Origin of the sequence: Nocardia sp. alder85J (assembly GCF_020176955.2) — a bacterium.
Taxonomy (GTDB): domain Bacteria; phylum Actinomycetota; class Actinomycetes; order Mycobacteriales; family Mycobacteriaceae; genus Nocardia.
Genome location: NZ_JAIUCZ020000007.1, coordinates 168,649 through 225,390, shown reverse-complemented (window position 1 = coordinate 225,390; position 56,742 = coordinate 168,649). Strand labels below are relative to the sequence as shown.

Here is a 56,742-nt window from a genome sequence, read left to right as displayed (position 1 = left end):
ATCGCGCCCTGACCCGGCATCAGCCGCGGCACCGAATGGTTGGTGCCGATGGTGCCGGGGTTGGTCAGCGAGATGGTGACGCCGGTGAAGTCCTCGGTGCCGAGTTTGCCGTCGCGGGCGCGGCGGACGATGTCCTCGTAGGCCGAGTGGAACTGGCCGAAGGTCATGGTCTCGGTGTTCTTGATGGCCGCGACCACGAGCGTGCGGCTGCCGTTCTTACCCGGCAGGTCGATGGCCAGGCCCAGATTGGTGTGGGCCGGGGTGACGGCGTTCGGCTTCCCGTCGATCTCGGTGAAGTGCCGGTTCATATTGGGGAACGCCTTCACCGCCTGCACGATGGCGTAGCCCAGCAGATGGGTGAAGGAGATCTTGCCGCCGCGGGTGCGGGCCAGATGGTTGTTGATGACCAGCCGGTTGTCGATCATCAGCTTGGCCGGGATGGCCCGGACGCTGGTGGCGGTGGGGATGGTCAGCGAGGCCGACATGTTCTTCACGATGGCCGCGGCCGGGCCGCGCAGCACCTGCGACTGATCGGCGGCGGGCTCGGCGGGCTTCGGGGCCGTGGTCGGCGCGGCGGCCGCGGCGGGCTGCGTGGTACGCGCCTGCGGCGGCGCGGCGGCGGTCGACGCCGGCGCGGCGATCTTCGGGGCGGGCACGGGCGACGCGGCGGGCTTCGGGGTCGCGGGCGCGGCAGCAGGCGCGGCGGGCTTCGGGGTCGCGGGCGCGGCGGCAGGGGCGGGAACGGAGGCGGCGGGCGCAGCAGCGGGCGCCGGGGCCGGAGCCGGGACGGGCGCGGCGGTCGCCGGGGCGGCGACGGCGGACTGCCCGTTGGCCGTGGTTTCGGCCGTCGCGTCCGGGGTGTAGTCGGCCAGAAATTCGTGCCAGCTCTCGTCGACGGACGACGGGTCCTGTTTGTACCTCTGGTACATCTCGTCGACGAGCCACTGGTTCTGTCCGAACTGGGATGTTGAGCTGCTCACAGCAGGTGTTCGCCTCATTTCGTTCTTCGCGCTGCGACGTTTGTGACGTGCTCGGCACGGGTAATCGGCATGCTGCGCGCCGATGCGCCCTTCTGAGGATAGGCCCAGCCCCGAGTCCGAGAGGTCATCGCCCACTGGATGGACCCAGCCCCACAGATGACGACTCGTCCGTAGATGAGAATATTCCTCACCCTTGATGTGCGGCATACCACATACGGGAATAGCCACCGCCCGCAGCCAGAAGTTCATCGTGGGTACCCATTTCGGCGATCCGGCCCCGTTCGACGACGGCGATCCGATCGGCCCGCGCGGCGGTCGCCAGCCGGTGCGCCACGATCACCGAGGTCCGCCCGCGCATCACGGAACGGCCCGCTGCCAGCACCTTTTCCTCGGTGTCCGGGTCCAGCACCGCGGTCGCCTCGTCGAGCAGCAGCAGGTCCGGGTCGACCAGTTCGGCCCGGGCCAGCGCGATCAGCTGCCGCTGACCGGCCGACAGCCCGCGACCACCCTCGCCGACCGGGTGCCGCATCCCCGCCGGCAGCCCGGCGATCAGCTCCAGCGCACCCACCGCCTCGGCCGCCCGCTCGATCTCCGTCCTGGTCGCGGCCGGTTTCCCGAAGGCGATATTGCTCGCGACATCGCCGCTGAACAGATGTGCTTCCTGGGGCACCATGCCCAGCCGGGCTCGGTAGTCGGCGAGCCGGTAGTCCCGGATGTCGGTTCCGGCGACACGAATCACACCCGGGCCCGTACCGGTATGACTCGGATCGGCCTCCGTGGCGTGCGGCAGGTCGTACAGCCGGGCCAGCAGCTTCACGATGGTCGACTTGCCCGCACCGGTCGCGCCGACCAGCGCGAGACTGGTTCCACTCGGGATGTGTAGTGAAACATCATCCAGGGCAATGGCTTTCGCATCGGTATACCGGAAGTGAACGGTGTCGAAATCGACCTCGGCCCGCAGCCGCTCGCCGAGCGGGACGGGCTGCGCCGGATCGGCCGCGATCGAGGACGGTGTGCGCAACAGCGCCGCGATCCGCTGCAAACCCACTCGGGCCTGCTGATATCCGTCGAACACCTGCGACAGTTGCAGGATCGGGCTGAACAGCAGGCTCAGGTACAGCACGAACGCCACCAGCGTCCCGGCCGTCGTCGTGCCGTGCGCCACCGCACGCGCGCCGACGTACACGACCGCCGCCTGGGCCAGATCCGCCCAGGCGATCACGAACGCGAAATACAGCGCGATCGCCCGCTGCGCACGCAACCGGCTGTGCCGATACCCGTCGGAATACCCGGCGAACCGCCGTCCCGCCGCGGCCTCGTTGCGATACGCCTGGGTGGCCCGCAGCCCGGCCACGTTCTCCTGGAAATCGGCGTTCACCGTCGCCACCCGCTCCCGCGACTGCGAATAGGCGGCTGCCGACACCCGCCGGAACACCAGCGTCGCCGCGATCAGCGGCGGCAACGTCGCCAGCACCACCAGCGCCAGTTCGGTATCGATGACCAGCAGCGCCACCGCGATCCCGACCGCGGTGACCACGCTGATCAGCGCCGTACTCAACCCGGTCTGCAAGAACGTGGACAACGCGTCGATGTCCGTGGTCATCCGGGTCATGATGCGCCCGGACAGCTCGCGCTCGTAGTAGTCCAGCCCCAGCCGTTGCAGATGGGCGTAGCTGCGCACCCGCAGCCCGTACAGCACCCGCTCGCCACCGCGCGCCGACAGCACCGTCCCCGCCGACTCGTCCGCCCAGCTCAACGCCACCAGCACGGCCCCCGCCGCCGCGGCCAGCGCCAGCGTTCCGGCACTGCCCGCGGCCACCCCGTGATCCAGCGCGAACCGGGTGAGCGCCGGGAACGCCACCCCGATCACCCCGTCGACGGCCAGCAACGCCACCACCGCCACCAGCAACCAGCGCACCGGCCGCAGCAACCGGACCAGCCGGAACCGCGGATCGGCCTGCTCGAGCTCCCGGTCGTCCAGCCCCGGCACCTCCGCCGCCGACGGCAGCCGACCCAGCATCTCCCGGATCTCCGGCGGCACGTCCACCGAATATTCGGCCGCCTGAGTGCGCACCGCCGAGCCGTCGGGGCCGGTGCTCGTGCCGCTCGTCGGCGCGGCGGCCGGCATCTCCGGAAGATATTGCAGTGCAAGGACTTCCGGTGCCATCGCGATCGCCTGTTCACCGGAGGCGAGCGGCTGGAGCGCCGGTGCTGATTCCGCCGGTGCGGGCGCAGCCGGGTCGGGCGGCTGCTCGTCCCAGAGGTCACCGGTGCCGGTGGTCAGCGGTGCGGGCAGTCGGATGACCCGGTCGGCGTGGGCGAGGGTGGATTCGCGGTGGGCCAGGATCACGGTGGTGCGGCCCGCGCGGGCGGGTAGCGCGTCGAAGATCGCGGCCTCGGTGACCGCGTCGACGGCCGAGGTGGCGTCGTCGAGGATCAGGATGCGCGGGTTGGCCAGCAGGGCGCGGGCCAGGGCGAGGCGCTGGCGCTGGCCGCCGGACAGGGTCAGGCCGCGTTCGCCGACGACGGTGTCGTACCCGTCGGGCAGTTCGCTGATGAACTCGTCCGCGGCGGCCTGTTTCGCGGCGCGGCGGATCTCGTCGGCGGTGGCGTCGGGGTGGCCGAGCGCGATATTGGCGGCGATGGTGTCGGAGAACAGGAACGGGTCGTCGAAGGCCACCCCGACCGCCGCACGCAAGGCGCCGGCCCGCACCTCGGCGATGTCGACCGCGTCGTCGGCGCCGCGCAGCACGATCCGTCCGCTGTCGGGCCGGTAGAACCGCGGCAGCAGCAGCGCCAGCGTCGATTTACCGGAACCGGCCGGGCCGATGATCGCGACCGTCTCACCGGGCCGCACAGTCAGGTCGAAATGCCGCAGCACCGGCCGGTCCGGGTCGAAACCGAAGGTGACCGCTTCCAGGTCGATACCCAGCGGGCCGTCCGGCAGGGCGCGGGGCGCGGGCGGATCGATGGTGTCCGGCGCCTCGTCGATCACCTGGTAGACCCGTTCGGCGGCAGCCCGGGTCAGCTGGGCCATCACGACCACCGTCGACACCAGCCGGGTGTTGGACGACAGCATGGTCACGTACGCGGCGAAGGCGAGGAAGGTGCCGATGCCGATACCGCCGTGCAGCGCCAGCAGCCCGCCCAGCCCGATCACCGCGACCAGCCCGGCCTGCGGGATGGCGGTCACCGTCGGCGCCATCCGCGCGTCGATGCGGGCCGCCCGCATCCGTTCGCCGTAGAGGACGCGGCCGTGCTGTTCCAGCACCCGCACCATCCGGGCCTCCTGGCCGAAGCCCTTCACCACCCGCACCCCGGTGACGGTCTCCTCGACGTGCTGGGCCAGTTCGGCGGCCCGCTGCTGTGCCGACCAGGTCGCCGCGTGCACCCGCGGCCGGATCCGGTACACCACGACCGCGATGGCCGGCACCGTCAGCAGCGCCACCACCGCCAGCAGCGGCGACAACACCAGCATCACGACGGCCGCCAGCAGCGACATGAACACCGACATGCCCGCCAGCGGCGCCATCGCCAGCAGACCCTGCACCAGTTGCAGATCGCTGATCGACCGGGACACCACCTGACCGGTCCGCAGCCCGTCCTGCCGCGGTCCGTCGTAGCGGTGCAGGGCGGTCAGCAGATCCACCCGCATCGTGTGCTGCACGTTCAGCGCCAGCCGACCGGCCAGCCACCGCCGCCCGTACGAGGTCGTGAACCGGACCACCGCCAGCAACGCGAGGACTCCCGCGAGCACGCCGATGATCCGCACGTTGCCCGCGCGAGCGTTGTCCAATGCCTGTTTGGCCGCCAGCGGCGCCGCCACCTCCGCCACGGCTCCCGCCGCGAGCGATGCCGCGACCCCCGCGAGCAGCCCTGGTTGTGCCCGGCACGCCGACCACAACCGCCGAATCCACCCCTGGTCTGTCTGCGCCTGAATCTCACTCATTCCGATTCGACAGTACCGACCCCCACCGACAGCCCAGCAGGTGCCGACCCGCACGGTCGCTGCCACAGCAGGAACCCGGGTTGGGTCACTCGTCGCCGACCCGCTACGGCGGTGCTCATCGAGAGCCGGTCGCGCCGACCGACTGTCGGGCAGCGTCGTTCATCGCGCCGACCGACTGTCGGGCAGCGTCGTTCACAGGTCGCGACGCCGCACGTACCACCAGGCCCCCGCGCACACCCCGGCCGTCCACAGCACCAGCACCACCGCCGATGCCGCGCTGGGTGCGAGGAAATGGGTTTTCGGGAACGAGCCGTTCATCACCGCGCCGACGGTTGCCGACAGCGGGAACAGCACCGCGAATCCGGGAACGCCGACGAAGCGGGCGACGTACCAGATCGCGGGCTCGGCGATCAGCGGCCACAGGATCAAGGTGAGGACGGCCGGACCGGGGGAGCGGAACAGCAGGCCCAGGGCCGCGCCGAGCAGACTCCAGCACACGACGGCGAGCAGCCCGCCGCCGAACACCGACAGCAGCCGCACCCCGAATTCGATCCGGTGCCGTCCGGCGGCGAGCAGCCCGAGCAGCGCCCCGACCTCGACCGACACCCCGAGCAACAACGAATAGGCCGCGGTCACACCGAGTTTCGCGCCCATGAGCAGATCGCGATCGGGGGTGAACACCGCGGTCAGCGCGAGACTGTGGTGCCGGTACTCGTCGCCGGCGGCGAGCGCGGCGAAGATCGCCGCCGCCGCGAGGGTCACGAACAGCGCCACGTAGAACCCGGCGCTGGCGGTGCCGGTGGCCAGGGTCTCGTGCGGTTGCGGTCCGTTGCCGCGCAGCGCGAACCCGCCGCCGGCCAGCAGCCCGAGCACCGCGGCGACCGGCACGGCCTGCCGGGCGACGCGGGAGGCGGTGAGCTTGCGGAGCTCGACGGTCGCGGCGCGCTCGATCTCCACCGGCACAGTGAGGTTCATCGTGGCATTCCGTACGGGCTCGTCGGGACGGGGGGAACCGACACCGGCATACCGCGGGTGAGCGCGGCCAGCACCCGATCCGGGTGCACGGGTTCGGGAACGAGCTCGGTCAGCTGCACCCGGGCGGCGAGGGCGGCGTTCTCGATGTCCTTGCGGCCGGCCTCGGCGACCGCCAACCGGCCGTCGGAGCGCATCACCGTATCGGTGAAACCGTAGGCGGCCAGCGCCGTGGCCAGCGCGATCGGACTGGAGGCGCCGACGATCAGCCGGTCGGGATGGCTGCGGCGCAGTTTGCGCGGGGTGCCCTCGTACACCACCGCACCCTCGCTCAGCACGATCAACTGGTCGGCGATCGGCACCACCGCGGCCAGACTCTGCGCGGTGAGCACCGCGGTGCCGCCGCGGCGGAGGTATCCGCGCAACAGTTCGGCCAGCCAGGTGCGGTCGGCGGCCTCGAGCCCGTCGAACGGGTCGTCGAGCACCAGCACCGGCGGATCGCCCAGCAGGGCGATCGCGACCGCGAGCCGGGTCTGCTGGGCCGTGGAGAGCGTGCGCACACGCTGCGGCGCGAGCTCGGCCAGCCCGGTCCGGGCCAGCAGCGCGTCGACCTGCTCGTCGGGGGCACCGGCGGCCCCGGCGTAGATGCGCAGCTGACCACGCACGGTGCTGCCCGGCTGCACGCCGCGCGGATCCAGTACCGCTCCCGCCCGGCCCACGATCGTGCGGCTGCCCGAGGTGGGCGTCACGAGACCCAGCAGGAGCCCGACGACGGTGGACTTGCCGGCGCTCTCCGGCCCGACGAGCGCGGTGACGGATCCGGTCGGCACGGTGAAACTCACCTCGTGCACCGCGATCGTGGTCTCGAAATGCTTGGTCAGGCGGGTGGCGGTGACCGCGGGCGGGCGGGAACGGCTCATCGCGGATCGTCCAGCACCGGCAGCGGATCGGCATCGATGACGGTCGGCCGCGGAAAGCCAGCCGGGGCGGGCCCGAATGCCTTGCGCGCGTTGTCGATCGTGCGCCGGCCCAGCGCGCGGTTGCCGAACCCGCCGATGGCCGCGCCGATTCCGGCCGGAATCACCTTGCCGACCATCAGTGCGCTGCGTTTGGCCAGGAACTGCACCACGAATCGCTTCAGCAGCGAGTCGTTCATCGCGCTGATCCCGGGAATCTTGGTGGCCAGCAGGTCGCCCCAGTTCTTGGCGGTACGCCCGACGTTCTTCTCCACGATCTGCATGCCGCTCTCGCCCAGCACCACCGCGAGCACCAGCGCACGCCGGCGTTCGGCATCGTCGGGGGCGATGCCGTGCACCGCGGCCACGGCGAGGGTGAACAGCGCCGACGCCTCCAGGAAGAAGGCCGTCTCCGCGCTCATCGCCGCCAGCGCGGTGAAGGTGCCCACGCCGGGGACCGCGGCGGTGGCGCCGACGGCGGTGCCGCTGGTGGTGACGGTGGTGAGGTACTGCCGCTCCAGCCGCCCGACGATCTGGGCCGGACTCTCCGCGGGGTGAGCGCGTCGTAGCCGCTCGACATACTTGGCGACCGCCGGCGCCTGTAGCTGGGACGCATTGTCCAGCCCCGACACCACGGCCTTCTCCAAGCCGGCCTTGTACATGGCAACCCCTCTCGTGCGGTGCGCTCCCGAAACTCTATCGGGATCCGGCGACACTTTCCGTGATGCCCACGGCCGCCTACGGTGAACCTGTGTGCGGCACCTCCGAGGGAGCCAGGGGATTGCCCCATCCGCGGCTGCGGCGCTACGTCCGCGGCTACGACGGCTACCTGCTGCGCGGCTTCGAACCGGGCGTGCACATCGGGATGCCGTCGACCACGCTGACGGTGATCGTGACCATCGACGAGCCGATCGACATGCCGCTCTCGCCGCATCCGGCCCAGCCCGCCGGCCGCTGGAACGCCCTGGCCAGCGGGCTGACCACCCGTCCGGCGCTGATCGCGCACCGCGGATATCAGCACGGTGTGCAGCTGGCGCTGACCCCGCTGGGCTCGCGGGCGCTGTTCGGCCGGCCCGCCGCCGAACTCGGCTCGTGGCTGGTGGACCTCACCGACCTGCTGGGTGCGCGGGCGGTGGAACTGCGGGAACGGCTCGCGGCCACCGGCGACTGGGCCCGCCGGTTCGCGGTGCTGGACGAGATCCTGCTGCGGCGTGTCGACGACATCGAGCTCGACCCGAACCTGCACTGCGCGTGGCGGCTGCTCACCGATCCGGCACGGCGTCGCCCGGTCGCCGCCGTGGCCGACGAAATAGGTTGGAGCAGAAGGAATCTCGCTATCAGATTCGGTTCGGAATTCGGCATCACCCCGAAGGACGCCGACCGGCTGACCCGGTTCGAACGCTCACACCTGCTGCTGCGCCGCCCGGGTGCGGCCATCGCCGCGGTGGCGGCCGCGGCCGGTTACTACGACCAGGCCCACATGGCCAGGGAGTGGCGTGAGATGGCGGGCCTGCCACCGTCGCGGTGGCTGGCCCGGGAGAGCTTCCCATTCGTCCAAGACCATGACACCGACCCGGTGAAAGGCTGACGACATGACCGAGAACCCGAGCACCACCACCGTGACGGCCCCGCTGTGGCCGTCCTTCGTCTATCGCGACGCGCCCGCCGCGATCGCCTTCCTGGAAACCGCGTTCGGCTTCGTGCAGCGGGCCCGCTACGGCGACGGCGACACCGTCGACCACGCCGAACTGGCCTGGCCGGGTGGCGGCGGCATCATGCTCGGCTCCGTGCGCGAGGGCATGTCCTTGAAACAACTGCCACCGGGCACCGGCTCGGTGTACATCGTCGTCGACAACCCCGACGAACTGTATGCGCGCGCACGAGCGGCCGGCGCCACCATCACCGGTGAGCTCCGCGACGAGGACTACGGCTCCCGCGGCTTCACCTGCCGTGACCCCGAAGGGGTGTACTGGAGCTTCGGCACCTACGGCGGCGTCGGCCCGGCCTGAGCCGCTCGCCGGGATCTCGTTGTGGCAGTGATCTGTTCGCCGGGCACCCACTCCGGCACCGGCGGCGGGCCGGGCGGGGTGCCGTCACCGAAGGGCTTCCCGCCCAGGGCTTCCCGGCCGTGCGGGGTGTGCCAGCCGGAGAGGTCGGGGCCCTTGGGGACGATCCCGGTCGGGTTGATGCCGGTGTGCACCACGTAGTAGTGCTCTTTGATCTGCGGGAAGTCGACGGTGTCGCCGAAACCGGGGGTCTGGAACAGATCTCGCGCGTAGGCCCACAGCACCGGCAGCTCGACGAGCTTCTCGCGATTGCACTTGAAATGCCCGTGGTACACCGCGTCGAAGCGGACCAGCGTGGTGAACAGCCGGACGTCCGCCTCGGTGATGGCCTCGCCCACCAGGTAGCGGCGGCTGGTGAGCCGCTCCGACAGCTGGTCCAGCGCGGTGAACAGCCGGTCGTAGGCGGCCTCGTACGCCTGCTGCCCGCCGGCGAAACCGCAACGGTAGACCCCGTTGTTGACCTCGCTGTAGACCAGCCGGTTCACCTCGTCGATCTCGTCGCGCAGCGCGTCCGGGTACAGGTCGGGGGCGCCGGGCCGGTGGTGGGCGGTCCACTCGGTGGTGAAGTCCAGGGTCATCTGCGCATAGTCGTTGGTGACCACCTCGCCGGTCGGCACCTCGACGATCGCGGGCACCGTGATGCCGCGCGGATAGTCGGGGAAGCGGGCCAGATAGGCGTCGCGCAGGAAATGGATGCCGAGGACCGGATCGACCTCGCCCGGGTCCAGATCGAAGGTCCAGCTGCGTTGGTCGTGGGTCGGCCCGCACAACCCCAGCGACAGCGCGTCCTCCAGCCCGAGCAGTCGCCGGACGATCAGGGTCCGGTTGGCCCAGGGACAGGCGCGCGCCGCCACCAGCCGATATCGGCCCGGCTCGACCGGATAGCCGTCGCGGCCGTCGGCGGTGATCCGGGTGGTGATGTAGTTGGTGTCGCGCGTGAACGCGCCGCTTCCCGAACTCTCCACCCGGCCAGTCTGGCAGATCGGGCGCCTCCCGCTAGATTCGCGGCATGAGCGAAACCAAACCCACTCGGCTGGAGCGCATCGAGACGCCGACCGGCGCCGAGGTGGCGGTGATCAGCGTCGATCACCCGCCGCTGAACCTGTTCGACAAGGCACTGCTCGACGCGCTCGCCGCCGACATCGCGGAACTGACCGCGGCGCCGCCGCGCGCGGTGCTGCTGCGCGCGGACGGCAAGGTGGTCTCGGGCGGGGTCGACGTGCACGTCTTCGAGGGATTGAGCACGGCCGAGGGCGCGCAGCTGTGGCGCACCCTGTTCGCGGGGATCGTGCATCCGCTGGAGGCGCTGCCCTGTCCGGTGGTGTTCGCCGCGCACGGGCTCACCCTCACCGCGGCCTTCGAGATCGCGCTGGCCTGCGACATCATCCTGGCCGCGCCGAAGGCGAAGTTCGGGCTGGTGGAGACGGTGGTCGGGCTGACCCCCTCGATGGGCGGCCCGCAGCGGCTGGCCGAGCGCGCCGGTTCCGGCCGGGCCCGGGAGCTGGTGATGACCGGCGATCTCTACGACGCGGCGACACTGGCCGACTGGGGTGTGGTCAATGCCGTGCACGACGACGTCGACACCGTCGCCCGCAGTCTGGTGCAGCGCCTGGCCGACGGTCCCACCCGGGCCCACGCCGCCACCAAGCGGATCGTGGGTGCCTGGCGTTCCGGTGGTGTGGCACAGGCGGATTCGGTGACCCTGGAGGTCTCCGGCGAGCTGTTCGGCACCGACGACCTGCGCGGTGCGGTACAGAGTTTCCTGACCGACGGTCCGGGAAAGGCCACCTACACCGGACGGTGACACGGTGTTTACCTGACTATGCCGACATAGCTGTGATCTGCGTCATATAGTCACAGGTGCCGCCACATCGAGGCACTCGGAGGGACGCATGTCGCACTTGTTGGTGGAGTACCCCGCGTCGCGAAATCCATGGTGTGACAACCCTCTTGCCCGCGGCGCCGACGGGGTCCTGCGCTACGGCAACCTCAATCCCGCCGTCACCGAACTGCTCGATGTGCAGGTGCACGCCTTCGGCAACCGGGAGGCCGTGGTGGAGATCGGCGGCCCCCGGCTGACCTACCGGCAGCTGTGGCACTCGGCCTCCCGGATCGCCGGCGGGTTGCAGGAGCGCGGCATCGGCTACGGCGACCGGGTCGCGGTCCGGATGCCGGTGGGTGCGCGCTGGGTGCGCGCCTTCCTCGGTGCGCTGCTGTCCGGCGCGGTGCCGGTGCCGGTGCACGACGGCCTGCCCGACGATGTTGCCGCGCAAGTGCTCTCGGACAGCTGCGCGGATTTCGTGCTGGAGGCCACCGGAACCCTCCCGGACGGCGCCGCCTACATCGACGACGGTGCCTCACTGTCCGAGCTGGCGCTGCTGTGTTACACCTCCCGCAGCGCGTCGGACGCCCCGAAGGGGGTGGAGCTGACCAACGAGAACCTGCTGTCGGCCATCCGCTCGGTGGTGGGCGCGCTGGACCTGCCCACCGACGGACTGCGCAATCTGGTGCTGCTGCCGCTGGCGCACGCGGGCGGATGCGTGGACCAGTTGCTGCCGACCTTCGCCGTGGGCGGCACGGTGGTGCTCGCTCCAGATCCCGCCCGTGCCGCGGAAGCCATTGTGGCCGAACGGATCGATCAAGTGTCGGCGACACGTCGAATCTTCGCCGGACTGCTCTCGGAACTGGCCGGACTGCGGGCCGAGGGGGTGCGTCAGATCTGTACCGCCGGGCGGCGGCCCGAAGCGCCGGGCGCCGCCGCCGAACCCGTCACGACCGCGCTGCGCGAGGTGTTCCCGCTGGCCCGGCAGTGGTCTGTCTGGGGCGCCACCGAGACCAGCGGTATCGGGCTGGCGACCGTCGACGGCGCCCTGCCCGGCGCGGAGGTCCTCGGATTCCCTTTCGGCGGAACCGAACTGGCACTGTGGGGGCCGGGCGCCGAGGGCGGTCAGGGTGAACTGCTCTGTCGCGGACCGAATGTCACCCGCCGGTACTGGCAGGACCCGGAGGCGACCGAATCCCGGTTCACCGGAACCTGGTTCCACACCGGCAATCAGGTCCGCATCGACGGCACCGGCCTGGTGCGCACCGCGCCGGTGCCGGAACCGCTGGGCTGACAGCTCATTCCAGCAGCCGGGTGCGCAGTCCGGTCCGCAGTTCCGGGGTGAGGCCGATGGCCGCCAGATAACCGTCCAGATCGCCGTAGTTGTCGTGCATGGACGCCGTTGCGGCGGCGAGATACTCGGCGCTGACCCCGAGCACCTCCGGCGGCAGTTCCGCGCGCCCGTTCCGGACGACGTCCTGGCGCAGCGCGTCGACGGCGGCGTTGCTGCGCAGGTAGTCCGCCACCGTCTCGGCCTCGATCACGCCGACCGCGCGCAGCAGGGTGGCGATGGCCCAGCCGGTGCGGTCCTTGCCCGCGGCGCAGTGCACCAGCACCGCGCCGTCGCCGCGGACCACCGATTCGGCGATCGCGGTGATGGCCGCACCGGCCGGTGGCATCAGCGGGAAGGCCCGGTACACGTCGTGCATCCCCTGCCGGGCGTCGACGGGGGCGACCTCCATCTCGTGCGGCGGGGTGCGGCCGAGTTCCGGATCGAACGGTGACACCACCAGGCGCACCTCGTCCGGCAGCGCGTCCGCGCCCAGATGTTCGATCTCCAGCAGGCCGCGGAGGTCGAACACGGTGGCGACGCCGAGCTCCCGCAGGGTGGCGTGCCCGTCGGCGTCGACCCGGCCCAGTTGCGCCGAGCGCAGCAGCACGCCGCCGCGCACCTTGGCGCCGTCGGCGGCCCGCAGCCCGCCGACATCGCGGAAGTTGAACGTGCCGGAGATGAGGAACTGATCGTGTTGCGCGCTGCTCACCAATCCAGGCTAGGTGCCTGGCGGTGTCGCCCGGGTGTCGTTCCCCGGAACAGTGGAGTAGCGGGTCGCCAGCGATGGTGGTATGTGTTCTGCATCACATGGTCGGTCGTACCCGCATGGTAGAGTGCGCGCTTTTCATACGATTGTCCAGGTGACGGCGAGGGATGCGATCGTGCGAGTCGGTATCTCGTCTCCGGTCGGTCGCGGCAGCGTACCGAATGGGTAACAAAACATTCTTACGGTCTGTTACCGGGATCGATCCTGGTCACGAATCCAGAAAAATCGTTAACATTGGTGGATGGTGAACGGGTCGGCCGGGTTGGCGACCGGGGCGGTCGAAGACGATCAGCGCCCGTCGCCTGGGACGCGCAGGAAAGCCAGTGCTTCGCAAGAGGTCAGCGCGCGAGAGTTGTCCGCCCGAGGGAGTCGTCGTTGAGTGCAAGCAGGGAAGTGATCGCCAGGCCTCGGCCGGCGATCGAAGAGGCGGTCGAGAAGGCGGCCGAAGCACTCGAATTCTCCGGTACGAGGGCGCTGCGGGTGTTGCTGCACGCCGGCGTGAGTGCATTCTGGCCGACGATCATCGACGCCCCGGAGAAGCAGATCCGTGGCTACGAATCCACGATCGCCGCGCTGCGGCGGCGCTGGGAGAATCGCGGCAGTTGTTTCGCGGATCCGGCCATCACGGCCCGGTTCCGGGAGATGGATGCCGAGGCTGTGGCATTTCTGAACATGTGTGCGGACCGGTCGGCCACCCAGTGGCTGGAGCCCGCCGAGTCGATCGCCGCCTACTCGATGTCGGTGCTCCAGGGCGCGGTCCTGCGCTGGCTGGCCACCAACGACGAGGAGACGATGCTGGTCGTGTTCGACGATCTGGTGACGTGCCTGTCGGGCAAGGCCATCGACCTGTAGACCGCGCCGTCCGCATAACTGGACGATTGACCAGTTTCATGATTCAGTGGGATCCGTGACAGACGCGTCCACGATCGCCGGCCTGCACGCGGCGACCGCCGAGCTGGATCCGCCGCTGGCCGCGCTCGACCTCAGCGCACTGCGCGCCAATGCCGCGGATCTGGTGCGCCGCGCGAACGGGGTGCCGATCCGGGTGGCGAGCAAGTCGGTGCGCTGTCGCGCAGTCCTCGCCGAGGTGCTCGGCCCGGAGCTGACCGCCGCCGGTGGTTTCGCCGGCATCATGGGCTATTCGCTGCCGGAAGCGATCTGGCTGGTCCGCCAGGGCGCCCGCGACGTGCTGCTGGGCTATCCCACCGTGCACCGCGCCGCACTGGCCGAACTCGGCGCCGATCCCGTGCTGCTCGCCTCGATCACGCTGATGATCGATGACGTCGCGCAACTGGAGCTGATCCGCGCGGCACTGGGCACGGCCCGGGTGCGGCCGCGGGTGTGCGTGGACGTCGACGCCTCCCTGCGGATCGGCCGACTGCACCTCGGGGTGCGCCGATCCCCGATCCGCACCCCCGAACAGGCCGAGCGACTGGCCCGCGCGGCTTGCGAGCGCGGCTTCGACGTCGTCGGCGTGATGACCTACGAGGCTCAGATCGCCGGGTTGCCCGATACCAATCCCGCGGTCCGGCTGGTCAAGCGCGCCTCCGCGGCCGAGATCGGCGCCCGCCGCCGGCTGGTGCTGGACGCGGTGCGGTCGGTGACCGGCCCGCTGGCGATCGTCAACAGCGGCGGCAGCGGTTCGGTCGAGGTCAGCGTGTCCGCTCCCGAGGTGACCGAGGTGACCGCCGGCTCCGGCCTGTACGCGCCCACCCTGTTCGACGGCTACCGCAGCTTCCATCCGCGCCCGGCGCTGTTCTTCGCGCAGCCGGTGCTGCGGCAACCCGCCCCGGGCATCGCCACCGTCTACTCCGGCGGGTACATCGCCTCCGGCCCGGCGGGCGCGTCGCGGGTGCCGAAGCCGGTGTGGCCCAGGGCCTTGCAGCTCATCGGCACCGAGGGCGCGGGAGAGGTGCAGACACCGCTGCGCAACGCGGGAGCGCTGACCACCATCGGCGACCGGGTGTGGTTCCGGCACGCCAAGGCCGGTGAGCTCTGCGAACGCTTCGACACCGTGCACCTCGTCGGCGCCGGCGGCGCCCGCACCCCGGTGCCGACCTATCGCGGCGAGGGCCGCAATTTCGGCTGATACCGGCCGGATTCGGCGGTCAGCCCGCGGACAGTTCCAGGAAGGCCGCGAGATCGTCGAGCTGGTCCGGAGTGTCGGGCAGATACTCCGCCAGCAGCGGTGAGTGCACGATCACCGCGGTCCACATCGCCCGCGCGACCGCGGCGGTCAGCCAGTGCCGGGACAGCAGCGCGCCGATGCCGTGCGGGGCGTCGGTGGGCGAGGAGGTGGTCATCGAGATCAGCACCACCGCCGCCTCCCGGCCGCGGAACCGGTCCGCGGTACCGACCAGCACATCCTCGATCCGGGCCCGCGACAACATCGTCCGGATCCGGGCCACCTGCGCGGGATAGGGCGCGATCACCAGGATGTCGTGCGGGTGCAGCCGCCGGGTCACCGCGCCCTGCCGCCACGGCAGGCCGAGCAGCGCGCGGACCCGGCGCACGATTTCCCGTGCCTCCTCGACGGATTCGGTGCTGTTGCCGTGATGCTGGACCGGCGCCGTCCGCACCCCCGCCGGAACCCCGGCCAGATCCCGTGCCAGCGTGACGATCTCGTTGGACCGCAGCCGGTTGCCGTAGCGCAGCCGCGACACCGGGCCGCACAGCCGCGGATGCATCCGCCAGGTGCGGTCCAGGAAGTAGCCGAATTCCGGTGGCAGCGTGGGCGCGTCGCCGACCACCCGGCCCAGCGCCGATTCCTGCACCGGCTCGGGATGGATTCCGTTGCCGGACAGCGGCGCCGGATCGCCGAGCAGCAGCAGATTGCGGGCGCCAGCGGCCACCGCCACGGTGTCGGCCAGCGGGAAACCACCCGCGTCGGCGATCACCAGCAGGTCCAGCGCACCCGCGGCCACCCGCTCGTCGTCGGCGAAATCGCCGGGCAGGCCGCCGATCACGCAACCGTTCACCGCGTTGTCCAGGAAGCGGGCGTAGCGCGCGGGCGCGATCGCCAGCCATTCCGGCGCGACGGCCTGCGCCTCCGATTTCGCCACCAGTTCGGGCAGCACCCCGACCCGGACCAGCGCGTCCAGCAATTGTTCGACCGGTGCGTGCGCCTGCGCCACCACGCCGACGCGCCACCTGTGCCGGGTGACCAGCCGCTCGATCACCCGCGCGGCGGTATCGGTCTTGCCGGTGCCGGACGGGCCCTGCACCGCGAGATAGGACTCGTCGAGATCGAGCACCGCGGCGGTGACCGTGGCCGCGTGGTCACCGCACACCTCCGGCAGCGCCGCGCCGGAGCGCAGCCGCGGCCGGCGGCGGCACAGCAGGTCGAACGCCGCGGTGGCCGGCACCGCCGGCAGGCTCACCAGCAGTTGATGCGCGGTGAATTCCAGTGCGGCCGCGATGTTCTCGTCGCGCCCGGGTGGGCCGGGCACGATCGCGGCGGGTAGTTCGTCGTAGGGGGCGCAGTCCTCGGGCAGTTGTTCCTCCACCCGCACGGCATCGTCGAAATTGCCGTCCAGCGCGCAGCCGAGGATGGTGGCGTGGGCGGCGGCCCGGCGGCCCGGTTCGGCGGTCATGCCCGGGACCGGCCGGTCGTAGAGGGTCAGCACCGGCGAACCCGGCGCCGGGGTGCTGCCGGTGCCGAGCCGCCCGGTGAGGGTCAGGTAGCGGCGCATCGGCGGCCGGCCGGTGCTGTGCCATTTGGTGTCGACACTGCCCCAATCGGAGACCAGGACGCCGGGCGCGTCGTCCCATTCGTCGACCGGTCCGTGCAGCCGGTCGGCATGCGCCCAGTGCAGCGGCTGTCGTTCCCGCCGGTGGTAACCGAGCACCGCGGCCATCAGCGCGGCGGCCCGGTGCGCGGTGTCGTCCTCCGGTGTGGCGGACAGCGCGAATTCGCGCAGTGCGGCCTCCACCGCGGGCACCGGCTCCACGGCGGCGGTCATCGGCGCCTGTCCCAGCGGGATGTGCTGCGCCTCGGCCAGGTCGCCCAGCCAGCCCTGTAACCAGCGCAACCGGGCGCAGCCGGATTCCAGATCCGCGCCGGCCGGTGCGGATTCCGGGTCGAGGTGACCGGCCACCGCGGCCAGATCGTAGGAACGCTGCCCGATGATCGTGGCGGTCCGCAGCACCGGGTACAGGTCGACCAGCGCGTCCAGTAATTCGGCGGTGAGGTCCTCGTCGGCGCCGTACCGGTGCGACAGTTCGGTCAGCAGCCGCCGGGCGTCGCTGCGGTAGTGGTAGATCCGCAGCCCGGGGTGACGCAGGCGGCGGTCGAGCAGGAACTGCGGCAGTGTCGCCGGATCCTCCTGCACGTCGAACGGATGGAACAGCAGTGCGGGCGAGCCGCCCTCCGGCGTGTGCGCGGCGAGCACGCCGATCCCGACCGCGGCCCCCGCGACCACGAGGAAGACGTCACCGGGCGACGGTTCCGGCAGCGCGGCGAGAGCGTTGGCGTCGGTCACCGTGTAGGCCGGCTGCCCGGTGCGCTCGCGTTGCACCTGGAGTTCGGCCTGCCGCCGCAGCGCGGCGAAGGTGTGCGCCGCGACCCGGGTGACGGCGCCGTCGGCGGCCGCCAGCCGCTCCACGGTGGTGATCCCGGCCGCGCGCAACTGGGCCCGCACCGCCGGCCGCATCCCGGCCACCAGCAGCAGATCGCGTCCGGCAAGCAACTCGGCGGTGCAGGTCGGGCACTGGCCACAGGCCAGATACCGCCGATCGCCCCACTGCACCGGCAGCAGTTCGTTCTGTTTCTCGTCGAGGATGCGCGCGAGCCGTCGCCGCCGCGCCGCGTACACCGCCGCCGCCCGGTCCAGCGGATAGCCGTGCCGGCTGCCGTCCGGCAGCAGCAGCCAGACCTCCGGATCGGGCACGAAACCGTTGCGCCGCAACATCTCCGCGCACGCCGCCAGCTCCACGAGCGCGGCCACCGCGTCCGCGCTGTCGGCCACCGCCGCGTACAGCAGATACCGATCCCCGTCGTGCGCATCGGCCCCCGCCGCGGGCTCCTCGGCCCGCCGCTGATCGATGACCCCCGACCCGGTGGCCCCGAGCGCGTCCCCGTCGATGATCCGGTCGACGGTATCCCCGTCACCGGCCAGCATCGACATCGTCCACCGCCCGTCGACCCGCCCCGGCTCGGGCGCGATCGGCATACCCGGCACCTCGAACATGCCCTGCGCGGGATGCACCGTCTCGGAGCCGGAGGGATGTGCCGCCTCGGCGCGGGAGCGATGCACCGCCTCGCCACTGGGCTGGTGCACCGGGTCGATGCCGACCGGACGCACCCCGTCGGCACCGGCCGGAGGTACCGGATCGGCCTTGGGCAGATGCACCGCATTGCCGTCGGCCGGGTGCGCCGCGTCGCCACTGTGCGGGTGCACGGTGCTGCTGCCGGCCGGGTATACCGCATCGCCATCGGATGGATGCACAGCACTGGTGTGGGACGGATGTACTCCCGCGGCGTCGGCTGGACGCACCCCGTCCGCGTCGGCTGGTTGCGTCGCATCGGTTCCGAACGGGTGTATCGCGTCGGGAGCGGAGAGGTGCGCCGCGTCCGGGCCGGGGCGGGCTGCCACCGGCCCCTCGACGCCGGGCCGGAGGGCGGGTGCGGGGTGCCCGAGAGGCACCTCATCGGTACTCGGATCGCCGGGCGCCGACTGCCCGGCCGACGTCCGAATGTCCGGTGTGGACACCGGACCGGTGTGTGCGGGCGCCGCCGGAACACCGGCTGTTCTCGCCGAGATTGCGGTCGCTACAGAATTGCTGTTGGGGCGATCGGTGGCCTCGGCGGGGTGGATCAGGTGTGGTCCGGTGGCGGGTAGGCGGACCAGGGCGGTGGCGGTGGCGGTGAAATCGCCGTCGAGGAAGGTGGCGCCGAGGATCAGATCCGCGCCGGTGTGCAGGGCGGCGAGGGTGCGGCGGTGGGCGGTGGTGTGGGCGGCGACGGTGTCGGCCGGGTCGCCGGAGGTGGGTCGGTCGATCCGGACCAGGCGGGCGGTGTCGCCGGTGTGGTCGGCGCCGAATAGTTCGCTGTTGGATAGCTCTATGTGGGTGGGAGGTGCCGGGACGACCGGATCGGCCGATACCAGACCTGCCTCGGCGTCGAGCGCACGCAACAGCGCGAACTCGCATCGGGCCGCGGCCGCCAGATCACCGGCGGTGCACACGACACGATCACCGAACAGAATCACCCGCGGCCTCCTGTGTTCGGACACCCGCACACGGCCGCCGCACCCTGGCGTGCGGCGGTCGCGACCAGCGTAATCAGTCGAGGTCGCACGGCGTGGCGCGCGGGGGGTGTGTCGCCACCGCGCGTCGGTAGCGGCCCAAAACGCGGCGGGATGTCGGTAGGCTCGGCCCGAGCGTAGCAAAAGGAGTACCCGTGCAGACCGGAGAACCGAGCCGCACCGCCTACAGCGCCGCGCGGTATCGCGCGGACCACCAGGAGCTCGAGCGTGGCGCGGTGTTCCGCGATCCGCTGGCCCGGGCCATCGCCGGCGACGGCTCGGCAGGCGGCTATCTCGACGACGACGCGCGCCGGCGCATGCGTCTGTTCATCGCGGCGCGGTCGCGGTACGCGGAGGACGCGCTGGGCGAGGCGGTCGCGGCGGGGGCCGGACAGGTCGTGGTGCTCGGCGCCGGACTCGACACGTTCGCCTATCGCAATCCGTTCCCGCGGCTACGCGTGTTCGAGGTGGACCATCCGGACACCCAGCAGTGGAAGCGGCAGCGGCTGGCGGCGGCGGGTATCGAGGTGCCCGCCTCGGTCACGTACGTACCGGTCGATTTCGAGCACGACGCGCTCGAACTCGCTTTGCCCGCAGCCGGTCTCGACGTCGGCAGTCCGGTGTTCGTGATCTGGCTCGGGGTCACCGTGTATCTCACCGCCGACGCGATCTCCGACACACTTCGGGCCCTCGGCGGGCTGGCCGGCGGCTGTGAAATGGTCTTCGACTACGGCCTGCCGCAGGCGGACGTGACGCCCGGACAACAGGCCGTCGCCGCCGAACGGGATCGCAGGCTGGCCGCCATCGGTGAACGCTGGATCAGTCGGTTCACCCCGGACGGTATCTCGGATCTGTTGCACGACAACAATTTCCGAGTGGTGGAGAATGTCCCCGCATTGGCGCTGGCGCAGCGCTACCTGGGGCGGACGCCGACCGCGACCGCGGGCCCGCAGTTGGTCCGCGCCCGGCTCGGCGGCTGAGGCGCCCGGACCGGTCGCGCCGCTCGAGCTCGTGCCGGTCCCGGTGCAGCGGGGGTTGGCGACGGGGGGTTGAACGCCGGATGATGTTCGGCGCAACAAGCGGCTTCGAAAGGATAGTTGGTCATGCCGTTTTTCGAGAGTGCCCATGGCCGGATGCATTATCGGCGCTGGCCGGTGATGGACGACCCACAGGCACTGGTCGCGCTGCTGCCGGGGATCGGTCAGCACACCGGCCACTACCATCGCTTCGCCCGTGGCCTGGGCGCGGCGAACATCGAGGTGTGGGGACTGGACACCGCCGGGCAGGGCCTCAGTGAGGGGGATCCCGAGGTGCCGGGTCTCGTCGACGATCTCGCGGTCGACGCCCAGGCGCTGCTCGATCTGATCCGGGCCGAGCGCCCGGACGGGCCGCTGATCGTGGTGGGCCATTCGCTGGGCGCGGGTACCGCGCTGTACGGCCGGTTCGACTGCGTCGGCATCGTCGCCTCCGGCGTGCCCGAGCGGGCGACGATCGTGGTTCCCGAACTGCAGGAGGGGGTTCCGGCGCTGATCCTGCACGGCTCCGACGACCGGCGCGCGCCGATCGAACCGGTGCGGCAGTGGACGCGACAGCAGCCCCTGGCCACGTTCCGGGAATACTCGGATGCCGGACACGATCTGCTGCACGAACCGGTGCACGCCCGGGTGACCGCCGATATCATCGAGTGGATTCGCGACGTCGTGGTCGCGGCGCCCGTGCGGCGCCGATGAGGTGAGCACGAGAAACGAGGGGGACCGGTGCGGTCACAGGAACCCGGAAGTCTGCGCGAGGATGTCGCGGCCCTGACGCGAGCCGTCGGCGACGGTGACCTGTCCGTCGACGGAATGCTCGTCGCCGACGGCACATTGGAACGCTGCGCGCACCGCTACGACGAACTCGCCGACCAGATCGAGGCGCAGATCCGCACGGTGCGAACGGCGGTGTCGCTGCCGGGTTTCGGGGGTTTCGGCTCCGGTGACGCGCTGCGGCACGGCTTCGAGGAGAAGGCGGTGCAGGCGGCGGAACGGTTGCAGGACTACGCCGATGCCGCCCGCCGGCTCGCGCAGACCCTGCGGGCCGGCGCCACCGCGTACACCGAGCACGATGCCGAGCTGGCCGCCGCCATCGGCACTGTGGGCGCCGCAACGGGTTTCACGGCGGACAGCCGGGACGGAGTGGCCCATGCATAAGATCAGCGGCCCCGGTGGCCCCGGCGCCACCGACCCCGATTACGCCCCCACCGTGGAGGTTTTCGACAACCTCTCCTACGAGGACATCCATCGTGGTGTGGCACAACTGGATCCGGCCGTGCTGACGGCCGGTCGGCAGGCCTGGCAGGGCTCGGCGGCGGCGGTGGCCGAGGCGGTGCAGCAGGCGCACGCCGAGATCCGCGGCGTCGTCGCCGACGGCTGGCGTGGTCGCGCGGCGGTGACGGCCGCCGAGGCGGTGCGGGCGTTCGAGGAGTTCGGACGGCACCTCTCCGATGTGATGGCCGAGGTCGGGCAGCGTCTGGGCCAGGCCAACGACGCCGCGGAGACCCTGCGCGCCTCGGTCTCGCGATCACCGGCCGGCCGCCCGGATCTCGAAGGCGCCCTGCTGGATCCGCGGCGCGCGGTCACCAATGTCGCGGTGCAGAAGGCCGCCGAGGACGCCCGCCAGGAGGCGGTGCGGGTGATGAACACGGTGTACGCCGGCGTCTTCCTGCCGACCGGCAGCGGGATTCCGGCCTTCGACGAGGGCGGCCTGTATCCGGCCGCCACCGCCGTCGCACCCGCCGCGCCCCCGCCCGGGAACACCGGCGGCGATGCCCCGGAGGTGGCGACGATCGCCACCGTGCCCGGGGCCACCGCACTGCCCGAGCCACCCGCCGGTCCGGCCGACCGGGATCGGCCCGAATCCGGTTCGCGGGAGGGCGATTTCGACACCGTCGCGAGTACCGGCACCGCCGTGCCCGGCGCGGCCGCCACCTCGCCGTCGTCCGTGGTCGCGCCCGCGTCGGTGGCCGCCGGCGCCGTCCCGGCCGCATCGGGCCATCCCGCCGGTCCCGTTGCGCCGCAACCGGACCGGCCGATCGCCCCATCACCCGGTGTACCGCTCGGGGTGGCCACCCCGACCCGCGGCCAGAGCTCCGATCCCCGCCGCGACCGCGACGACCGCGACCGTCGTCGCGGGACCGACACCGCCGCCACCGGTTCCGGTCTCGACAATGCCGCCGCCGGTGTCATCGGCGGCGGTCTCGCGGGCAGCGCCTTCGCCGTCGGTGATCTCGCCCGGTCCGGCCCCGCCGCCACGGCCCCGCGGCCGCTCCCGTTCGAGGAGGAGGACGAGGACGAGTTCTACGATGACGACCTCACCTTCCTGGAACCACCCGATCCCGGTACCGACCTGGTCGGCGAATTCGAGCCGACCACCCCGCCGGTGCTGGGCGAATGGGCATGAGCGACCGTGGAATTCGTCCGAGCCGGCTGGGCCCGCACCGGTGAAGTGGACCCTGACTCCCGACCGGTTCGCGCTGGCCTGGGAGCACACCGGCGGTGACCGGATCCCGTATCCCCTCGCCGTCCGGCTGACCGCCCGTGACACCGACGAGCGCGCCGCCCAGCTCCCGGAGCTGACCGCGTGGCGTGAGCGGGATCTGGACCCCGATCTGCAAGCGGCCCTGCGGGTCCTGGCCCACCCGGTGATCCGGGTGGAGGTGTACGGCGAGCAGGGTTGCGGCGCAAGCGCGTTGCCGGTGCGGATACTGGGCGCGGTGTCCGGCGAGGTGATGGTGGTCGCCGCCCAACGCCCGCACGTCCGCCCCGACCGCGGGGACGACGTCCGGATCTTCGCCGGGCACGCCGCGACCCTGGCGGCCCGGGTGGTCTCGCTGCTGCCCGAATACCCCGCCGGCACCGGCCCGCGCTTCACCGCCCCCGTCGAGCGGGTCCTGGAGGACAGCCGCGACCTGGTCACCGTGCCGGTCTCCGGCCCCACCACCTCCGCCCGCATGCGCCGCCTGCTCCGCCAACCCCGCGAAGGAATCGGCCAGATCGTCGTCTCGGTGCGCCTCGGCGCCGGGGACACCGAACCCCAGCCGATCGGCGTGCTGTGCTGGATCGACGTCACCGACGACGGCCGCTACGCCGTCCGCACCCGCACCGAGGTCGATATGGTCCCGGTCACCGCGGAATCCTTCACCGAGGCCCTCCGCCCCCTGATCACCGCCGCCGAACGCACGGTCACCGACCGCCTGGTAGCCGAACACACCGAGTACTGACCCCGTCGAATTGCGCACCGCGGCAAGGTGTCACGCTGGTCGGTCGTGGACGGGGGCGGTGGTGGGCCGTACGGTGATCTCGTGCCACTGTACGAATTCGAGGGTAAGCGCCCGCAGGTCGATCCGTCGGCGTTCATCGCCCCCACCGCGACGCTGGTCGGTGACGTCCGGGTCGAGGCCGGGGCGTCGGTCTGGTACGGGGCCGTGCTGCGCGCCGATTTCGCGCCGATCATTCTGCGCGAGCGGGCGAACGTGCAGGACAACGCGGTCATCCACACCGCGCCCGATGTGCCGGTCGAGATCGGTGTCGGCGCCACCATCGCGCACAGCGTCATGCTGCACGGCGCGAGTGTCGGCGAGTCGACCGTGATCGGCAACGCGTGCACCGTCCTCGACGGGGCCCGGATCGGCGCCGGGTCGATGATCGCGGCCGATTCCCTGGTGCCGCCCGGCGCGGAGATCCCGGACGGGGTGCTGGCGGCGGGCAGTCCGGTCCAGGTCAAGAAGCCGATCGCGGGTACGAGCGCGGAGATGTGGGTGCGGGTGAATCCGGTCGCCTACGCGGAACTGGCGCAGCGCCACCGGGAGACCATCGTCGAGGTGCCGCGCTAGCGTCACCGTGACGGCGGGGGCAGCAGGGCCAGCACCTCGTCGTCGGCGAGCTGGTGGAAATCCGCGTACACCGCCCCGACCCCGCCCAGGGTCGCCGGGACCAGCGGGCACACGATCTCGTCGGCCAGGTCCCGCATCCGCTCCAGCGCGTCCCACGAGGACACCGGCACGGCCACCACCACCCGGCGCGGGCGATGCCGCCGCACCACTTCGGCGGCCACGGCCATGGTGGCGCCGGTGGCCATGCCGTCGTCGGCGATCACCACCACGCGGCCGGTCAGCGGGATCGGGTGCAGATTCCCGCGCAGGATGCGACGGCGGCGTTCCAGTTCCGCGGATTCGATGTCCTCGACCGCGATCAACTGCTCCATGGTGGCCCCCACGTGGTGCACCACATCCCGGTTGACCACCCGCATCCCGCCCTCGCCGATCGCTCCCATCGCCAGCTCCGGCTGCCACGGCACCCCGAGCTTGCGGACCAGCAGGATGTCGAGATCGCCGCCGATCTCCGCGCGGATCGCCGCCGCGACCGGGACGCCGCCGCGCGGCAGCCCCAGCACCAGCGGATGGGTGCCACGCAGCGGGGACAGCAGTTCGCCCAGCGCATGACCGGCCGCCTCGCGATCGGGGTACAGGTCCCCGGTCGCCGCGTCTTCCCGGCTGTGCCGGCCGGAGCGTCGTTGCTCGGTCACAGATCCACCTCGGTGCCGCTCGGAGCGAGTTGTCCGGCGAATTACCCTTGTGGTCGCGCAGTATGCGTGCGAAACATGGTGTGCTGCCACGTGATCGGCGGTGCGGAGACCACCGGACCGCGGCCGCGGACCGCAGCGCATCGCCGAAACCGGTCCGTACGCCCAGAGTCTACGCCCGGGACCGGGCCCCGGCGGTGGTCAACTGTCCGATTCAGCGCCCGGCACGATGTCGAAGCGGCGCAGGCTCAGGCTGGGGTTGGTGGCGCGGACCTGGTCGACCAGTGCCAGATCGATGCCGGCGGCGGCGACACCGGGCGCCTCACCGAGTTCGGCCAGCACCGTCCCGCTCGGATCCACGATCATCGAGGCGCCGCAGCCGCGCGGTGCGGCGTGGTCGGCGGCGGCGACGTAGATCGTGTTCTCGATGGCCCGGGCCCGCAGCAGCGTGGTCCACTGATCGACCTTGCCGGGCCCCGGGATCCACTGCGCGGGCAGCAGCAACACCTGCGCACCGGCCGCGGCGACCCGTCGGCAACCCTCCGGGAAGCGCAGATCGAAACAGGTCTGGAGGCCGAACACGACACCGTCGACGGTGAAGGTGGCCGGTGCGGTGATCTCGCCGGGCAGGATCACCGACGACTCCCGGAAACCGAAGGCGTCGTAGAGGTGAACCTTGCGGTACACGATCACGAACTCGGCGTCGGGCCCGGCCACCACCAGCGTGTTGTAGATGCGCTCGTGCTCCTGGCCGCCGGGCGCCTCGACCACGCCGGCCACCAGGTACACACCGAATTCGGCGGCGAGACCGCGCAGCCCGGTCACGTATTCGCCGGTGAGCGGTTCGGCGGCGGCGAGCACGCGATCATCCAGCCGCATCACCGCGAACATCGAGTATTCGGGGGCCACCACCACCCGGGCGCCCAGCGCGGCCGCCTCGCGCACGTGGTCGCGCAGGGCGGCGAGATTGGCGGTCTTGTCGGTGTACGGACCGAACTGCACCACGGCGACCGTGGTGCGGCCGGGGGCCTGCGGGGCGAGCGCCGGATCCGCGGCGATCTCGGCCTCGAGTTCCGCGGTGGCCAGCGCGACCGGGTCCGTGGCCACGGGCGCGGGTGCGGTGGTGACGGCGACCATCGTCGGCTCGGGCGTGGCGTGATCGTGCTGCATGGCTATCACGGTATTGGCCCGACGGTCGGGGCGGCTACCGGGAGGCAGTAAAATCCTAGCCAATATGAGCACCTCACCGGTCGACAGCGTTTCTTCCTTCGACGACGAGAGGGACGCCGCCGACCCGTCCTTCGCTGATCTCGGCATCGATGACCGCCTGCTGGCGGCCATTGCCGACGTCGGCTACGAATCGCCGTCGCCGATCCAGGCCGCGACGATTCCGCCGCTGCTGGCCGGTTCCGATGTGGTCGGCCTGGCCCAGACGGGCACCGGCAAGACCGCCGCCTTCGCCATCCCGATCCTGATGGGCATCGGCGCGCGGGCCGACAAGGGCAAGGCGCCGCAGGCGCTGGTGCTGGCGCCGACGCGCGAGCTCGCCATCCAGGTCGCCGAGGCCTTCGGCCGCTATTCCTCCCATCTGCCCGGGGTACACGTGCTGCCGGTCTACGGCGGCCAGAACTACGCCGTGCAGCTGTCCGGGCTGCGTCGTGGCGCCCAGGTCGTGGTCGGTACCCCCGGCCGTGTCATCGACCATCTGGAGCGCGGCACGCTGGATCTGACGCAACTGCGTTATCTGGTGCTCGACGAGGCCGACGAGATGCTCAAGATGGGCTTCCAGGAGGACGTCGAGCGGATCCTCGCCGACACCCCGGCCGACAAGCAGGTGGCGCTGTTCTCGGCGACCATGCCCTCGGCGATCCGCAAGATCTCCAAGCAGTACCTCAAGGATCCGGTCGAGATCACGGTCAAGACCAAGACGACCACCAACATCAACATCACCCAGCGCTATCTGTACGTGTCGCACCAGCGCAAGCTGGACGCCCTGACGCGCATCCTCGAGGTCGAGACCTTCGAGGCGATGATCATCTTCGTGCGCACCAAGCAGGTCACCGAGGAACTGGCCGAGAAGCTGCGGGCCCGCGGTTATTCGGCCGCGGCGATCAACGGCGACATCGCGCAGGCGCAGCGCGAGCGCACCATCGGGCAGCTGCGGTCCGGTCAGCTGGACATCCTGGTCGCCACCGACGTGGCCGCCCGCGGCCTCGATGTCGAGCGCATCTCGCACGTGGTCAACTACGACATCCCGCACGACACCGAGTCGTACGTGCACCGCATCGGCCGCACCGGCCGCGCCGGGCGCTCCGGTGACGCGCTGCTGTTCGTCACCCCGCGCGAGCGCCGTCTGCTGGACGCGATCGAGCGTGCCACCCGGCAGCCGCTGACCGAGATCCCGCTGCCCAGCGTCGAGGATGTGAACGCGCAGCGGGTGGTGAAGTTCCACGACAACATCACCGAGAATCTGGCCTCGGACAACCTGGCCCTGTTCCGGAAGCTGATCGAGGACTACGAGTCCGAGCACAACATCCCGCTGGCCGACATCGCGGCCGCGCTGGCGGCCTCCGCGCATGAGGGCGACAACTTCTTCATGGAGCCCGAGCCGGAACCGCAACGGCGGGACCGGGGTGCGCGCAAGTTCGAGGACCGGGGCTTCGACGAGCGTTCGGGCGAGCGGCGTTTCGACGATCGCGGCCCCCGGGAGCCGAGCTTCAACCGCGACACCGGGGTCGAGATGGCCACCTACCGGATCTCGGTGGGCAAGCGGCACCGGGTGGTGCCCGGCGCCATCGTCGGCGCCATCGCCAACGAAGGCGGTTTGCGTCGTAGCGATTTCGGTCACATCAGCATCCGGCCCGACCACAGCCTGGTCGAACTGCCCGCGCAGCTGTCCCCGGAGACCCTGGATGCGTTGCGCGACACCAGGATCAGCGGTGTGCTCATCGACCTGCAACCGGATCAGGGCCCGCCCGGCGCGCACCGTCCGGTGAGCCGTGGCCCGCGCCGCGACCACAAGCGGCCCGACTACAAGCGCCCGGACCGCCGCAAGCCCCGCAGTTGAGAGTGCGGGATCAGTTTCCCGTTGCGCTGGAGCCGGTCTGGGGGGCGTCGGCGGCCGCGGGGGGCTGATCCTGGTCCGGCGCTGGTGGGGGCGCCGGCGCCGGGGGTATCGGGGACCCCGTCTCGGGGACGACCGGGCCGGGGGAGACGGGGGCCGGGGCGCTGGGGTCGGCGCTCGTCGGCGGGGTGGCGTTCGGGTCGATCTGAGGGGCGGCGTCGACGGTGATGAGGCCGAGGGCCGGGGTCAGCGTGCAGCGCTGGCCGGGGTAGTCGATGCTGCCCCAGACGGCGGCGGCCACGGTGCCGGGGCCGGTGTCCACGGTCTTGGCCAGCGCGGGGGTGCCGAATTCGGTGAGATCGTCCAGCGCGGTGACGCCGCTGGCGCCGGTCGCGGTGTTGATCCACGCCATGGTGAGTCCGGCGGCGATCGGGAAGCCGCTCACCTTGGGGCTGGCCTGCACCCGGATGGTGCCGTAGGGGCCGGCGATGCCGCGGTCCGGACCGGGCACGCCCGCCGTGCCGGTGACGACCGTGGTGGTCATCGGGAAATCACCGCAACCCGTGGTGGTGGACTGGGTGAGGAACGGCGTGAAGCCACCCGCGATCCGATCGACCCGGCTGGCGGTGACGAGCTCGGCGGTGTTCGCCAGCGCCGTCACCGCGGCGACTGCTGCCGGGTCGGTGCCGGCGGCCGCGGTGAGGGTGTCGATCGCGGCGTCGAGCGGAGTGGGGGTGGGTTGCGCGGTGCTGCTGCCGATGGCCGCTGCCGCGCCGACACTCAGCGCGGCGGTGGTGGCGGCCAGACGCGCAATGGTCCTGCCGTGCACTCGAATTGCTCCAGTTCTCCTCGTACAACTGCCGAGCCGCGCCGGAGGGTCGCGGCGGCTCTGCCTGTCCCGCAGCAACGTACCAGCCGATGCTGTGGGCCGTGAGCTCGAGCGGGTGACCGCGCGGTCGGGGTTACGAGCCCCGATTCGAGTTACTCGGAGGTAGGTTTGTCTGCGGACACTCGAGCACGCTGGGAGATTCCATGAAACTTGCCCTGTCATCCGACGAGGTGGCCTTCCGGGACGAATTGCGCAGGTTCTACCGGACGGAGATCCCGCAGGCGATCCGGGACAAGGTCAAATACGGGCTGGACATCACCCGCGACGAGGCCGTCACCTCGCACAAGATCCTCAACGACGCCGGCCTGGCGACGCCGAAATGGCCGGTCGAGTGGGGCGGTAAGAACTGGACCCCGATGCAGCTGCACCTCTGGGAGGACGAGTTGCAGCTGGCCAGCGTCCCCGATCCGCTCACCTTCAACGCCAACATGATCGGCCCGGTGATCGCCCAGTTCGGCTCGCAGGAGATGAAACAGCGGTTCCTGCCCGCGACGGCCGCGCTGGACATCTGGTGGTGTCAGGGCTTCTCCGAACCGGACGCCGGTTCCGACCTGGCCTCGCTGCGCACCACCGCGGTGCGCGACGGCGATTCGTACCTCGTGAACGGCCAGAAGATCTGGACCACCATGGCGCAGTGGGCCGACTGGATCTTCTGCCTGGTCCGGACCGATCCGAACGTGCCGAAGAAGCAGGCGGGCATCTCGCTGTTGCTGTTCGACGTGAAGACGCCCGGGGTGACCATCCGCCCGATCAAGCTGATCGACGGCCGCCACGAGGTCAACGAGGTCTTCTTCGAGAATGTCCGGGTGCCCGCCGATCAGCTGGTCGGCGAGGAGAACCAGGGCTGGACCTACGCGAAGTTCCTGCTGGGCAACGAGCGCACCGGGATCACGGCCGTGGGCCGCACCAAGGTCCGGCTGGCGGTGGCGAAGGAATATGCGGCGCAGACCAGGTCGGGCGCGAGCACACTGCTCGACGATCCCCGCTTCGCCGCCCGGCTGGCCGAGGTGGAGAACGAACTGCTGGCCCTGGAGCTGACATTGCTGCGGGTGGTGGCCAATTCCAGTGAGGGCAAGCCGAATCCGGCGTCGTCGGTGCTGAAGATGCGCGGTTCGGAGCTCCAGCAGGCGGCGACCGAACTGCTGCTGGACATCGCCGGTCCGGATGGGCTGCCGGTGCACGCCGCCGGGATCGCCGCCCCGGACTGGGCGCAGCGCACCGGCCCGAGCTACCTGAATATGCGTAAGACCACCATCTACGGAGGTTCCAGCGAGGTGCAGCGCACCATCATCGCCTCCACCATCCTCGGATTGTGAGGTTCTGCCATGGATTTCGAACTCACCGAGGAGCAGGTGCTGCTCGGCTCCACCATCCGTGACCTGCTGGCCCGTGCCTACGAGCCGGAGTCGCGGCTGAAGGTGCTCGACACCGAACTGGGCTGGAGCCGCGAGGTCTGGTCGCAGCTGGCCGAACTCGGCGTGCTGGGCCTGAGTTTCGACGAGGAGGACGGCGGCGTCGGCGCGGGCCCGGTGGAGACCATGATCGTGATGGAGGAACTGGGCCGCCGCCAGGCGCCGGAACCGCTGCTGGACGCGGTGCTGCTGCCCGGCGGGCTGGTGCACGCCGTCGGCACCGCCGGACAGCGGCAACGGATCCTGCCGGAGGTGGCCGCCGGCACCCGGCTGCTGGCCTTCGCGCACGAGGAGCCGGGTTCGCGCTGGCCGGATGCCGAGGTGGCCACCACGGCGGTCGCCGACGGCGCGGGGTACCGGCTCACCGGGGTGAAAAACCCGGTGGCGCACGGTGATTGCGCCGACGAGCTGGTGGTGAGCGCGGAGCTGCCGGACGGCGGGGTGGGCCTGTTCCTGGTCGACGTCACCGCCGCGGGGGTGCGGCGCACGCCGTACCGCAGCTACGACGAGCGCCGTGGCGCGCAGGTCGAATTCGAGTCCGCCCCGGCCGAACTGCTCGGCGAACCGGCGGCCGGTACGGCGGGCCCCGCGATCGCGGCGGCGATCATCGCCGCGCAGGCGAGCCTGAACGCCGAGGCGGTCGGCGCGATGACCGAGGCGCTGCGGCTGACCACCGAGTATCTGAAGACCCGCAAGCAGTTCGGTGTGACGCTGTCGATGTTCCAGGCGCTCACCCACCGGGCGGCGAACATGTACGTGTCGCTGGAGCTGGCCCGCAGCATGAGCTATTACGCCACCGCCTCGCTGGCCGATGCCGTCGCCGATCCGATGATCGCGTCGCGGGCCAAACTACAGGTCGATCGCAGTGCCCGGCACATCGGCCAGGAGGCCGTCCAGATGCACGGCGGCATCGGCATCACCACCGAATATCCGGTGAGCCACTATGTCGCCCGGCTCACCGCCATCGGCCGCACCTTCGGCTCGGACCTCGAACATCTGCGGCTGCTCGGCGAGCGGGTGGCGGGATACGGGCTGGCCGAACTCTGAGTCGTGCCCGGCGGATCCGGCGCGTGCGCCGGATCAGTAGCCGGAGTCGGTGGCCGTCGTCGTGGTGGTGCTGTTGCTGCGCGGCTTCACGGTCACCGAGGCGGAGGGGCCGGGTGTGACCGCCGGTTGCAGGGTGGGCGTCGGCTTCCGGGTCGTGTGGTGCGAGGGCGCGAGATTGTCGGCCGGCGGCGCGGCCTCGGCCGGGGCCTGACCCGCGGCGGGCGCGCCCGCCGCGTCGGCCGGGGGTGTGCTGCTCTCGGTGCGGCGGCGCGGCGGCTCGAGGGCCATCCGCCAGCTCGGCGACGGTGGGATGACCACCTGGAACGTCGTGGTGGCCCCCGCGCGGACGATCGAGGAGGGGGCCTGCTGTAGGTCCGCGTTCAGCGGCGGCGGCGCGACGTAGGTGTCCTGATGGCCGAGTCCGCAGGCGCCGATCATGACCAGGCCCAGCGAGACCGCTCCGGCGGCGATCGCAGGCCCTGCCACTCTGGCGTTCAGGCGGTTCGGGACCTTGTCGGCTCGTTCACCCGAGCCCGCCTTGCTGCCGTCCATCGGTACACTGCTCCTCAATTGTCTCGAGTCGGCCTCACATTAACGGAGGCCGGGGTATCGGGCCAGGCGGACAGTGCGCGGGGCAAGGTACCCGCCGATTGTCTCAAACATGCTTGATTCAGATAACGATTTGATCGCATGGGCGTGTCGCGGGCACGTGTCGCATTGAGATTCGGCAACGAAGCCGTAGCGTGTGAGCAACGTTACACATGAGACGCCCGAAGTTTGCTGAGGGACACTCCGTGTTTCGCGGGCGCCATTCGCCACTGTCGATGATGGTTTCCGTACGGCACGGGTCTCGGTGGTCGGGAGTCATCGAGGAGTAGTGATGGGAGCTTTCTCGACATCCCCGCTGCGTGCCATGGCGCAGCAGGATTCGTCGGCCGTGCAGTCCCCGCGCTCGGCGTGGGCGGCAGTGCCCCGGGCGGTGGCCTGGGTGATATTTCTCGGCGGAATGGTGGGCGCGGGCCTCGGCATCGCCGAGCTACGGGTCGAGGTCACGGTGGCGGGGCTGATCCTGGCCTGCACCACCGGCCTGGTCCTGCTCAAGTTGCGCGCCGACGCCCAGCAACGCGACGCCTGAACGGCGGCCGGTCGCGCGCATCGCGTGCCCGGCCGCTGCTCTCGTCGCCGCCGAAAATCGGTGGGCTCATGGGGCATTCACGGTTACCGTGCTGCTCTATGAGATTCGAGCCGACCACCGACCCGGCGGAGTTCCAGCGGCGCGCGGGTGCGTTCCTGTCGCGTGATCCGTTGCGGCACACGGTGATCATCAGCGTGCTCGAGCGGGCCCTCGCCGGGGCCGGTGAGCAGGAGACCACCTTCGTGTCGGTGCACGATGCCGGGACGGTCGTCGGCGCCTGCATGCGCACGCCGGGGTACAACGTGTGGCTCGGTGTGCTGCCCGCCGCCGCGCTGCCCGGACTGGCGGCGCTGTTCGCCGCGCGCATACCCGATCTCGGCGGGGTGGAGGGCACGCCGGAACTCGCCGAGGGTTTCGCCCGGGAGTGGGCCGCGTTGCGCGGCACGGACTTCCAGCGCGATGCCGGCATGCTGCTGTACCGCCTGGGCACGCTGCGGATGCCGCGGGTGCCCGGAATCGGCCGCGCCGCTGTGGCATCCGATGTCGAGTTGTGCGAGCGCTGGATGGTCACGATGCAGGCGGAGTCCGGAATCGGCTATGCGCCCGAGGCGGTCCCGGGCCGGATCGAGGCCGGGCTGGTGTGGCTGTGGGAGTGCGACGGCCGCCCGGTGTCACTGGCCGGACAGCAGCCGCCGGTGGACGGCTGGAGCCGGATCGGCCCGGTGTACACCCCGGCGGCGCTGCGCGGTCACGGCTACGCCTCCGGGGTCACCGCACACGTCTCGCGGCAGTTGCGCGACAGCGGTTGCCAGGTGTGCCTGTTCACCGATACGGCCAATCCCACCTCCAACAAGATCTATCGGGAGATCGGCTACGAGCCGGTTCGCGAGTTCGCCCGCTACCTTCTCGCATGAGGGCCCGGCCGGGAAACCGGGCCAACGCGCCCCCGGCGGCCGCCGCGCGCCGGATAATGGGGTATGGCGGTCCATGGTGAGCGAGAGCTGCGCGAGCTGACGGACGGGGATTCGCTACGGTTGCTCGCCACGGTGCGCTTCGGGCGGCTGGTCGTCAACCGGCACTCCGTGCCCATCATCCGGCCGGTCAATCATCTGGTCGAGGGTGACGACCTGATCATCTACGCGGGCCTGGGCATCGGCCCGCCGGTGCCCGAACGGCAGGTGGTCGCCTACGAGGCCGACACCATCGACCACGAGACCCAGCTGGGCTGGTGCGTGATCCTCACCGGTCCGGCCGAGACGGTCGCCGACCACGACGCGGTGGCCCGCTACGAGCGGCTGATGGACCCCTGGCTGCCGGGCGCCCGGCCTCGCATCCTGCGCATGCGGCCCGATGCGGTGACAGGTATCGAACTGGTCGGCGCGGCCGGGGTCCCGGGGTCGTCGCACGGCTCCCGGCCCTGAGCCTGCGCAATCCGGGCCATAAAACAGAAACGTGTTCTAATCTGTGGCTGGGCTGATACGAGGAGGTGCCGACCATGGATCTCGTTGCGCTGGAGCAGATCCGTACGCTCAAATATCGCTACCTACGGGCGCTGGATCTCAAGAGCTGGGACGAGTGCGGTGAGACGCTGGCCGACGATGCCACCGGACACTACGGCTCGCCGTCGGGCGGGCGGCCGCTGCACTTCACCGGCCGCGACGCGATCGTCGGCTACATGCGTTCCGCGCTGGACGCCAACATCATCACCGTGCACGTGTGCAGCCATCCGATCATCGAGATCGACGGCGACACCGCGACCGGGAGCTGGTGCCTGGAGGACACCGTGATCGCCGCCGATCACGGGGTGGTCATCCGCGGCGCGGCCTACTACGAGGACCGGTACCGGCGGGAGAACGGCCGCTGGTCGATCGCCCACACCGGATATCAGCGGCTGTACGAGAGTGTGCAGCCGCTGGGCGACACGACCCTGACCGCGAATCGCTGGGGTCCGGTCGCCACCCACTGACATCGAGGTGGCGGGGTACCGGCCACACTGGGGGCATGGAACATCTCGACGTCGTGATCGTGGGTGCCGGTCTGTCCGGGATCGGGGCCGCGTACCGGCTCCAGACCGAGTTGCCCGGGAAGAGCTACGCCGTGCTGGAGGCCCGGGCCACCCTCGGCGGTACCTGGGATCTGTTCCGCTACCCCGGCGTCCGTTCCGACTCCGACATGTTCACCCTCGGATATCCGTTCAAGCCGTGGCGGGCGGCGAAGTCGATCGCCGACGGGCCGTCGATCCTCGGCTATCTGGCCGAGACCGCCGCGCAGTACGGCATCGATCGGCGGATCCGTTACGGGGTCCGGGTGGTCGCCGCGGACTGGGACGACGCGGCGGCCCGCTGGACGCTGACCCTGCGGCGCGGTGCCGAAACGGAGACGCTGACCTGTGGTTTCCTGTACTGCTGCGCCGGCTACTACGACTACGCGCAGCCGCATGCCCCGCAGTTCCCGGGCGTCGAGACCTTCGCGGGGACCCTGGTGCACCCGCAGTTCTGGCCCGCGGACCTGGACTACACCGGCGCGCGGGTGGTGGTGATCGGCAGCGGGGCCACCGCCGTCACGCTGGTACCGGCGATGGCCGAGACGGCGGAGCGGGTCACCATGTTGCAGCGCACGCCCACCTGGATCTCGCCGGTGCCCGGCCGGGACAAATACGCCGACCGGTTGCGGGCGGTGTTGCCGGCGGGGTTGGCCCATCGGCTGATCCGCACCAAGAACATCCTGTTCAACGTCGGCTTCTATCAGTACTGCCGCCGCCGGCCGGAGTCGGCGCGGCGGCTGCTGACCGGGCTGGCCACCCGGATCCTGAAGGACGAACGGCTGGTCGCCGAGCATTTCACGCCCAGCTACGACGTCTGGGATCAGCGGTTGTGCGCGGTGCCCGACGCCGACTTCTTCAAGGCGCTGAAGCGGGACAAGGCCGAGGTGGTCACCGACCACATCGACCGGTTCGTGCCCGAGGGTATCCGGCTGGCCTCCGGGCGGACGCTGCCCGCCGAGGTGGTGGTCTCCGCCACCGGGCTGAAACTGCTGGCCTTCGGGGGTATCGAGCTGTCGGTCGGGGGTGAACCGGTGCGGTTGCCGGAGCGGTACGTCTGGCAGGGGGCGATGCTCACCGGCGTGCCCAATTTCGCCGTCTGCATCGGCTACACGAATTCGTCCTGGACGTTGCGCGCCGATCTGACCTCGCGGCTGGTGTGCCGGGTGCTGGCGTTCGCCGATCGCCGCGGCTACCGCGCGGTGGTGCCGCAGCTCGACGGGCCGCTGGGGGAACAGCCGCTGCTGGATCTGAGTTCGGGCTACATCCAGCGTTCGATCGGGGAGTTCCCGCGGCAGGGCGATCGGCGGCCGTGGCGGGTGCGGCAGAACTATCTGCTGGACGCGGCGACCACGCTGCGAACCCGGATGGGTCGGACGCTGAAGCCGGTTCGCGCTCAGGACCGGGTCGGCGCGTAGCGCAGCTGGGTCACGCCGGATTCGTAGATCTTGGCGTCGATCAGGGTCAGCGGCACTCGGATGCCGTCCGGGAACAGGCGTTTGCCCTTGCCCAGGATCAGCGGGGCCATCAGGAAACGGTATTCGTCGACCAGGCCGGCCGCGGTGAGCCGGCGGACCAGTTCCGGACTGCCGATGACCAGCAGCAGGCCCTCGCCGTCGGCTTTCAGCTCGGCGACCCGGTCGGTGGCCGGGTCGCCGAGCGTTCGCGCATTGCGCCAGCCCGGGTGGCCGAGGGTGGTGGACACGACGTATTTGGGCCGGACGTTGTAGAGGTCGGCCATCGGGCCGGAGCGTCGCTGCCAGGTGGCGGCCATCTCCTGGAAGGTGTTGCGGCCGAACAGGAATGCTTCCGCCTCGTCGAGGAGGTCCAGCAGTTCCTCGTCGATCGCGGGCGTCAGGTACGGCCCCATCCAGTCGGTGGGGGACTCGGCGACACCGTCGAAGCTGAGAAACGCCGCGGCGCACAGGGTTCGCATGGTGTACGACTCTCTCTCCGGAGGACAGGGTGGGGGCCTACCGGTAGGGACGGGTCGTGGGGTGCGAAATCATCGGTGTGCGGGAAGAGACATCGATGTGGTCCGGAAGACTGGCATCGGTGCAGGCCGGGGCATTGTCGAGGTTCTGCTGTCATGTCGCATTTCCGCCAGACTCGAATGCGGTGGGACGGGCAGCATAGGTGGATGACCATCTACACGACGTGGGAAAGTCCCCTGTGCGAACTGCTGCTGGTCGGCGAGCGGACCGCGTCGGGGGTGGCGGTGAGCGCGATCTCCATGGCCGGTGGCCGCCGCACGGCCGTGTCACCGGGCTGGACGCCCGATGCGGAGGCCTTCGGCCCGGTCGTCGAACAGTTGGAGGGGTACTTCACCGGCGAGCGGCGGACGTTCGAGCTCGACTACGCGGTACCCGGCACCGATTTCCAGCAGCGGGTGTGGCGGGTGCTGGACGAGATCCCGTACGGCACCATCGTCACCTACCGTGACATCGCCGAGGAGATCGGCGCGCCGCGTTCGGTCCGGGCGGTCGGGGCCGCCAACGGCGCCAATCCGCTGATGATCGTCCGGCCCTGCCATCGGGTGATCGGCCGCGATGGTTCGCTGCACGGCTACGCCGGTGGACTCGAACGCAAGCGGCAACTACTGGACTTGGAGAGCAGGGGTTCGACGATCACCTCCGCGCGCGGCGCAGGATCGGGGTCGGATGCGGGGTGAAACGGCGGTGGACGTATTGGAGGGCGGCCAGGAGGAGGAGGGCTACTCCGGCGGCGGCGAATTCGCCGGCTCGGATGCTCAGGACCACCAGGAGGCCGAACAGGGGTAGCTCCAGTACCGTGCACCAGCCGAGTAGGCGCAGTCGGGCGGAATGGGCGTCCAGCCAGGCCAATCCATCGTCGATGATGTCCTCGGCCGTGTCCTGCTGGATCATTCCGTCACCGAACTGCACGAACATGTGCACTGCTTCGGCGCGGCTGATCTTGCCCAGCCACGCCGCGTCGATGAGTCGCTTGCCTTCGACCGCGACCTGCGTGATGACGGTCTCCATACCGCGATTCCTCTTCCTGCCGGTGCCGGGAATTCTAGGCGGGTGAACCCGGTGCGGGATCGGCCGCGCCGCGAATACCGGCCGGTAGTAGCGGGTTTCGGTCCCGGGACAGCACCTCGGGGACCGGGTCCTGGGGTGTGGTGGAGGTGACAGGCGAGGCGTAGGCGGCCGGCTCGGACCGAGGTGGCGATGCCCGCCGCGCGCACCCGATCGACGGTGGCCGTGCTCGCCTCGATCGCCACGATCGCCGAATCGGCCGGTGGGAGGCCCAGTGTGACGGTGGGTCGAAGCGCGCGCGAACGGCCTCGGGCAGCGGCGTGGCGGGTGGCGGCATCGGTTCGGCCTGACGCGGGGCCGGGTTCGGCGCCACCGGAATTCATCGCGGCAGCGGTGCCGCGGCGGTGTCGAAGGCGCCGCCACCGGGTGCGGCGATCAGGGCGCCGTCGCAGGTGATCAGCCACCGGCCGCAGACGCAACGCAGATATCGCGTGGATCCGTGGGCCGAGACGACAGCCGGGTCCGGCCACGCGCACGACGGGCAGGCGGGGGAGGTGGTGCCGGTGCTCATGCCCTCCACCCTGATGTAATGGGTCAGTGCATCTCAACCCTTACGGAGGTTCCGCCGCCGAACTCGCCGCACTGCTGGTCAATTCCCGCCGGGACGCGGACCCGATCGCGCTGCTGGCGGATTTCGGGTATCGCCCGCTGGGCCCTCTCGATGCGGGGCAGCTCGACGCGCTGCGCCGCTGGACCGATCGGCTCGAGGCCGTCTTCCGGGCGCCGAGCATCGCGCTGCTGAATGCGTTGCTGGCCGAAACCACCAGTCGCCCTTACATCTCCACGCACGACGGCCGGGCGCCGCATCTGCACTACGCGCTCGAGGACGCGCCCCTGGACGAACGCGTGAAGGCTTATACCGCCGCGGGTCTCGCGACCCTGTTCTGCGAGGATCCGGGCCGCATCGGGTTCTGCGCGCGGCCCGGATGCCCGCTGGTCTTCGTCGACACCTCCCGCAACGGGCGGCGGCGGTTCTGCTCCACCCGGTGTTCCACCCGGGTGCACGTGGCCGAGCACCGGTCGCGGGCGGTGCGCTGATCCACGGCCCGGTCAGTTCTTGGGGACGACGGTGAACGTGGTGTCGCCCCGCAGATCCGAGCCGCCGATGGTGGCGACCCAGTGGTAGCTGCCCGGCGGCAGCAGCAGGCCGGGGCCGAGGTTGGCCACCGCGGCCAGGCGGCGGGCGCCGGGCACGCCGTTCGGCGGCGGGGCCGGGAGCGTGATGTCCAGGGAGAGCGCGTGCTTCCCGGTCTCGGTCTCGAACTGGTATGGGTCGCCGTCCCCGCCGCACAGCGTCACCGTGAAGCTGTACTGGTCGTCGCGATCCTCCTCGTCGAGATCCGACAACACGATGACCGACATCGGGGCCGTCGGCGTGCCGATGGTCGACCATCCGATCCCGAGCGCGTGGACCTTGCCGTCGCCGCCGGCCTGTGCCGAGTCGGCGAGGAGTACCGAGAGTTTCACTGGACAACACCTTCCTGTTCGGGACCTGCCCGTGCGCCGAGACTATCCACAGTCCGCTCGGCGCGCTCGCCGATGCGCGGGGACGGCCGGAGTCCGCGGGCCGGCGGGCCGTGGTGAGCGGTCGCACATTCCGGTCCGGCGCCGCATGAAATGGTGTTTGTAAACCCTTGCCTTACAATGTGTTACCTAATTTCGGCAAGCCTTCCTTTGCTGGTGGCGGGCGGCGGAAAACGTTACCGTTACCACGTGCAGGTGAGTATTCGGACGAATGAGGAAAATGCCGGAACATCGCTGCGCGTGGAATCGGCGGCGAGTCCCGAGCCGCACAGCGGCGGACTGTCCGGCCGGTTGAATTCATTGCGCGCCGGTGTACTCGGCGCCAATGACGGAATCGTGTCGGTCGCCGGCATCGTGGTGGGGGTGGCCGCCGCGACCACGAATCAGGCGGCGATCGCGACCGCCGGCGCCGCCGGTCTGGTGGCGGGCGCGGTCTCGATGGCATTGGGTGAATATGTCTCGGTGAGTACCCAGCGCGACAGCGAGCGGGCCCTGCTCGCCGTCGAGCGTCGCGAGCTGGCCGAGCAGCCCGAACTGGAACTGGCCGAACTCGCGGCCATCTACGAGGGGAAGGGGCTCACGCCCGCGACCGCGTGGAAGGTGGCCGAGGAACTCACCGCGCAGGATGCGTTCGCCGCGCATGCCGAGGCCGAATTGGGTATCGACCCGACGGCTCTCACCGATCCGCGGATGGCCGCCGGTGCGTCCGCGCTGGCGTTCACGCTGGGGGCAATGCTGCCGCTGCTGGGCATCCTCGCGCCCGTCACGGTGCGGCTGCCGGTGACGATCGTGGCGGTGCTGGCGGCCCTGGCCGTGACGGGCGCGACCGGCGCCCGGCTGGGCCGGGCGCCGGTCGCGCGGGCGACGATGCGGGTGCTCGTCGGCGGGGCGGCGGCGATGGCCGCCACCTATCTGATCGGGCGGGTGGTCGGCCTCGTCGTGTGAGTCCCACTGCCGCAGCGTGACTGCTGCGGTGGGGCCATGACCGCCCCGCTCGTGTGGTGACAGCTCCGGCTAGGCCGGGGTGGTGACCAGGTCCGCGGTCTTCTCGCGGCGGGCGGCCTCGCGGGCCAGCGCGCGGTCGCGCTGTTCCTCGAAACGCTCGCAGTTCTGCTGCAACTCCTCCATGAACGCGCCGAGTTCGTTGCGCGCGGCCTCGCCGGCGGGCCCGAAGTCGTTGCGCTCGAACACCTGCCATTTGCGCAGCACCGGCCACAGCACTTCCTCCATGTGCTGGCGCAGGTCGTAGATGCCGTGCTTGGCCATGAGCACGCCGTTGCGCCGCCAGTTCGGCATCCCGGCACCGGGCATCTGGAACTGCATGATGATGTCCTTGACCACCGGCATGGCCTGATCGGGCGCGAGATCCAGGGCGGCGCCGCAGATGTTGCGATAGAAGATCATGTGCAGGTTCTCGTCCGCCGCGATGCGCTGCAACAGCCGGTCGGCGTTCGGTTCGTTGCAGACCCGCCCGGTGTTGCGATGGCTGACCCGGGTGGCCAGCTCTTGGAAGGTGACGTACGTGACCGATTGCAGCAGGCCGGTATTCATCAGCAGATCGGGGCGGCCCTGCTCGCGGACCAGCGTGTACGGGCTGTAGCCGTTGGTCATGTGGATCATCCGCGCGTTCTCCAGCTCCACCGGATCGACGCTGCGGGTGACCACCAGATAGTCGCGGATCGCGATGCCGTGCCGGTTCTCCTCGGCGGTCCAGCGATTCACCCAGGTGCCCCAGGCGCTGTCGCGGGAGAAGCCCTCGGCGATGGTGCGATGGTAGGAGGGCAGGTTGTCCTCGGTCAGCAGATTGGTGATCATCGCCGCGCGGGCCACCTCGTTGAGGCCCGATTGACTTGTCTCCCAGTCGATTCCGTTCATCGCGGCGAAATTGCGGCCGGCATCCCACGGCACGTAGTCGTGCGGATGCCACTCCTTCGCCATCGACAGGTGCCGGTTCACGTTCTGCTCGGCCACGGGTTGCAACTCGATCAGCAACTCGAGCTGCGTCAGGTTCCTGGCCACGGTATGCCCCTTCCTCGCTCGGATCGGCGGTCGACGCTGCTGCATTCGACGTAGCGACCCGGTTGCTGCGTGTCATGCGGTTGGGTCCGCAAGCTTCGCCACGATAATGTAGACCGGTCATGGCCGAACCCGGGTAAGGACCCGGGGCGCGTCGCTTTAAAGAGGATCAAGCTCCTGTTGAAGGTGCCTCCGGTGACCGGGTGGCGGCGTGGGGTGTTCCACTTCCGTCGCTTTCGCCCGGTCTCGTCATCGCCTTCAGAGTGTGTATTCGCCGCAGTGTTGCCACCGAAAGTGAGCCGAGCATGACGATTTCCAGCACCATGAGCTATCCAGACGTCGTCGTCACCAGTGTCGCGGCAACAACGTCGATCGCCGGCGATGTCGACTCCACCTGGAAGGGCCTTCTCAACGGAGAGAGCGGCATCGATGTGCTCGAGGACGATTTCGTGGACAGGTTCGGGCTGCCGGTCCGTATCGGGGGCCACCTCAAGGTGAATCCGGATACCCTGCTCCCGCGCGAGGAGTACCGCAGGCACTCCTACCTGCAGCGGATGGCTCTGGTCCTGGGACGGGAGGTGTGGAGCAACGCCGGTGGCCCCGAGGTGGATCCGGAGCGGCTGGGCGTATCGATCGGGACCGGGCTCGGTGGCGCCGAGATCTTCATCGAATCCCATCTGCGGATGGAGAAGAGCGGATATCGCCGGGTGCGGCCGCTGGCCGTGCCGATGATCATGCCGAACGGCCCGGCCGCCACGGTCGGCATCGAACTCGGCGCGAAAGCCGGGTATTCCACGCCGGTTTCGGCCTGCTCGTCCGGATCGGAGGCGATCGCCAACGCCTGGAAGATGATCGTGATGGGCGATGCCGACATGGTCGTCACCGGCGGGGTCGAGGGTTCGATCCAGGCGCTGCCGATCGCGGCGTTCTCGATGATGCGCGCGATGAGCACCCGCAACGACGATCCGAAGCGGGCCTCCCGCCCGTTCGACGCCGATCGGGACGGGTTCGTCTTCGGCGAGGCGGCGGCGCTGATGGTCATCGAGACCGAGGCGCACGCCAAGGCGCGCGGCGCCGGCATCATCGCGCGACTGCTGGGCGCGGGGGTGACCTCGGACGGATTCCACCTGGTGGCGCCCGATCCGGAGGGCCGCGGCGCGGCGCGCTCGATCTCCCGCGCGTTGCAGACCGCGGGCCTGTCCAAGAACGATGTGACACATGTGAACGCGCATGCCACCGGAACTCCGATCGGCGACACCGCGGAAGCCCGCGCCATCGCCGCCGCGATCGGCGGTCACGCCTCGGTGTACGCGCCCAAATCCGCACTCGGACATTCCATCGGCGCGGTGGGCGCACTGGAGTCGGTACTGACCGTGCTGACCATCCGGGACGGGATCGTCCCGCCGACTCTGAATCTGGACAACAAGGACCCGGAAATCGATCTCGACGTGGTGTCCGGGCAGGCCAGGTCCGGACGAATCGACTACGCCGTCAACAACTCCTTCGGCTTCGGCGGGCACAACGTCTCACTGGCTTTCGGACGATATTGAGTAGCATCGACGAACGCTGCCCAACATTGTGTGATGCAGCCGAACTCCTGCTAACCTTCGGACTTCGGTGTCGATTCGTGTTCGTTTTCGTGTCATCGTCCGGCCGAGCGCCGTGCGTGAAAAAGGATAGGAAATGATCGGCGAGACATTTGAAGACTTCTTGGACGAATCGGGCAATATCGCGGTCCAGAGCGAATGGACCATGATCGATTTCGTCGACTGCAACGCGACCGAGCGCGGCGACCGGCTCGCCTACCGCTACATCGACTACTCGCGCGAACGCGACGGTGAGGTGCACGAGCTCACCTGGGGCCAGTTCGCGGTGCGAGCGCGCGCGGTGGCGGCGCGGCTGCAACAGGTCACGAAAGCGGGTGAGCGGGTGGCGATTCTGGCCCCCCAGGGCCTGGACTACGTCGTGTCGCTGTTCGCCGCGGTGTTCGCCGGCAGTATCGCGGTGCCGCTGTTCGATCCCGGGGAGCCGGGGCACATCGATCGGCTGCACACGGTGCTCGGCGATTGCTCGCCGACCGCGATCCTCACCACGACCGGCTCAGCGGCGGGGGTGCGCGAATTCTTCGCGGCCTATCCGGCGGCGCGGCGGCCGCGGGTGATCGCCGTCGACGCCATCCCCGATGCCGTGGCCGAGCAATGGGTGCGGCCGGACATCGACAACGAAAGCGTCGCCTACCTGCAATACACCTCGGGGTCCACCCGGGCCCCCGCGGGCGTGGAGATCACGCATCGGTCGGTGGGCACCAACCTGCTCCAGATGATCGGCGCTCTCGAACTGGAGGAGGGCACCACCGGGGTCAGCTGGCTGCCGCTGTTCCACGACATGGGGTTGCTGTTCGTGATCCTGCCGGTGGTGCGGGCCGGCGCCGTCACCCTGATGTCGCCGAGCGCCTTCGTGCGGCGGCCCTACCGCTGGCTGTGGGCGATGAGCGCCGAGGCCAACGACGGCGCCGCGATCTTCTCGGCCGCACCGAATTTCGCCTTCGAACACGCGGCGCTGCGCGGGCTGCCGAAGGCCGGCGACACGCTGGACCTGTCGAACGTGATCGGCATCATCAACGGCAGCGAGCCGGTGTCGCCGTCGTCGATGAAGAAGTTCAACGACGCGTTCGTGGCCTTCGGGCTGCCGAAGACGGCGATCATGCCCTGCTACGGCATGGCCGAGGCCACGCTGTTCGTCTCGTCGCAGCGGATCCAGGACGAGCCCAAGGTGATCTACGTCGATCGCGCCGAGCTGAACTCGGGGCGGATGGTCGAGGTGGACGCCGATGCCGACAGCGCGGTGGCGCAGGTGTCCTGCGGTTATATGGCCCGCTCGGAGTGGGGCGTGATCGTCGACCCCGCGACCGGTGCGGAGCGGCCGGACGGCGATATCGGCGAAATCTGGCTGCACGGCAACAATCTCGGCATCGGCTACTGGGGCCGGGCGGAGGAGTCGGAGCGGACCTTCCGCAACAAGCTCGGCGTCCGGCAGCCGGTCAGTCACGCCGAAGGCGTGGCCGAGGGCGACGATTGGATGCGCACCGGCGATCTCGGGGCCTATCTCGACGGCGAGTTGTACATCACCGGCCGGGTCAAGGATCTGGTGATCATCGACGGCCGCAACCACTATCCGCTGGATCTGGAGACCACCGCGCAGGAGGCGTCGTCGGGGCTACGGCCCGGATTCGTCGCGGCGTTCTCGGTGTCGGCGGCCGAACTGCCCGAGGAGTTGCGCACCGAACAGGACAGCGCCGGTGAGCAATTGGTGATCGTCGCCGAGCGCGGCAGCGGCGCCGCCAAGGCCGATCCGGAACCGATCGTCGAGGCGGTGCGGTCGGCGATCGCGCGGCTGCACGGGCTCGCCGTGCGGGATCTGCTGCTGGTGCCGGCGGGCTCGATCCCGCGCACCTCCAGCGGCAAGATCGCCCGGGGCGCCTGCCGCAGCGCCTATCTGGAGGGCAGTCTGCGCGGTAGTCACCGGCAGCAGTCCTTCCCCGACGCCACGGATTGAGGTTGTGCGCATCCGGCGCGCTGGTGGCCCGCGATCCGTCGCGATCGTAGCCGCCAGCGCGCCTTGCTCTTCCGGACACGCGAGTGTCCGCGCGCTGTCCGATCGGATTTGCCGAATCGTGAGCTAACATGGAGCTACATAAGTTCCGTGTGTGACGGCACGAGGGGCTGGCCATATGGATTATTCGTTAGCCGAATTGCTTGCGGTCGCGGCACATTCGACGCCGATCCGGCCGCTGAATTTGGAGCGCGCACACCGCGTCATGCAGGTCCACGCCGGCTGCGGCACGGACAGCTGTCGCAACAAGCGCGCCGCCTACGAGGCGCTGGTGAGTGCGGGCCATCTGGTCCCCGACAGCTCGCGGCGCCGCCGTTCCGGGTAGCGTCCGGCCCCTGCGGCCACCGTCCCCGTCATCCCCCTCGTTCGGTGTGCTGACCGGGCCGCATCTGTGGCAGACTCGGCAGGCACGATGCGGCCGAGCCGACGACCGTGTCCGAGACACGTTGATGCGGAGTTGGTATGGCCGTGGAGCTGAGCGCCATCGAACAGCAGGTCGCCGACGATCGCCGGGCCGCCGCGCAGGAGCGAACGGCCGAGGCCGAGCTACGTTTGGCCGCCTCGCTGTGCGACCTGGCCAGGGCCTTCATCGCCACCAAGAGCAACGGGTCCGATCGCGACCGGGCGCCCGCCGCGCTGGAGCCCGCGCAGGAGGCGGTGCTGATCCGGCTGCGGCATCTGGTCGCCGGCCGGGTGTCGGCCCAGTTCGCGGGGCTGGTGCAGGAGGCGTTGCGACTGTTCGAGGAGGCCGCGCGCACCATCGGCCATCGCGAGCTGGCGACCTCCACCATCCGCCAGGCGTGCGACGCGTATCGGCATGTGGCGCGGCAGTATCCGATGGCCGCGGCGGTCTGCGCCGACGGCCTGTCCAAATGTGGCGTGTGGCTCATCCGGCTCGATCCGGACACCGCGGTCGCGGCCAGTCAGGAGGCGGTGCGGATTCGCGCCGGCCTGTTCGCCGCCAATCCCGAGCAAGCGGCCCGCTACCTCGCCAGTCTGAACCTGTTGCTGCGCACCCTGATGATCGGCCGGCAGCGCAAACAGGCCCTGGCCACCTACCGGGAGCGGTATGCGGCGTGGACCTCGCCCGCGATGACCGCGCGGCTGCGCGACACCCGCATCGAGGAGATCGACTTCACCGGCAAGACCCAGGCCGCGCTGGCGAAACTGGACTGCCAGACGCTGGAACGGGCGAGTTACCTCACTCAGCAACAGATCCTGTACCAGACCGACGGTGATCTCACCACCATCGAAGAGGTCAACTGGAAGCTCGGGCTGATCGGGCTCAAACCGCTGGCCGCGGGCGCGCTGGCCGACCCGCCGTCCAAACCGGTCGAGATCTCCGCTTCCTTCGGCGCGCTGACCGTGCTGTGCAACGAGCCGGACGCGGTCGGGCGGGTGCGGGCCGCGGTGCTGGAGGCCTACGCCGACGCCGGCGCTCATCCGGTGGGCAGCACCGCCTTCCTGGGTGTGCACAAATCCCATTGGGGCATGCCGGATCCCGAGATGAACACCGCCGCGCAACTCGGCGACGACGTGGTGCTGGTGGAACGCACGGGCGGCAACTGGATCGCGGTCAAGAGCCTGTTCTGGGAACTCACCCCACTGGGCAGGCATCCACTGGCCGAGCGCCTCTCGCAGCAGTGGCCGGTGCTTTCTGTCAACAGCACCGAGAATCTGGCCTACGAATTGTGCTGGTATCAGGACGGTTTCGCGACCGGCTACGCCGCGCTGGGCCGACCGGCGGGGCAGGCCGTGCTGGATCGGCCGCTGGCGCCCATCGACTTCGCGGCGCTGGCCGAGTTCGGCGCCGACTACGCCTCCGAGACCCAGGTCCGGGCCGCCTTCGGCAACACCGCCATGTTCGCCAAACTCACCCACCTGCCCGGTAGCGGGATCCGGCAGGAGAGCCAGTCCCGGCCGCTGTCCGACTCGGGGGAGAACGTGTTGTTCTTCCGGAAGAACAGCCGTCCGGCCCGGTCGCGGCGGTCCGCCGCCGAACCCGCGGAGACCGCGCAGTCCTGACACCGCCGCCGGGTTGTCGGTCCCGGGCAGTAGGGTCGGTGCCGTGGAGCTCTACGTGGGGTGCGCGCAGTGGACGCACGCGGCCTGGCACGATCGGCAGCCGAACCCGCGGGAGCGCCTGCGCGGCTACGCGAACTGGTGCAACGCCGTCGAGGGCAACACCACCTTCTACGCCATCCCCGCCCGCGCCACCGTCGAGTCCTGGGCCCGGCAGACCGGTCCCGATTTCCGCTTCCTGCCGAAGCTGCCGCGGGCGGTGACGCACGAGCAGCGGCTGCGCGGTGGCGACAGCGAACTCCGGGCCTTCCTGGACGCCGTGGAACCGCTGGGCTCGCGGCTGCACGCGCTGTGGGTGCAATTGCCGGCCTCGTTCGGCCCCACCGAACTCGGCGCGCTGTGGGGTCTGCTGCGGCAGCTGCCGCAGCAGTATCGGACCGCGGTGGAGGTCCGGCATCCGGCCTTCTTCGAGGATCCGCGGGCGGAGGAGCAGCTGGAACAGTTGCTGGGCCGTGCGGGGGCGGAATGGCTGCCGTTCGACACCACCACTTTGTTCGCCGCCCGGCCCACCAGCCCCGGCGAGCGCGAGGCGTGGTCGAAGAAGCCCCGGGTGCCGCGGCGCGCCCGGGCGCTGACCGATCATCCCGTGGTGCGGTACTGCGGCCGTGACGATCACAACGCCACGGTGGCCGGTTGGCGGCCCTGGGTCGAGACGGTCACCGGGTGGCTGCGCGAGGGGCGCTCGCCGACGATATTCATCCATACGCCCGACAACGCCGAATCACTGTCGTTGGCCCGGCGTTTCCACGCGGAGGTGGCGGCGGGCCTGCCCGGCCTGGATGCGCTGCCGGAACCGGCGCCGACGGAGCCGATGACGCTGTTCTGAGTGCCCTGCCGCTGTATGACGCACCGGATGGGTTGCGGCACAGTGGTATCGGTTATAGTGGCGTCCCGGGGTGGGAAATTCTTCAGGCTAAGCAATGTTTGCTCGATTGTGCTCGACCGGCTCGACCGTTCTACGCAACCGTCCAACGCGAAGCGAAGCAGGCCTGCATATGACGAATTCGACCACCCGGGAACCGGCCACGATGACCGTCCCGGCGGCGGATGCGAGCGCGGCACTGTCGCACCGGCAGATCCTCACCATTCTCTCCGGCCTGCTGCTGGGCATCTTCCTGGCCGCCCTGGACCAGAACATCGTCAGCGTCGCGATCGTGAAGATCGCCAACAGCCTGCACGGCTTCGACCAGCAGGCCTGGGCCACCACGGCCTACCTGATCACCGCCACCATCTCCACGCCGCTGTACGGGAAGCTGGCCGACATCTACGGCCGCAAACCGTACTACCTGGCCGCGATCGGGCTGTTCGTGGTCGGCTCTGCGGCCTGCACCTTCGCCGGCACGATGTATCAGCTGGCCGGGTTCCGGGCCTTCCAGGGATTGGGTGCGGGCGGCCTGATGTCGTTGGCGTTCACCATCATCGGCGATATCGTGCCCGCCCGGGAGCGGGTCCGGTACCAGGGTTATTTCATGATGGTGTTCGGTTCGGCCACCGTGCTCGGGCCGGTGCTGGGCGGGCTGTTCTCCGATTACGACCGGCTGTGGGGGCTGTCCGGCTGGCGCTGGGTGTTCCTGGTCAACGTCCCGGTCGGCGCGCTGGCGCTGGTGGTGGTGGCACGGGTGCTGGACGTGCCGCATCTGCGGCAGCGGCACCGGGTCGACTGGTTCGGCGCGGTGCTGCTGGCGGTGTGCGTGGTGCCGCTGCTGATCGTGGCCGAACAGGGCCGGGGCTGGGGCTGGACCTCGCACCGCGCGTTGCTGTGCTACGGCATCGCCGCCGGCGGCCTGCTGCTGTTCCTGCTCGTCGAATTCCTGATGCGCGACGCGGCGCTGATCCCCCTGCGACTGTTCCGCAATTCGACCTTCTCGGTCACCATCCTGGGCGGCTTCATCGTCGGCATCGCGATGTTCGGGGCCATCTCCATGGTGCCGCTGTATCTGCAAGTGGTGCGCGGCTTCTCCCCGACCAAATCGGGTCTGCTGATGCTGCCGCTGGTGCTCGGCATCATGATCGGATCGCAGCTGGCCGGCCAGCTCACCCGGATCACCGGCCGCTACAAGATCCAGCCGGTGCTGGGCACCTTCGTGATCGCCGTCGGCGCCGTGGCGTACGCGCAGGTGCGCTACAACAGCCCGATGTGGCAGCCGCTGTGCTACAGCCTGGTGATCGGTTTCGGCCTCGGCGGCTGCATGCAGACCCTGATCACCGCCGCCCAGAACGCCGGTCCCCGTTCGGATATGGGCGTCTCCACCGCGACGGCCACCTTCTGCCGCCAGATGGGCGGCACCCTGGGCGTGGCGGTCTTCCTCACCATCATGTTCAACCTGCTCCCGCACCGCATCGTCGCCGCCTTCGGCGGCCACCTGCCCCCCGGCTTCGACGCCGCCCAACTGAGCCGTATCCAGAGCAACACCAGCGGCATCGTGGCCCTGCCCGCCGCCGTCCGCCGTCCCATCCTGGTCGGCTTCACCGACTCCCTGCACGGCGTCTTCTACGCCGCCGCCGGCGTCTCCCTCGCCGCCTGCCTGGTCCTGATGTTCATGAAAGAGATTCCCCTGCAAGACGTTCCACCCCGCTCCGGCGAGGACATCCCGGTCCGCGAACACCTCCACCCCGACCCGCCCTCTCGCCCCGCCCCCACCCCGTCCCGCCCCCGCATCTCCGCCCCCACCCGCTCCCCGTCCCTCTCCCCGGCAGCCGTACTGGACGCAGCACACCAGAGCGGCACCGCCGCCGAACACCAGAACGCCACGGCCCCCGAGTATGCGGGCGGAACGACCGCCGGCTACGCGAGCGGCACCGCCCCCGAGTATGCGGGCGGCACCGCCGCCGAGTATGCGGGCGGCACCGCCGCCGAGTACGTGAGCGGCACCGCCGCCGAGCGCTCGAGGGTCGCTGCCGCGCAGTACACGAGCGCTTCCGTCGGCACGAACTCGAGCGGCATCACCACACAACATCAGCACGGTGCCGCCGCACGAGGCCAGGACGGCACTACCGCAACGCATTCGGGTGGGGTTGCCACGTCGCATCCGACCGGTGCTGCCGCAGCGAACTTGGGCAACGCTGCCGCGCATCATCAGGAAGGCACTGCCGCAACGCATTCGGAGGGAGTTACCGCATCGCGTCCGATCGGTGCTGCCGCAGAGAACTGGGGTAGTGCTGCCGCGCGCCATCAAGACGACCCTGTCGCGGGACATTCGGGTGGTGCTGCCGCGCCGGACTCCGGTGGTGCGGCCGTGGACCATCCAGGTGGCGCCGGGGCGGTGTATCGGGATGGTGACGCTGCGGCGTACGACTCAGGGCATTTTGCCGCCGCCGACACCGGTGCCGCCCATTCGATCGGCGGTCACATCCGCCGCGAGGACGGCCACCCGGTGCCTGCGGCGGTGCTCACCCTGATCGATCCGCACGGCCGCCAGGTGGCTCGTGCGATGGGTCGTTCCGACGGCGAATATCGCGTGGCCGCACCGGATCACGGCAATTACGTACTGATCGTGTCGGCCCTCGGCCATCGCCCGGCCGCGGTGACCATCACCCTCGCCGCGCGCCCGCAAACCCTGGACGTGACGCTGCCGGGCGCCGCCGAGGTGTCCGGTGTGGTGCGTTCGGCCGGTCGTGGCGAACCCCTGCCGGGCGCGACGGTCACCCTCACCGACGCGGACGGCGAGGTGATCGACACGGTGGTCACCGGTGACGACGGTCGTTACCTCTGCCACGGCGTCGTCCCCGGTCACTACACGCTGGTGGCCGTCGCACGCCACCTCCGCCCCGCAGCTGCCACCCTGACCGTTCCCGACACCGGCCTGCTGCACCACGACCTCGAACTGGCCGCGATGGCCGTCCTGGCCGGTTCGGCATGGGCCGACGGCCGCGCGGTACCTGACGCGGAAGTCACGGTTTTCGACGTCACCGGCACACCGATCGCCACCGCGCGCACCGACGAATCGGGCCACTACCTCGTCACCGATCTTCCGGAAGGCGACTACACGGTGGTCGCGCGCGGCTATCCGCCGGTGCACAGCCATGTCACCGTGAGCGGTGGCGAGGTCGGCCACGACGTGTGGCTGGGATACGACGCATCGGTCTGAGCGCCGATCGGATTGCCCCGGCATGGGTTCGCCGGGTGGTGACGACGGGGCAGCAGGCCGGGACTGCCTCAGTTCCGGGACCGGCTGGTGCGGCGGCCCTGCGGGTCCCGGCGTGCGTGCTGTGCCGGATGCGGAGGTGACGGTTGTCGACCCTCGCCGGTAGGCCGGTCCGGTGACGGCGAACGGTCATGTCATCGATCTGCCGGAAGATGGTCGCGCAGTTGTTGTTCGGCGCTGTTCACAGCACGGGAGTGGTCGCGGGATCGGTCGTCGTCGACGTGCACGGCCGGTATCGATGGGCCGCTGCGGGTGTGGCCGGTGTACGGTTCGGGCGACACCACCGGAGCGGGCGGGGCGGGCGATATGCCACCGTGGGCCGTAGGGTGGTGGTGCTGGGCAGCGCGCTGGTTCGTGACGATGTGTCGAGTGCCGAGGGGCGATGATGGCGGACAAGGTGGCCGATACCGCGATGGGGCCGATGGTGGTCGTGGCGGGGGAGCAGCGGTTGCCGGTCGAAAGACGTTTGTGCACAGACGAACTGGCCGCGTCGATGCTGCCGCCGCCGGCCCGGTGGCTGGTGGGGCCGGGCCCGGTGCGGCGGTTGCTGAAGGCGGGGACGGAGCGGCATTCGCCCGGGGTGTGGAACGGGATTGCGTGCCGGAAGCGGTATCTCGACGAGCTGGTGACGGCGGCACTGGACGACGGCGCCGAGGCGCTGGTGTTGCTGGGTGCGGGGCTGGATACGCGGGGGGTGCGGTTGGCGGCGCCGCGCGGTGTGCCGGACTTCGAATTGGACAAGCTCTCGAATCTGGCCGTGAAGCGGCGGCGAATCCGGTTGCCGGACACGGTGTTCGCTGTTCCGGTGGATTTCGCGGTCGACGATCTCGGGGCGGTGCTGGCGGCTGCCGGGTGGCAGTCCGGCAGCCGGACCGTCTTCGTCTGGGAGGGTGTCACGCAGTATCTGACCGAGGCGGCGGTGCGGTCCACGCTGGCGGCGCTCGCCGGGGTGGCGCCGGGCTGCACGCTGGGCTTCACGTTCGTGCAGCGTGATTTCCTCGACGGTACCGATCTCTACGGTGCGCCGAAGATGCGGCAGCGCTTCGTGACTCGCGATGCGATCTGGAAATTCGGGCTGGCGCCGGCCGCGGTGCCGGAGCTGCTCGCCGAATACGGCTGGCAGCAGACCGAACAGGTCGGCGCCGCCGAATACCGGACCCGGTATCTGACGCCGGCGGGCCGGGACGAGCCGGTCAACGACGTGGAGCGGTGTGTGCGAGCGGTGAAACTCTGAATCCGCTGCCGCCGGATTGTCGGTGCTGCGGCGTACGGTTGGCGGCGACGGTGATTCGAGGCGAGAGGGTGTGGTCATGGCGACGACGGCCGAGGTGCTGACCGATGCGTTCGGGCGGATCCGTGAGGTGGTGTACGAGGCCGTCGGTGAGCTCGACGAGGCCGATCTGGCCTCCCGGGTCGACCCGGGAGCCAACTCGATCGCGTGGCTGGTCTGGCATCTCACTCGGGTGCAGGACGACCATGTCTCCGAGGTGGCCGGGGTCGAACAGGTGTGGACGGGGCAGGGCTGGTTCGAGCGATTCGGCCTGCCGATCGACCCCCGGGCCACCGGCTACGGCGACGGCGCCGCGGAGGTATCGCTCATTCGCACCTCGGTGAAGCTGCTCACCGGCTATTTCGATGCCGTGCACGAGCAGACGTTGCGCTATCTGGCCACACTCACCGACAGCGACCTGGACCGGGTCGTCGACACGCGCTGGGATCCGCCGGTCACACTGGGGGTCCGCCTGGTCAGCGTCATCGGTGATGATTTACAACACGCCGGTCAAGCGGCCTTTCTCCGGGGCATCATCATGCGCGCCAAATAGCTCAGTCCCTGTTCGGGCCGCCACCCCTGTTCTCGCGACCCGGCGGGCACGGGTACTCCGGGGCCGGTCGAATCGGGTTGCGGTCCTGCGGCTTCCGGCACCACGGCATCCGCCGCCGCGGCGGGCTGGGGGAGTCCGGGCTCCGGTATCGCGGGTTCTGACGACGTTGGCGTCGGCAGTGCCGATCCGGCCGGTGTGAGTCCGGCTGATCCTGACGCGCCTGATGCCGATCCGGCAGATCTCGACGCGGCTGGTGTGGATTCGGTTGATCCAGCCTCGGGTGAGACGGTCCCCGGCATTGCCGGATCAGGCGAAACAGGTTCCGGCAGGACAGGTTCCACCCGTGCTCGGTCCGGCGATGCGTGGCCGGGCGTCGTGAGACCCAGGTCGGGAAGCTCAGACGACGGTGCCTTCCGGGGCGATGATGTCTTCCGCGCTGTCCTGAACATCCAATAAATGGTGCTCCGCGGGTGCGTCGTCCTGTGCGCGAACCCTGCTGCGCTTGTTGTGCACCAGGCTGCTGACGAAGGCGGCTGTGATGATCGCGACACCGATGAGGCCGGTGGTGACCTCGTCCACATGGTGCCCGCTGGAGTACAGCAGCACCAGTGCCAGGGCGCCGATGGCCCAGTGGGCACCGTGCTCCAGGTACACGTATTCCGACAGCGTGCCCCTGCGGACCAGGTAGATCGTGATGGAGCGGACGAACATCGCGCCGATCAGGCCGAGGCCGAGCGCGATGATGATCGGATCGGCGGTGATCGCGAAGGAGCCGATGACACCGTCGAAGGAGAACGAGGCGTCGAGCACTTCCAGATACAGGAATCCGAAGAAGGCGGCCCGGCCGGTGGCCATCGCCATCCGTGACGGCCCGCGATCGTTGGATTGCTCGTTCTCGAAATGGGCGCCGAGGCCGTCGACGACGAAGTACGTGACCATGCCCAGCGCCCCGGCCACCATGACCACGTCGGCCTTGTCGTCGGGCGCGATGAATCCGGCGGTGATCACCAGCAGCACCAGCGTCACGGTGATCGGGAACATGGGGAACCGGCCCACCCGGGCCAGCGGCCGCTCCAGCCAGGACAGCCAGGTCACCGGCCGTTCCGCGCAGATGAAGTTCAGGAACAACAGCAGCAGGAACACCGCGCCGAAGGTGGCGATCTTGGGATTGGCGTCGTTGAGCAGCGCCTCGTAGCTCAGCCGGCCGTCCGGGAATTTGGTCGCGCCGCCGGCCGGTGGGTTCAGCGCGAGTTCCAGGGCGCGCAGCGGTCCGAGGTGTGCGCCGAGCGCGACCACGGCCAAGGGGAACAGCAGCCGCATGCCGAACACCGCGATCAGCACGCCGACGGTGAGGAACATGCGTTGCCAGAATGGGCTCATCCGTTCCAGCACAGCGGCATTCACGACGGCATTGTCGAACGAGAGGGATATCTCGAGTACGCCGAGGACAGCTGTCAGCACCACGGCCTGCGGTCCGCCGTACACGGCGGCGACCACCAATGCCAGCCCGGCGACGAGGAACGATGGGGCGAACACTCGCACAAACATGACGCTGCGCCTTTCGTCAGCCCTGCTGCGGGGTCACCTCACGAGGGTGTTCGAACAGACGGATCACGACGCTGCTGGGAACCCCGAGACCCACGCCGATTGTGCCAGTTGTTCTGGGGGCGCGACAACGTCCGCTGGGTTACATGGCGGCGTCGAGGCGTGGTGGTGGCAGCGGGAAGGCAGTATCGCCGACCATCCGCGAGCCGCCACCGGGGCGTGGAACGCGCCGCGCGGCCACCTGCCGCCGCCACGGCAGCGCGACATCGCGAGCGGATCGCGACCTTTGCGCAACCTACCCGATCCGCCGATTCCGAGGCGCCGGTCACCATCCGGCATACCCACGCGACCGGCGATCACACCCGGTATTTACGCCCTACGGTCGCGACGCACGAACGCGGCCTGGACGGATTGCGAAAGTCATTCGGCAACAAGAAATTTCGAAAAGAAACAGGTGGGCCGGTCGGAGGGACGCGTGCGGATGAACCCCGGCCGTCACACATTATCCGGCGGACCGAGACCAGTCCGATACGCGCGCAGCCGCCGAACGAACCGTGCCCCGCCCGAAGCACCCGGACGGGGCACGGCGAACTCAATACCAGTGGTGCCGTTGCCAGAACACCCACGCGGCGTTCGGGCTGCCGTAACGCTGGTTCATGTATTCGTAGGCCCAGCGGATCTGCGTGACCGGGTTGAACGGCCAGTCGAGGCCCGCGCTGAACATCTTGTACGCGGGCAGCGCCTGCGGCAGTCCGTAGGCGCCGCTGGACGGGTTGATCGCGAACATGTTCCAACTGCTCTCGTGCGTGATGATCTGATCGAACGAGTCGAACTGGTTGGGCGGCACGATGAATCGCGCGATCGCCTGCGGCGCGATCCGGTATCCGGGCAGCAGTTCGGTCAGCATCTCGGTCAGCCCGGCATCCGAGCGGAGCACCTGATCCTGCCGGGCGGTCGCGTTGTCGGTCGGCAGATCGCGCTCGGCCGCGTCGACGCCCCCCTGGTCCGGACTCGCGCCCGGAATGTTGTCGTCCTGATCCGAGTCGTAGGGGGTGTACCCCGGGAATCCGCCGCCGCCCGGCACACCCAGATCGTTGTCGGAGCGGGAATCGGGCTGGTTCTCGACGATCGGGCACAGATCGGTGCAGGCCACCGCGGCCGCCGGCGCCGCATGCAGTGCCAGGACACCGGTCGCCAGGGCGGTCGCGACTCCGACCCCGGCGGCACATCGCCCGGCTCTCCGGCGTGAACGCTTGCTCATGGGAAACCTCCTCGAAGGTCGCATGTGATGAGCGCTACGAGTTGCTGTCCGGTGGTACCTGGCTGCCCGGCGGGATGTCCTCGAGCGGCGGCTGCTCGTCCTGCCCGCCCGGGATCGACTCCTCGCCCTGCGGAAAGTCCTGCCCGCCCGGAATGTCGTTGTCGTTGCTCTCCGGACTGTCTGGATTGTCCGGAGTGTCCTCCTGGTTGTTGTCCGGGTTGTCGTTGCGCCCGGTGTCCGGCGGGGCGTGCCGCGCGCCCGGCGCGGCGGGCGCGGCCGCGGTCCCCGTCGCCGCCCACCAGGTGAGCGAGCCGATCGCGGCCACCACCGCGATCCCGGCCGCGGCCGCCGTCAGTGGCCGTAGAACCGGCACGACTGCCCCCCGTCGTCGCTGTGGCAGCGGTGCGGCCGCGACATCGACAGCGGTCCGCCGTAGGTGAGCGTCGGGTCGCTGAAGGCCCGCAGGATATCGGCCGTCGACAATCCCCCGAGCGGCGAGTTGTCCGGATCCGCGGGCGCCGCGGCCTCCGGGGCGGGATCGGTACAGGCGGTGTCGCAGTCCGCGACCGCGGGCGCCACCCAGGCGGTCAGCGCGCACAAGGCCACGGTGCTGGTGAGGGCGATCCGCCCGGCGACCCGTGGCAGCGACGACAGTGTCGGCATCGGCGTTCCTTTCGGCGATTCGATCGATCTTCGAAAGTCGGTGACGCGGAAAGTCGGTGACGCGATCAGAGCAAATCACTAGTGAACAGGTATTTCGGCGATGCGATCCCGCGTGTCGGCCGGGAATGACAATGTCGACGGGTATGCGCGTGTCGACGGAAATGACCGTGTCGTCAGTTCACGCAGCGCCGCACGGCATCGGCGACCGCGGGCCAGGCGGCGGAAGCGGGATCGGCCGGTTCGAAGTGACCGATGCCGGGCAGTTCGACCAGCTCCGTCCCGGTCTTCGCGCAGTAGTCGCGGGCGATGCGGATCGGGACGTGGTCGTCGCGGTCGCCGTGCACGACGATCGTGGGCACGGCCGGACGGCCGAGGGTGATCGGGTCCGCCGCGGCGTACCGGGGCGCGACCTGGGTCGGCCCGCCGCCGAGCAATTCCGCCACCGCACCCGCACCCAGGTGCTCGTGGTAGGCGGCGGCGAGGTCGGCCACCGGCGCCAGCGCCACCACGCCCGCGATCCGCGGCGGCGCGAAGGTCTTCCACGGGAAGCCGAGCGGCGCCTTGTCGCGCATCGCCGCCCACAGCGCCAGCTGGCCGCCCGCGGAGTGCCCGGCGTAGACGATGCGCTCGCGGTCGATGCGGCCCGGTGCGACGCCGTCGATCAGGTTCGGCAGGATGTCGAGCGCGATGCCCACGTCGAGAAACGTGGACGGCCAGCCGCCCTGGTCACCGACGCGCCGATATTCGATGTTGGCGACCGCATGTCCCGTCGCAGC

Annotated in this window: 53 protein-coding genes (2 of these 53 cut by a window edge); 31 read left to right on the top strand and 22 right to left on the bottom strand. The window is 70.2% G+C overall.

The window, feature by feature from the left end; all coding sequences use genetic code 11:
* The 5 genes from LBW94_RS26845 to LBW94_RS26825 form a co-directional block, all read right to left on the bottom strand.
* Positions 1 to 998, bottom strand: partial view of a multifunctional oxoglutarate decarboxylase/oxoglutarate dehydrogenase thiamine pyrophosphate-binding subunit/dihydrolipoyllysine-residue succinyltransferase subunit gene (locus LBW94_RS26845; protein WP_225054777.1) — the beginning only. Its footprint begins 2,860 nt before the window's first position; the window shows 998 of its 3,858 coding nt (coding positions 1-998); the start codon lies at positions 996 to 998; its stop codon lies off the left edge, out of view.
* Positions 999 to 1,167: 169 nt separating this feature from the next.
* Entirely contained in the window at positions 1,168 to 4,929 is a 3,762-nt protein-coding gene (locus tag LBW94_RS26840) for an ABC transporter ATP-binding protein (protein WP_225054775.1), read from the bottom strand.
* Positions 4,930 to 5,121: 192 nt separating this feature from the next.
* Positions 5,122 to 5,904, bottom strand: coding sequence for an ABC transporter permease (locus tag LBW94_RS26835; RefSeq protein WP_225054773.1), 783 nt, complete (start codon positions 5,902 to 5,904; stop codon positions 5,122 to 5,124).
* Positions 5,901 to 6,821 (bottom strand): ATP-binding cassette domain-containing protein, encoded by a 921-nt coding sequence (locus tag LBW94_RS26830; protein ID WP_225054772.1) that lies wholly within the window; start codon positions 6,819 to 6,821, stop codon positions 5,901 to 5,903. The genes LBW94_RS26835 and LBW94_RS26830 overlap by 4 nt, the downstream gene beginning before the upstream one ends.
* A complete protein-coding gene (locus LBW94_RS26825; RefSeq protein WP_225054770.1) occupies positions 6,818 to 7,519 on the bottom strand; it encodes a hypothetical protein in 702 nt (233 codons plus the stop codon). Before LBW94_RS26825 ends, LBW94_RS26830 begins: the two co-directional genes overlap by 4 nt.
* A gap of 62 nt (positions 7,520 to 7,581) precedes the next feature.
* Between LBW94_RS26825 and LBW94_RS26820 the strand changes: the two genes are divergently transcribed.
* Positions 7,582 to 8,445: a helix-turn-helix domain-containing protein gene (locus LBW94_RS26820; RefSeq protein ID WP_225054768.1), complete on the top strand. Its 864-nt coding sequence runs from the start codon at positions 7,582 to 7,584 to the stop codon at positions 8,443 to 8,445.
* Positions 8,446 to 8,449: 4 nt separating this feature from the next.
* Positions 8,450 to 8,866, top strand: coding sequence for a VOC family protein (locus tag LBW94_RS26815; protein WP_225054766.1), 417 nt, complete (start codon positions 8,450 to 8,452; stop codon positions 8,864 to 8,866).
* Here the strand turns inward: LBW94_RS26815 and LBW94_RS26810 are convergent.
* On the bottom strand, positions 8,842 to 9,906 hold the full coding sequence (locus LBW94_RS26810) for a glutathione S-transferase family protein (RefSeq protein WP_416276962.1): 1,065 nt from the start codon (positions 9,904 to 9,906) through the stop codon (positions 8,842 to 8,844). The two genes, LBW94_RS26815 and LBW94_RS26810, sit on opposite strands and share 25 nt — an antisense overlap.
* A 26-nt stretch (positions 9,907 to 9,932) precedes the next feature.
* Between LBW94_RS26810 and LBW94_RS26805 the strand changes: the two genes are divergently transcribed.
* On the top strand, positions 9,933 to 10,727 hold the full coding sequence (locus LBW94_RS26805; RefSeq protein WP_225054762.1) for an enoyl-CoA hydratase/isomerase family protein: 795 nt from the start codon (positions 9,933 to 9,935) through the stop codon (positions 10,725 to 10,727).
* An 88-nt stretch (positions 10,728 to 10,815) separates the two neighbouring features.
* Complete coding sequence (locus LBW94_RS26800; RefSeq protein WP_225054760.1) at positions 10,816 to 12,039, top strand: class I adenylate-forming enzyme family protein; 1,224 nt, start codon at positions 10,816 to 10,818, stop codon at positions 12,037 to 12,039.
* Between the two features lie 4 nt (positions 12,040 to 12,043).
* On the opposite strand, the gene LBW94_RS26795 is transcribed toward LBW94_RS26800, so the two are convergent.
* Entirely contained in the window at positions 12,044 to 12,787 is a 744-nt protein-coding gene (locus LBW94_RS26795) for a tyrosine-protein phosphatase (RefSeq protein WP_225054759.1), read from the bottom strand.
* Between the two features lie 432 nt (positions 12,788 to 13,219).
* Here LBW94_RS26795 and LBW94_RS26790 point away from each other — a divergent pair, with 432 nt between their 5' ends.
* Positions 13,220 to 13,696 (top strand): TetR family transcriptional regulator, encoded by a 477-nt coding sequence (locus LBW94_RS26790; protein ID WP_225054757.1) that lies wholly within the window; start codon positions 13,220 to 13,222, stop codon positions 13,694 to 13,696.
* A gap of 46 nt (positions 13,697 to 13,742) precedes the next feature.
* Positions 13,743 to 14,933, top strand: coding sequence for an amino acid deaminase/aldolase (locus tag LBW94_RS26785; protein WP_225054755.1), 1,191 nt, complete (start codon positions 13,743 to 13,745; stop codon positions 14,931 to 14,933).
* Positions 14,934 to 14,952: 19 nt separating this feature from the next.
* Here the strand turns inward: LBW94_RS26785 and LBW94_RS26780 are convergent, their stop codons facing one another.
* Positions 14,953 to 19,053 (bottom strand): bifunctional RecB family nuclease/DEAD/DEAH box helicase, encoded by a 4,101-nt coding sequence (locus LBW94_RS26780; RefSeq protein ID WP_225054754.1) that lies wholly within the window; start codon positions 19,051 to 19,053, stop codon positions 14,953 to 14,955.
* Between the two features lie 191 nt (positions 19,054 to 19,244).
* On the opposite strand from LBW94_RS26780, the gene LBW94_RS26775 reads away from it, so the two are divergent.
* The 6 genes from LBW94_RS26775 (at position 19,245) to LBW94_RS26750 (ending at position 23,959) form a co-directional block, all read left to right on the top strand.
* Positions 19,245 to 20,069, top strand: coding sequence for a class I SAM-dependent methyltransferase (locus LBW94_RS26775; RefSeq protein ID WP_225054752.1), 825 nt, complete (start codon positions 19,245 to 19,247; stop codon positions 20,067 to 20,069).
* Between the two features lie 123 nt (positions 20,070 to 20,192).
* Complete coding sequence (locus LBW94_RS26770) at positions 20,193 to 20,819, top strand: alpha/beta hydrolase (protein WP_225054750.1); 627 nt, start codon at positions 20,193 to 20,195, stop codon at positions 20,817 to 20,819.
* Between the two features lie 27 nt (positions 20,820 to 20,846).
* Positions 20,847 to 21,278, top strand: a complete 432-nt coding sequence (locus LBW94_RS26765) for a type VII secretion target (protein WP_225054749.1) — start codon at positions 20,847 to 20,849, stop codon at positions 21,276 to 21,278.
* Entirely contained in the window at positions 21,271 to 22,527 is a 1,257-nt protein-coding gene (locus tag LBW94_RS26760) for a hypothetical protein (RefSeq protein ID WP_225054747.1), read from the top strand. The genes LBW94_RS26765 and LBW94_RS26760 overlap by 8 nt, the downstream gene beginning before the upstream one ends.
* 40 nt (positions 22,528 to 22,567) lie before the next feature.
* Positions 22,568 to 23,347 (top strand): ESX secretion-associated protein EspG, encoded by a 780-nt coding sequence (locus LBW94_RS26755; protein ID WP_225054745.1) that lies wholly within the window; start codon positions 22,568 to 22,570, stop codon positions 23,345 to 23,347.
* A gap of 81 nt (positions 23,348 to 23,428) precedes the next feature.
* Positions 23,429 to 23,959 (top strand): gamma carbonic anhydrase family protein, encoded by a 531-nt coding sequence (locus LBW94_RS26750; RefSeq protein WP_225054743.1) that lies wholly within the window; start codon positions 23,429 to 23,431, stop codon positions 23,957 to 23,959.
* Between the two features lie 2 nt (positions 23,960 to 23,961).
* Here the strand turns inward: LBW94_RS26750 and LBW94_RS26745 are convergent, their stop codons facing one another.
* Positions 23,962 to 24,651 carry a phosphoribosyltransferase gene (locus LBW94_RS26745; RefSeq protein WP_416276953.1) on the bottom strand — a complete coding sequence of 230 codons (690 nt, stop codon included), beginning with the start codon at positions 24,649 to 24,651 and terminating at the stop codon, positions 23,962 to 23,964.
* A 198-nt stretch (positions 24,652 to 24,849) separates the two neighbouring features.
* Positions 24,850 to 25,818: a carbon-nitrogen hydrolase family protein gene (locus LBW94_RS26740; RefSeq protein ID WP_225054742.1), complete on the bottom strand. Its 969-nt coding sequence runs from the start codon at positions 25,816 to 25,818 to the stop codon at positions 24,850 to 24,852.
* Between the two features lie 64 nt (positions 25,819 to 25,882).
* Between LBW94_RS26740 and LBW94_RS26735 the strand changes: the two genes are divergently transcribed.
* Positions 25,883 to 27,715 (top strand): DEAD/DEAH box helicase, encoded by a 1,833-nt coding sequence (locus LBW94_RS26735; RefSeq protein WP_225054740.1) that lies wholly within the window; start codon positions 25,883 to 25,885, stop codon positions 27,713 to 27,715.
* A 10-nt stretch (positions 27,716 to 27,725) separates the two neighbouring features.
* On the opposite strand, the gene LBW94_RS26730 is transcribed toward LBW94_RS26735, so the two are convergent.
* The gene (locus LBW94_RS26730; RefSeq protein WP_225054738.1) at positions 27,726 to 28,541 is read right to left on the bottom strand and encodes a hypothetical protein; all 816 of its coding nucleotides are present in this window, start codon (positions 28,539 to 28,541) and stop codon (positions 27,726 to 27,728) included.
* A 203-nt stretch (positions 28,542 to 28,744) separates the two neighbouring features.
* Here LBW94_RS26730 and LBW94_RS26725 point away from each other — a divergent pair, with 203 nt between their 5' ends.
* Both LBW94_RS26725 and LBW94_RS26720 read left to right on the top strand, forming a co-directional pair.
* Complete coding sequence (locus LBW94_RS26725) at positions 28,745 to 29,917, top strand: acyl-CoA dehydrogenase family protein (RefSeq protein ID WP_225054737.1); 1,173 nt, start codon at positions 28,745 to 28,747, stop codon at positions 29,915 to 29,917.
* Positions 29,918 to 29,926: 9 nt separating this feature from the next.
* Entirely contained in the window at positions 29,927 to 31,060 is a 1,134-nt protein-coding gene (locus LBW94_RS26720; RefSeq protein WP_225054735.1) for an acyl-CoA dehydrogenase family protein, read from the top strand.
* 33 nt (positions 31,061 to 31,093) lie between these two features.
* Here the strand turns inward: LBW94_RS26720 and LBW94_RS26715 are convergent, their stop codons facing one another.
* Positions 31,094 to 31,612: a hypothetical protein gene (locus LBW94_RS26715; protein ID WP_225054733.1), complete on the bottom strand. Its 519-nt coding sequence runs from the start codon at positions 31,610 to 31,612 to the stop codon at positions 31,094 to 31,096.
* Between the two features lie 328 nt (positions 31,613 to 31,940).
* On the opposite strand from LBW94_RS26715, the gene LBW94_RS26710 reads away from it, so the two are divergent.
* The 5 genes from LBW94_RS26710 (at position 31,941) to LBW94_RS26690 (ending at position 35,654) form a co-directional block, all read left to right on the top strand.
* Positions 31,941 to 32,195: a hypothetical protein gene (locus LBW94_RS26710; protein WP_225054732.1), complete on the top strand. Its 255-nt coding sequence runs from the start codon at positions 31,941 to 31,943 to the stop codon at positions 32,193 to 32,195.
* Positions 32,196 to 32,293: 98 nt separating this feature from the next.
* Complete coding sequence (locus tag LBW94_RS26705) at positions 32,294 to 33,109, top strand: GNAT family N-acetyltransferase (protein ID WP_225054730.1); 816 nt, start codon at positions 32,294 to 32,296, stop codon at positions 33,107 to 33,109.
* A 63-nt stretch (positions 33,110 to 33,172) separates the two neighbouring features.
* Positions 33,173 to 33,616: a pyridoxamine 5'-phosphate oxidase family protein gene (locus LBW94_RS26700; protein WP_225054728.1), complete on the top strand. Its 444-nt coding sequence runs from the start codon at positions 33,173 to 33,175 to the stop codon at positions 33,614 to 33,616.
* Positions 33,617 to 33,690: 74 nt separating this feature from the next.
* On the top strand, positions 33,691 to 34,161 hold the full coding sequence (locus LBW94_RS26695) for a nuclear transport factor 2 family protein (protein ID WP_225054726.1): 471 nt from the start codon (positions 33,691 to 33,693) through the stop codon (positions 34,159 to 34,161).
* A gap of 35 nt (positions 34,162 to 34,196) precedes the next feature.
* Positions 34,197 to 35,654, top strand: a complete 1,458-nt coding sequence (locus LBW94_RS26690) for a flavin-containing monooxygenase (RefSeq protein ID WP_225054725.1) — start codon at positions 34,197 to 34,199, stop codon at positions 35,652 to 35,654.
* Here LBW94_RS26690 and LBW94_RS26685 read toward each other — a convergent pair.
* The gene (locus LBW94_RS26685) at positions 35,633 to 36,172 is read right to left on the bottom strand and encodes a dihydrofolate reductase family protein (RefSeq protein ID WP_225054723.1); all 540 of its coding nucleotides are present in this window, start codon (positions 36,170 to 36,172) and stop codon (positions 35,633 to 35,635) included. The two genes, LBW94_RS26690 and LBW94_RS26685, sit on opposite strands and share 22 nt — an antisense overlap.
* A gap of 204 nt (positions 36,173 to 36,376) precedes the next feature.
* On the opposite strand from LBW94_RS26685, the gene LBW94_RS26680 reads away from it, so the two are divergent.
* Positions 36,377 to 36,907 (top strand): methylated-DNA--[protein]-cysteine S-methyltransferase, encoded by a 531-nt coding sequence (locus tag LBW94_RS26680; RefSeq protein ID WP_225054721.1) that lies wholly within the window; start codon positions 36,377 to 36,379, stop codon positions 36,905 to 36,907.
* On the opposite strand, the gene LBW94_RS26675 is transcribed toward LBW94_RS26680, so the two are convergent.
* On the bottom strand, positions 36,864 to 37,238 hold the full coding sequence (locus tag LBW94_RS26675) for a hypothetical protein (protein ID WP_225054718.1): 375 nt from the start codon (positions 37,236 to 37,238) through the stop codon (positions 36,864 to 36,866). The genes LBW94_RS26680 and LBW94_RS26675 overlap by 44 nt on opposite strands.
* Before the next feature lie 376 nt (positions 37,239 to 37,614).
* A complete protein-coding gene (locus LBW94_RS26670) occupies positions 37,615 to 37,806 on the bottom strand; it encodes a hypothetical protein (protein ID WP_225054716.1) in 192 nt (63 codons plus the stop codon).
* A gap of 26 nt (positions 37,807 to 37,832) precedes the next feature.
* Between LBW94_RS26670 and LBW94_RS26665 the strand changes: the two genes are divergently transcribed.
* Positions 37,833 to 38,333 (top strand): CGNR zinc finger domain-containing protein, encoded by a 501-nt coding sequence (locus LBW94_RS26665; RefSeq protein WP_225054714.1) that lies wholly within the window; start codon positions 37,833 to 37,835, stop codon positions 38,331 to 38,333.
* A gap of 12 nt (positions 38,334 to 38,345) precedes the next feature.
* Here LBW94_RS26665 and LBW94_RS26660 read toward each other — a convergent pair whose 3' ends face one another.
* Positions 38,346 to 38,762, bottom strand: a complete 417-nt coding sequence (locus tag LBW94_RS26660) for a DUF6941 family protein (RefSeq protein WP_225054713.1) — start codon at positions 38,760 to 38,762, stop codon at positions 38,346 to 38,348.
* A 252-nt stretch (positions 38,763 to 39,014) separates the two neighbouring features.
* Here LBW94_RS26660 and LBW94_RS26655 point away from each other — a divergent pair, with 252 nt between their 5' ends.
* Positions 39,015 to 39,764, top strand: a complete 750-nt coding sequence (locus tag LBW94_RS26655; RefSeq protein ID WP_225054711.1) for a VIT1/CCC1 transporter family protein — start codon at positions 39,015 to 39,017, stop codon at positions 39,762 to 39,764.
* Positions 39,765 to 39,833: 69 nt separating this feature from the next.
* Here LBW94_RS26655 and LBW94_RS26650 read toward each other — a convergent pair whose 3' ends face one another.
* Complete coding sequence (locus tag LBW94_RS26650) at positions 39,834 to 40,838, bottom strand: acyl-ACP desaturase (protein ID WP_225054709.1); 1,005 nt, start codon at positions 40,836 to 40,838, stop codon at positions 39,834 to 39,836.
* A 302-nt stretch (positions 40,839 to 41,140) separates the two neighbouring features.
* On the opposite strand from LBW94_RS26650, the gene LBW94_RS26645 reads away from it, so the two are divergent.
* The 8 genes from LBW94_RS26645 (at position 41,141) to LBW94_RS26610 (ending at position 52,497) form a co-directional block, all read left to right on the top strand.
* Entirely contained in the window at positions 41,141 to 42,385 is a 1,245-nt protein-coding gene (locus LBW94_RS26645; RefSeq protein ID WP_225054707.1) for a KasA/KasB family beta-ketoacyl-ACP synthase, read from the top strand.
* Between the two features lie 136 nt (positions 42,386 to 42,521).
* The gene (gene fadD32, locus LBW94_RS26640; RefSeq protein ID WP_323137949.1) at positions 42,522 to 44,390 is read left to right on the top strand and encodes a long-chain-fatty-acid--AMP ligase FadD32; all 1,869 of its coding nucleotides are present in this window, start codon (positions 42,522 to 42,524) and stop codon (positions 44,388 to 44,390) included.
* Between the two features lie 175 nt (positions 44,391 to 44,565).
* Positions 44,566 to 44,772, top strand: a complete 207-nt coding sequence (locus tag LBW94_RS26635; RefSeq protein ID WP_225054706.1) for a hypothetical protein — start codon at positions 44,566 to 44,568, stop codon at positions 44,770 to 44,772.
* Between the two features lie 137 nt (positions 44,773 to 44,909).
* A complete protein-coding gene (locus LBW94_RS26630) occupies positions 44,910 to 46,472 on the top strand; it encodes a hypothetical protein (RefSeq protein WP_225054704.1) in 1,563 nt (520 codons plus the stop codon).
* A 43-nt stretch (positions 46,473 to 46,515) separates the two neighbouring features.
* Entirely contained in the window at positions 46,516 to 47,355 is an 840-nt protein-coding gene (locus LBW94_RS26625) for a DUF72 domain-containing protein (RefSeq protein WP_225054702.1), read from the top strand.
* A gap of 169 nt (positions 47,356 to 47,524) precedes the next feature.
* Positions 47,525 to 50,617, top strand: a complete 3,093-nt coding sequence (locus LBW94_RS26620) for an MFS transporter (RefSeq protein ID WP_225054700.1) — start codon at positions 47,525 to 47,527, stop codon at positions 50,615 to 50,617.
* Between the two features lie 442 nt (positions 50,618 to 51,059).
* Positions 51,060 to 51,908, top strand: coding sequence for an SAM-dependent methyltransferase (locus LBW94_RS26615; RefSeq protein ID WP_225054698.1), 849 nt, complete (start codon positions 51,060 to 51,062; stop codon positions 51,906 to 51,908).
* A 76-nt stretch (positions 51,909 to 51,984) separates the two neighbouring features.
* Positions 51,985 to 52,497: a mycothiol transferase gene (locus LBW94_RS26610; RefSeq protein WP_225054697.1), complete on the top strand. Its 513-nt coding sequence runs from the start codon at positions 51,985 to 51,987 to the stop codon at positions 52,495 to 52,497.
* Between the two features lie 396 nt (positions 52,498 to 52,893).
* Here the strand turns inward: LBW94_RS26610 and LBW94_RS26605 are convergent, their stop codons facing one another.
* The 5 genes from LBW94_RS26605 to LBW94_RS26585 form a co-directional block, all read right to left on the bottom strand.
* Positions 52,894 to 54,045 (bottom strand): DUF475 domain-containing protein, encoded by a 1,152-nt coding sequence (locus LBW94_RS26605; protein WP_225054695.1) that lies wholly within the window; start codon positions 54,043 to 54,045, stop codon positions 52,894 to 52,896.
* A 589-nt stretch (positions 54,046 to 54,634) separates the two neighbouring features.
* Positions 54,635 to 55,303 (bottom strand): transglycosylase SLT domain-containing protein, encoded by a 669-nt coding sequence (locus tag LBW94_RS26600; protein WP_225054693.1) that lies wholly within the window; start codon positions 55,301 to 55,303, stop codon positions 54,635 to 54,637.
* A gap of 34 nt (positions 55,304 to 55,337) precedes the next feature.
* Complete coding sequence (locus LBW94_RS26595; RefSeq protein WP_225054691.1) at positions 55,338 to 55,676, bottom strand: hypothetical protein; 339 nt, start codon at positions 55,674 to 55,676, stop codon at positions 55,338 to 55,340.
* Positions 55,655 to 55,966, bottom strand: a complete 312-nt coding sequence (locus tag LBW94_RS26590; protein ID WP_225054690.1) for a hypothetical protein — start codon at positions 55,964 to 55,966, stop codon at positions 55,655 to 55,657. The genes LBW94_RS26595 and LBW94_RS26590 overlap by 22 nt, the downstream gene beginning before the upstream one ends.
* Before the next feature lie 173 nt (positions 55,967 to 56,139).
* Positions 56,140 to 56,742, bottom strand: partial view of an alpha/beta hydrolase family protein gene (locus LBW94_RS26585; RefSeq protein ID WP_225054688.1) — the 3' portion only. It continues 180 nt past the right edge of the window; 603 of the gene's 783 nt are visible here — the last part of the coding sequence; the start codon falls outside the window, past its right edge; it ends in the stop codon at positions 56,140 to 56,142.

What these genes read in the sequence shown, in the direction of transcription:
- LBW94_RS26840 (WP_225054775.1), bottom strand. Translation starts at nt 4,929, where the DNA reads ATGAGTGAGATTCAGGCGCAGACAGACCAGGGGTGGATTCGGCGGTTG.
- LBW94_RS26835 (WP_225054773.1), bottom strand. Translation starts at nt 5,904, where the DNA reads ATGAACCTCACTGTGCCGGTGGAGATCGAGCGCGCCGCGACCGTCGAG.
- LBW94_RS26830 (WP_225054772.1), bottom strand. Translation starts at nt 6,821, where the DNA reads ATGAGCCGTTCCCGCCCGCCCGCGGTCACCGCCACCCGCCTGACCAAG.
- LBW94_RS26825 (WP_225054770.1), bottom strand. Translation starts at nt 7,519, where the DNA reads ATGTACAAGGCCGGCTTGGAGAAGGCCGTGGTGTCGGGGCTGGACAAT.
- LBW94_RS26820 (WP_225054768.1), top strand. Translation starts at nt 7,582, where the DNA reads ATGCCCACGGCCGCCTACGGTGAACCTGTGTGCGGCACCTCCGAGGGA.
- LBW94_RS26815 (WP_225054766.1), top strand. Translation starts at nt 8,450, where the DNA reads ATGACCGAGAACCCGAGCACCACCACCGTGACGGCCCCGCTGTGGCCG.
- LBW94_RS26805 (WP_225054762.1), top strand. Translation starts at nt 9,933, where the DNA reads ATGAGCGAAACCAAACCCACTCGGCTGGAGCGCATCGAGACGCCGACC.
- LBW94_RS26800 (WP_225054760.1), top strand. Translation starts at nt 10,816, where the DNA reads ATGTCGCACTTGTTGGTGGAGTACCCCGCGTCGCGAAATCCATGGTGT.
- LBW94_RS26770 (WP_225054750.1), top strand. Translation starts at nt 20,193, where the DNA reads ATGCCGTTTTTCGAGAGTGCCCATGGCCGGATGCATTATCGGCGCTGG.
- LBW94_RS26760 (WP_225054747.1), top strand. Translation starts at nt 21,271, where the DNA reads ATGCATAAGATCAGCGGCCCCGGTGGCCCCGGCGCCACCGACCCCGAT.
- LBW94_RS26740 (WP_225054742.1), bottom strand. Translation starts at nt 25,818, where the DNA reads ATGCAGCACGATCACGCCACGCCCGAGCCGACGATGGTCGCCGTCACC.
- LBW94_RS26735 (WP_225054740.1), top strand. Translation starts at nt 25,883, where the DNA reads ATGAGCACCTCACCGGTCGACAGCGTTTCTTCCTTCGACGACGAGAGG.
- LBW94_RS26725 (WP_225054737.1), top strand. Translation starts at nt 28,745, where the DNA reads ATGAAACTTGCCCTGTCATCCGACGAGGTGGCCTTCCGGGACGAATTG.
- LBW94_RS26720 (WP_225054735.1), top strand. Translation starts at nt 29,927, where the DNA reads ATGGATTTCGAACTCACCGAGGAGCAGGTGCTGCTCGGCTCCACCATC.
- LBW94_RS26715 (WP_225054733.1), bottom strand. Translation starts at nt 31,612, where the DNA reads ATGGACGGCAGCAAGGCGGGCTCGGGTGAACGAGCCGACAAGGTCCCG.
- LBW94_RS26710 (WP_225054732.1), top strand. Translation starts at nt 31,941, where the DNA reads ATGGGAGCTTTCTCGACATCCCCGCTGCGTGCCATGGCGCAGCAGGAT.
- LBW94_RS26705 (WP_225054730.1), top strand. Translation starts at nt 32,294, where the DNA reads ATGAGATTCGAGCCGACCACCGACCCGGCGGAGTTCCAGCGGCGCGCG.
- LBW94_RS26700 (WP_225054728.1), top strand. Translation starts at nt 33,173, where the DNA reads ATGGCGGTCCATGGTGAGCGAGAGCTGCGCGAGCTGACGGACGGGGAT.
- LBW94_RS26695 (WP_225054726.1), top strand. Translation starts at nt 33,691, where the DNA reads ATGGATCTCGTTGCGCTGGAGCAGATCCGTACGCTCAAATATCGCTAC.
- LBW94_RS26690 (WP_225054725.1), top strand. Translation starts at nt 34,197, where the DNA reads ATGGAACATCTCGACGTCGTGATCGTGGGTGCCGGTCTGTCCGGGATC.
- LBW94_RS26685 (WP_225054723.1), bottom strand. Translation starts at nt 36,172, where the DNA reads ATGCGAACCCTGTGCGCCGCGGCGTTTCTCAGCTTCGACGGTGTCGCC.
- LBW94_RS26680 (WP_225054721.1), top strand. Translation starts at nt 36,377, where the DNA reads ATGACCATCTACACGACGTGGGAAAGTCCCCTGTGCGAACTGCTGCTG.
- LBW94_RS26675 (WP_225054718.1), bottom strand. Translation starts at nt 37,238, where the DNA reads ATGGAGACCGTCATCACGCAGGTCGCGGTCGAAGGCAAGCGACTCATC.
- LBW94_RS26670 (WP_225054716.1), bottom strand. Translation starts at nt 37,806, where the DNA reads ATGAGCACCGGCACCACCTCCCCCGCCTGCCCGTCGTGCGCGTGGCCG.
- LBW94_RS26645 (WP_225054707.1), top strand. Translation starts at nt 41,141, where the DNA reads ATGACGATTTCCAGCACCATGAGCTATCCAGACGTCGTCGTCACCAGT.
- LBW94_RS26635 (WP_225054706.1), top strand. Translation starts at nt 44,566, where the DNA reads ATGGATTATTCGTTAGCCGAATTGCTTGCGGTCGCGGCACATTCGACG.
- LBW94_RS26630 (WP_225054704.1), top strand. Translation starts at nt 44,910, where the DNA reads ATGGCCGTGGAGCTGAGCGCCATCGAACAGCAGGTCGCCGACGATCGC.
- LBW94_RS26620 (WP_225054700.1), top strand. Translation starts at nt 47,525, where the DNA reads ATGACGAATTCGACCACCCGGGAACCGGCCACGATGACCGTCCCGGCG.
- LBW94_RS26615 (WP_225054698.1), top strand. Translation starts at nt 51,060, where the DNA reads ATGGCGGACAAGGTGGCCGATACCGCGATGGGGCCGATGGTGGTCGTG.
- LBW94_RS26610 (WP_225054697.1), top strand. Translation starts at nt 51,985, where the DNA reads ATGGCGACGACGGCCGAGGTGCTGACCGATGCGTTCGGGCGGATCCGT.
- LBW94_RS26605 (WP_225054695.1), bottom strand. Translation starts at nt 54,045, where the DNA reads ATGTTTGTGCGAGTGTTCGCCCCATCGTTCCTCGTCGCCGGGCTGGCA.
- LBW94_RS26600 (WP_225054693.1), bottom strand. Translation starts at nt 55,303, where the DNA reads ATGAGCAAGCGTTCACGCCGGAGAGCCGGGCGATGTGCCGCCGGGGTC.
- LBW94_RS26590 (WP_225054690.1), bottom strand. Translation starts at nt 55,966, where the DNA reads ATGCCGACACTGTCGTCGCTGCCACGGGTCGCCGGGCGGATCGCCCTC.